This window comes from Bradyrhizobium sp. BR2003 (genome assembly GCF_009720285.1).
GTDB lineage: Bacteria > Pseudomonadota > Alphaproteobacteria > Rhizobiales > Xanthobacteraceae > Bradyrhizobium > Bradyrhizobium elkanii.
In genome coordinates, this window is record NZ_SMYJ01000031.1 from 115,344 (window position 1) to 166,249 (window position 50,906).

The following is a 50,906-nucleotide window of genomic DNA, read 5'->3' on the forward strand; positions in this document are numbered from 1 at the left end:
TATTTTGCCCATTGCGACCATTCGGAAAACGCCTCGTGGCCGATCAGCGGCAGCAGCAACGGACGTCCAAAAGTGACATTCAATCCCGAGATCGCCAGAATGATGAAGCAAGTCGCCGTCATCCAGTGCACGAAGCGCTCGAAAGCACCAAAGCGCACGATGGTCCGGCCCGAACGCCCGCTCTGCAGTCGCACCATCCCGCGGCTGAGATAGAAGATGACCAGCCCCGCGAGCATGCCAAGAATCGCGATGCCGCCGATCCAGCGCAGCGTCACATTCCGGAACTCGCGCCATTCACGGCCTGCCGGCTGTTCGAGAACGCCCGAGCGCTGGTCGGGAATGCTGACGCGTCCCTGCACCCGGTTCAGTTCCTGCAGAAGCTGTTGCTCCTTGACCGAACTTGCGGTCGGGTTGACCTGCTGGGCGATCGACGGGGAAGCCGCGGAGACGAGCAGCAGGAGTCCAGCCACGCCAATGACGAGCCGAACAGATCGTGCAAAACACGCCATAAGGTCCTCCCGATATCGACGCGACCCGCGCCAGGCCGTTGTCAGGACTCGATCGTCTCGCGATAGGCGGTCTTCCAGCCCCATGCGCCTGAGCCGTAGCCGCGCTTCAGCACGCGCTCCTTGTAGATCTGCGCAATGATCTCGCCGTCGCCGGCGAGCAGCGACTTGGTCGAGCACATCTCGGCGCACAGCGGCAGCTTGCCTTCCGCAAGCCGGTTCGCACCGTATTTCTCGTATTCTTCCTTGCTGCCATCGGCCTCGGGGCCGCCGGCACAATAGGTGCATTTGTCCATCTTTCCGCGCGAGCCGAAATTGCCGACCTTCGGATATTGCGGCGCGCCGAACGGACAGGCGTAAAAGCAGTAGCCGCAGCCGATGCAGAGATCCTTGGAGTGCAGGACCACGCCGTCGGCGGTGGTATAGAAACAGTTCACCGGGCACACCGCCGCACAGGGCGCGTCCGTACAGTGCATGCAGGCCATCGAGACCGAGCGTTCGCCCGGCTTGCCGTCGGCGATGGTGACGACCCGGCGGCGGTTGATGCCCCAGGGTACCTCGTGCTCGTTCTTGCAGGCCGTGACGCAGGCGTTGCACTCGATGCAACGGTCGGCGTCGCAGAGAAATTTCATACGTGCCATGGTCGTTGCTCCTTATGCCGCCGCGATCTGGCAGAGAGTGACCTTGGGCTCCTGCATGCCCGTCGCGGGATCGTATCCATAGGTCGTGATCGTGTTCGCGCTTTCGCCGAGCACGATCGGATCGGTGCCCTTCGGGTAATTGCCGCGAAGATCCTTGCCCGCAAGCCAGCCGCCGAAATGGAACGGCATCCAGGCAACGCCCTTGCCGACCCGCTCGGTGACGAGCGCCTTCATCCTTGCCCTGGAATTGTTCTCGGCGCCGGTGACCCAGACCCAGCCGCCGTCCTTGACACCGCGATCGGCCGCATCAGCGGGATTGATCTCGATGAACATGTCCTGCTGCAATTCGGCGAGCCACGGGTTCGTGCGCGTCTCCTCGCCGCCGCCCTCATATTCGACCAGACGGCCGGACGACAGGATCAGCGGGAACTGTTTTGCAATGCCCTTCTCCACTGCGGCCTTCTGCACGGAGAATCCGATATTGGGCATCCGGAACTGCTTGGCGTCGGGCAGCGTCGGGTATTTGGCGACGAGATCGACGCGTGGCGTATAGATCGGCTCGCGGTGAACCGGGATCGGATCCGGCAAGCCGAAGGCATTCATGCGCGCCTTGCCGTTGCCGTAGGGTACGCAGCCATGCGCCAGCGCGACGCGCTGAATGCCGCCCGACAGATCGAGCGACCACGACACGGTGTCCGGATTGGCCGGGTTGATCTTGCTGATCACGGCCATTTCCGCTTCGGTGAGCTCGGTGTCCCAGCCGAGCTTCTTCAGGCTCGCCAGCGTGAATTCCGGATAGCCGTCCTGGATTCCCGACCCCAACGAATAAGAGCCGTCCGCGAGCAGGCTCACCTTCCGCGTCGTGCCGTCCGGCAGCTTCTCCTCGCGCTCGACGCCGAACCGCGGCCGGAACGTGCCGCCGCCGTCCATCACGTGCAGATTGGTGTTGTAGAGCAGCGGCGTGCCGGGGTGCTTGACTTCGGGTGATCCCCAGCACGGCCAAGGCAGGCCGTAATAGTCGCCGCCAACCTCGGGATCGTCCTTCGGCGCCCGCATCGTCAACATGTCGAACTTCGCCTGGTTCTTCATGTGCGCCTTGAGGCGCTCGGGCGATTGTCCGCAATAGCCGGTCGACCAGCTGCCGCGGTTCATCTCGCGCAGCACGTCCTCGGCCTCCGGCAGGTTGTTCTCGACCTTGATCTTCTTGAACATCTGGTCGGCGAAGCCGAGCTTCTTCGCCATCAGATAGATGATTTCGAGATCATCCTTCGACTCGAAGATCGGTTTCACGATCTGCTCGCCCCATTGCAGCGAGCGGTTGGAAGCGACGCGCGACCCCTTGCACTCGAACTGCGTGGCAACCGGGAGAATGTAGACGCCATCCGTGCGTCCCGCCTCGACCGCGAGCGAGGCCCAGGTCGTCGGATGCGGATCGGCGATGACGAGCAGCTCGAGCGCCTTCAGGCCGTTGAGAGATTCAGGGATACGGGTGATGCTGTTGGAGGCGTGTCCTTGCACGAACACCGCCTTCACGTTGTCCTTCTGGGCAACCTGCTCCTTCGGCAACGTCACCGCTTCGAACCAGCGGGTCAGCGGAATACCGGGGGTTTCCATGATCTGCTTGGAATCGAACCGCGACTTCAGGAAGTCATAGTCGACCTCCCAGACCCGCGACCAGTGCTTCCAGGCGCCTTCGGCGAGGCCGTAGTAGAACGGCAGCGTGACGATATCGAGCCCGACATCGGTCGCGCCCTGCACGTTGTCGTGGCCTCGGAAGATGTTGGCGCCGGCGCCGGCCTTGCCGACATTGCCGGTCATCAGCAGCGCGATGCAGCTCGCCCGCACATTGGCGGTGCCCACGGTCTTCTGCGTCTGGCCCATGGCCCAGATCAGCGTTGCCGGCTTCTCGGTGGCGAACATCTTGGCGACGCGCTTGAGCTGCTCGCCGGGAATCCCGGTGACGCGCTCGACTTCCTCAGGAGGCCATTTCTCGACCTCCTTCTTGAGGTCGTCGAAACCGTAGACGCGTTGCCGGATGAACTCCTTGTCCTCCCAGCCATTCTGGAGGATGTGCCACATCATGCCGTAGAGCACCGGAATGTCGGTGCCCGGCCGCATCCGCACATATTCGGTCGCGTGCGCGGCGGTGCGCGTCAGGCGCGGGTCGATGACGATGAAGTTGGCCCTTTGCAGCTCCTTGCCCTCGAGCAGATGCTGCAGCGAGACGGGATGGGCCTCGGCCGGATTGCCGCCCAGGATGACCTGCGTCTTCGCATTGCGGATGTCGTTGTAGCTGTTGGTCATCGCGCCGTAGCCCCAGGTGTTGGCGACGCCGGTGACGGTGGTTGAATGGCAAATGCGGGCCTGGTGATCGGTATTGTTGGTGCCCCAGAACGCGCCGAGCTTGCGGAACAGGTAGGCGCCTTCGTTGGTCATCTTGGCCGAGCCGAGCCAATAGACGGAATCGGGACCCGACTTCTCACGGACAGCCTGCAGCTTGTCGCCGATCTCGTTGATCGCGGTGTCCCAGGGGACGCGGGTCCACTGCCCGCCCACCAGCTTCATCGGATAGCGCAGCCGCCGCTCGCTGTGCACGAGCTCACGCACGGACGCGCCCTTGGCGCAATGCGAGCCGCGATTGATCGGCGAATCCCAGCTCGGTTCCTGGCCGATCCATACCCCGTTCAAGACCTCGGCCGTCACCGTGCACCCAACCGAACAATGCGTGCAGATGCTCTTGCGGACGGTTGCGCCCGCCGTAAGCGGACCGGCCACCGCGGCTTCCGCCTTGCGCACGCTGCCGAACGGCAAGGTGCCGAACGCGGCAAGCGCGCCGCCGGCAAGACCGGATTTGCGCAGGAAGCTGCGGCGGTCGAGGCCACCGGCCTGATCTGCGGGGGAGCTGGCGGCGGAGCCTTGGCGCAGGGAACGCTGGTTTGTTCGCTTGATCAGCACGGTCAACCTCCCTTGGCCGGATAACGATTGACGCGGTAGAACGCCTTGACGTGATCGGTTTCCTTGTAGCGCGCCTTGCGCTTCTCATCGTTGGTTTCGCTGTCGGCCTGTGCAGACCCGACCAGCGGCGTTGCGAGTGTCGCGCCGGCGCCCACCGTGCCGACGCCGACCTTGCGCAGGAAATCGCGGCGCCCGACTGTGGTTGTCCTGTCTTCACTCATCGCATCTCTCCTGGACCTGCGGATGCGGGTCAGTTCGCGAACGTGAATGCTTCTGTCTCAATTTCGATAAAGGCGCGACCGAGCGCACCGACCGCACGATAGAAGACGGCGCTCTCCGCGCGCTCGATGTCGGCGAACAGCCGCCCCATCCAAGGCGCGACGTGTTTGCCGAAGAAAGCGCGCTGCGTGTCGAAGGCCGCCGGGAAACGGCCTGACGCGAAGCCTGCCATGATCTCGCACAGGATCGCCGCGTGATCTTCCGGCTCGGAATTATTCGCGATGCGCTCGATCCCGGACGCTGCGAGGTCCGCACGCAGGCGCGACAGCGGCCGCTCATTGAGAAAGCCGGTCAGATAGTAGGAGGCGTAGGGCAAGAGTTCGCCGCGGCCGAGACCTGTGAACAGCTCGAAATATTCGCGTTCGACTTTCGCTGGGACTGCATTGGCGGCGGCTGCGGCGAGCCCGGCATGCGCGCGCCCGAGCGGCGTCGCATCGACGGCCAATGCAGCAAGCTGATCGAGCAGTTTCCCTGAGGGGGCGGCGGACAAGAGTGTCGCGAGCAGCAGATATTCCTGCGCACGTGCGACATCGACAGAATCGATCGGTGCTTCAGCGTTAAGCGGCTCGCTGTACAGATCAGGCCGCAAATTATCGCGCGATATGCCGGTGGCGGCTTCGACAGCGATCACCCGTTGCGCGGGAACCTTGCTCCAGTTCGAAACAGAGGGCTGGCTGATGCCGATTTTGCGCGCAAGCTCTGCAACGCCGCCAGCGGCGTCAATGGCTCGCTCAAGGCCAGCATCACGCACGTGGACCTCCATCCAAGTCCTGGGTGCTGATTTTGCTTTTGTTACAAAGCGCTAGCGAAGCGTAGTCCCGGTCCAACGGGGGGTCAATCGGCGCCATAGTCTGAGGCTATAGCTTTTCGTCGCGGTCTCTAGCGAGGCAGCGCACTGCCGTGCGTGCGGCGTTCAACCGACGGACGTTCGCTTTCGGCGCTGTCGGCGACCGTTCGTTGCGTTGCAACAGGATCAGGCGCGGATCCCGTGGTCGCGGCCTCTTCGGCCGTGATGCCCGGCAGCGCGACCTCGCACAATTCCTGCGAAGAATCCGCGACTTCAACTGGGGGCTCAGGCAGCGCCTCGGCCGGCTTGCCGAGGCCGCCGACGATCCTGTCGATGAGCGCGGCGAGCTCTGGCTCGGAGCAATCCAGCGGGCCAAAGCCCGGCATCGCGGTCGGGTCGTTGAAGTCCCAGGCGTTCTCGGCAAGCCCGACAAAGTCACGGATGACGGGATCGGCGCTCCAGGCGCGACGAAGCGCCGCACGCGTCAGCTCCTGCGGAATTCCCTTGCGCAGGAATGCCGTGATGTCGGTCGCCGACGTAATCGAGTCGATCGAAGGCAGGCTCGAGAGGTCGAATTCCGTGGCTTCGTCGTTCACGGCAGGCGGCGGCATCGACTGCATGTCGTCGCGCATCGCCGGGTCCGGTGGCGTGGCGTTCGCCTTTGCCTCCTGCTTGCGACGGGACCAGCGCGTCAGGAACTTGTCCTCACTCATTCGTGTCCGCCTTCATGCTGCCGGCGCGCGAGCGCCTCCGGATCGGCCTGCCGTCGCTTGCGCTTGAAGAACTCACGTTCGACGTGGTGCTCGGCAATGAAGCTTTCAATCTGCTCACGCAGCATCTCCGGCATGGGGACGGCCTCGACCAGATTCGCACCGGCCTCCGTGAACGCCTCCCCTTCCGAAGGATCGGCGGTCGCGGCAGCCACCGAATAGGGCGGCCAGGCGCCTTCCGCCGGCGACAATACGGTCCAGATGCCCGGACTGCCCGAGGCGAGATTGTCGCGATAGCGCGCCGTCTCGGAACCATAGAGATCGACCGTAGCGCTGCCGGCATAAAACAGCGTCGTCCCATTCTCTTCGCGAAGCACTGTCCAGGGTTTTGTGTCCGGTTCGTCGGGCAGCACAGCGACCGCGCGCCAGACGAAGTCGGTCCACGGCGAATCCGCTTGGTGCCGCTCGACCACCACACCGACGGGAACGCGCACAAGCGGCAGCGCTGCCGGACTCATGTCGCCATCTCCAGATGTTTGACCGGTAGCCCCGTCAGCAAATTCTGCGGCTTCATCCGGAGCTTCTGATCGGCGTTCATCGACAGAATGAGATAGACCGGCTCGCCCCGCATCTCGTCTGCGGCCGCGCTCGTGTCCGCAAATGTCAGGCGGAACAATGAGAGCACGCGCCCGGCGCTGCGATCGTCGAGCTGCTCGCCGTGCCAGAGACGGTCGCCGAGCCTGGTCGCGTCGGCGTCGAGCCCGACATACCAGGTGAGACGTGCATCACGCAGCTCGCGCAGCGGCTCAATGCCGACGTCGATCCCGAGCAGATGGGAGATCCAGCGCACCATCGCATGCGCCAGCGCCGCCGGGCCGCGGCCGCCTGCGGTGAGGTCGAATGCCATGTCGAAATGATCGCTCCGGCGCCAGTAGTCGTCAGCATTGTCCTCGCGCAAGACGTCGAGCTCGGCATCGGTCACCGCCCCCAGCATCGACATCAGCGAGAGCACCGGGGTCGGAGTCTGTCCACCGACGACCTCTTCATCGCCGAGCAGCAGGGCCTGCTCCTGCGGCAGGATGCGCTGCGGGCGAAAGAACAGCTCGGCTGCGCGCAGCACGAACGGATCATCGCAGCCGTCGAGCGCATTGCGCAGGATCACGTGCACGAGCTGATTGACGAACAGCGGCGGCAAGTCGTTGGTCCCGGACCGGACGGTTGCAAGATAGGCCTGCTCCAGCGTCGGGTGCCGCACGAGGAGATCGCGGAACGCAAGCACAAGCCGCCAGTTCTCCCGGGCATCGGCATCGACAATCGCTTCAATCTCTTCCGCGCCGACCGGCCTGCGGGGAGAAGCGAGCAGCGCGCGGTGCAGCCGCCGCTCGACCGGGCATGCTTCGTCCGGGGGAATCAGCTCCGGACGAACAAAATAGGCCTTCAGGAACTCGTCGGTGACGCAAAGCCCACCGCTCTCGTCGCGATCGAGCAGATGGTGGCCGCACGCGATCCAGAAATCATTCATCGGTGCTGCGACTCCCGGCCCATATCGGCAAGCTTGAGATCACCGTCAGGCTCGACATCGTCTTCGACTTCCATGAACGAGAACGCCTTGCTGTGTCCCTGACCCTGGCGCAGTTGCAGCCTGCGGAACGATTCCCGGACTTCGCCGTCGCTCACCGAACGGTGAACGGCAATGAGCGAGCTGACCGGATGGTCGCAGAGCGACTGCGCGAAGGCGACCTCCTCTTCCGCCGCCGTCCGCGCGGTCGCCAGATCCGGCGCGCCGAAACGATCGACGAGTCGCCTCGCGAGGCGGTCGATCAGCGCGCTGCAATCGTTCTCGGTCGCAGGGACGATCTGCACCAGCGTCGACCAGCCCCAGGATTGCACCCCGAGGAAACCGCTGCGGAACGCAACGCGGGCCTTGCCGGTCAGCTTCGTCGGATCCTGATCGCAGAAGCGGAAGGCACCGGAGACGACCCATTCGCCCGGCTCGGCCGCCACATCGAACACGAAGGTGTCGGAGGGATCGAGCGCGATGCTGCGGAGCAGTTTCACAGTCGCGGCCCTCCGAGCTTCGGATCGAACCAGGACGGCGTTCCGAGCGCCTTGGCGAGCACGCTGCGTTCAATCCTGTCGGCACCGATGCGGCACGTGAGGAGATCGCCGCCGTCATCGATCCGCAGCACGGTTCGCCGCTCGCGGGGAACCCGGCTCAGATAATCGCGCGCGAGGCTGGCAAAGCCATCGGTCTGCCAGCTATCGATCGCCCGCATCAGGTGCCGCGCAAAGCTCTCGGTCACCTGCACGGCTCCCGCTTCGCCAAACCCCTCCTCATCCAGCGCGGAGGCGAGCGGATGAACGCCCGGTCCCTGATCGGCCATTGCGACCGTCCGGATCATGGCGCCGAACACCAGCCAGGCAGGCGGCTCGTCCTCGCGCGCGGACGTCGGCCATCCCATCCGTCCGCCGCCGACCAGCCCACCGTCGATCACGACGGTGTCGGGCCAGCCGATCGCGACCGTCTTGTGCGGCGGCGCATAGGCGCGCAGAGCGTCGGTGAGCGCGACCATGCCGGCATAAAAGGCACGCCGCGCGGTGCCCAAGGGCTCGCCCGGCTCGAGCACGACGGCGAATTCGGCAAGATCGAACCGTCCGACGCACACCAGCGTGCCGGCACCGCTTTTAGGTGCGATGCGGCAAGCGTGAGCAAAGGCGTCTCCGCTCTCACGCAACCTGACGAGCGTGAATGGCGGTGGCAGATGGATCGCTTCCGCCACGGACACGCGGCTGGTCGGGGTCGACCGCAAGGGCCGTCCTCCACTTTCCTTTTCCTTCCGATAGTGAATATCTATACGAGGTGAAGGAACGGCGCGAGTCCGCAAGACGGCGCCGCACCCGCGGAGGGATCGACCTGGAGCAGCCAGCGAAGACCGTCCTGATCTGCTCGTGTGAAGACACGATGCGCCTTGACGTGGCCGCGATCCAGCGGGGCTGTCCCAACTGCGAGATCAGGAGCCATCGTCATCTCTGCGGCGCAGAGCTCGAAGATTTCCGCGCCGCCGCAAAACTCGACGGCCCGCTGACCGTCGCCTGCACGCAGCAGGCCGGCCAGTTCACCAATGAGATGGGCGAACGCGGCGGCCCGATCAGCTTCGTCAACATCCGCGAGACGGCGGGCTGGTCGCGGGACGGCGCGAAGGCGGGCCCGAAGATGGCGGCATTGCTTGCGGCGGCGGCGATTCCCGCGCCGGACTATCCGCTGGTCACATTGTCGAGCGACGGCATCATCCTCATCTATGGGCGCGACGAGACCGCGATCGAGGCCGGCCGGCTGCTGGCGGACCATCTCGACGTCACGGTCATGCTCAGGAAGCCGGCAGACGTCGTGCCGCCTGCCGCGGCGGTGTTCCCGATCGTGAAGGGCACGATCCGCAACGCGCGGGGGCATTTTGGCGGCTTCGAGCTCACGGTCGACGACTACGCCCAGCCACGCCCGTCCTCGCGCGCCCGCTTCGAGTTCGAAGCCCCGCGCAACGGCGCGATCTCGCGCTGTGATCTCGTGCTCGACCTCTCCGGCGAGCCGCCTCTGTTTCCCGCGCACGATCTGCGGGACGGCTATCTCCGTGCAGATCCGAGAGATCCCGCGGCCATGCTGCGCGCGGTGCTTGCGGCCCGCGATCTCGTCGGCAGCTTCGACAAGCCGAGATATGTCGACTTCACACCCAGTCTGTGTGCGCATTCGCGCTCGAAGCTGACCGGGTGCCATCGCTGCCTCGATTTGTGCCCGACCGGCGCGATAACGCCGGACGGTGACCATGTCGCAGTCGACGCGCAGGTGTGCGCAGGCTGCGGGCAATGCGCGGCTGCCTGCCCCACGGGAGCGGCATCCTACGCGCTGCCGACCGCCGATACCCAGTTGCAGGTCCTCCGCGCCATGTTGCGCGCCTATCGCGAGGCCGGCGGAACGCATCCGGTCCTGCTGCTGCACGACAGCCAGCACGGCACGCCGCTGATCGATGCGCTCGCCCGCCATGGCGACGGATTGCCGGCCAATGTGCTCCCCCTCGCCGTCAACGAGCTGACGCAGGTCGGCCTGGAAGCCATCATCGGGGCCTTCGCCTATGGCGCGGCTGCCGTGCGGCTGCTGCTGCGCGCCAAGCCACGACACGACGTGACCGGATCGTTGCAGACGATCCGGATGGCCGAGACCATTCTTGCCGGACTCGGATTTGACGGCCCCCGCGTGAGCATGATCGAAACCGACGATCCTGACACTCTGGCGGAGCAACTGACGGGGATTGGCCCCCTCGCCGGCCTCGATAATCCCGCGACTTTCCTGACGGTCGGCAAGCGCGGCGATCTGCTTCGCTTCGGCTTGAGCGAACTGCACCGCCTCGCCCCCAAGCCGGTCGACGTGATCGCCTTGCCCGAGGGTGCACCTATCGGTGCGATCACCGTCGACGTCAGCGGTTGCACGCTGTGCTTGTCCTGCGTTTCGGCCTGCCCATCCGGCGCGCTCCGCGCCGATCCCGACCGCCCCGTCCTCAAATTCGTGGAAGACGCCTGCGTGCAGTGCGGTTTGTGTCAGAGCACCTGTCCTGAAAAAGTCATCAGGCTCACCCCGCAGATCGACTTCCGGGCAAGACGCGCGCCGGCGCGGGTGATCAAGGAAGAGGAACCGGCCCTGTGTGTTCGCTGTGGCACGCCCTTCGGCGTCAAGAGCACGATCGATCGGATCGCGACCAAACTCGAGGGACGGCATTGGATGTACCCTGCCGGGGACCGCCGGACCGAGACCTTGCGGATGTGCGCCGATTGCCGGGTCATCGTCATGAGCGAACAACAGTTCGATCCGATCCAGGACGTGCCGCAACGTGCGCCACCACGGACGACGGATGACTACCTGCGTCAACGCGAGAACAAGGACTAGCCGCATGCCTCGATTCATGATGGTTCTGTCGACGTGCCTTGTCACCACGGTCCTCTCCGGCACGGCCGTCGAGGCAGCCCTTACGAAGGCGGAAAAGGTTGCCCTCAAGCAGGCGGTCGTCGCCTGCAAGGCCGAGGCGAAGGGCAAGAAGATCAAGTGGCTGTCGCGCCGCAAATACGTCAACCAGTGCGTCGTGGCAGCGCTCAAGGAACATCCCAGCATCAATATCGCCCGCATGCTCAAGGAGAACCCGGAGCTGACGAAGATCCCGGTGGAACAATGGCCGGGGTATTAGAGCCTGATATCGCGGCCTGACGCCTTCGCTTGAGGACGCCGCAAGGCGGCTGCCGCCAAATCGAGCTATTTCGACGTCGCACGCGCCAGGAAGTCCGTGAGCGCGCGGCGATCCTCGGCCGAGCCGATGTGCTGCTCCGGCATCTTCGTGCCGGGCGTATAGGCGTTCGGCCCGATCTCGAACAGTTTTGAGACGGTCTCCGGCGTCCAGACGATGTCCATCGTCTTGAGTGCGTCGGAGAAGCGATAGCCAGGCAGCGAGGCGATCTTCCGACCGAACAATCCGGCAAGGGTCGGACCGGCACGCTGCAGCTCCGTCTCCGACAATGTGTGGCAGGCGACGCAGGCCCTGAAGATTTCGGCGCCGTGATCGCCGGCATAGGCCGCGAGCGGGTCCCCCGGCGTGCCCTCCACGTTCGATCCGATCGCCGCGCCGGTCAGTGCGTTCCAGCGCCTGATCTTGCCGTCGGCGCCGCCGGTCAGGAGCGTCACACCATCAGGCAGGAATGCAACCGACCAAACCGGCCCGCCCAGCCCGGCGAGCGTGCGCAGCACCCTGCCCGCCTTGCGATCGACGATCGCCACCGTGCCGTCAATTGCCGCCGCGGCGATCAGGGCGCCGTCATGCGAGACCGCCAAGGCGACGATCGGCGTGGCGCCGGCCGTGACCTCGCCGCCTGCCTTGCCATCGGCAGTCATCATGCGCAGCCTGCCGTCCGCCGCGCCGGTGACGATTTCGCCATCAGGCGAGATCGCTACGGCATTCAGGGGCGACGGCACCGTGACGATCTCGGCGCTGCCGTCCGGCAGGCGCCAGATCCGCGCCGTCAGATCGTAGCCGACGCTCACCAGCGATTGTCCGTCAGCGGCAAAGGCCACGCCATTCACGTTTTGCGAGTGGCCTCGCAGCACGCGCGAGCCCCCGTCGGACAACGACGAGATCCGTACGGTCTGGTCCCACGAGGCGGATGCGAGCTTTGATGCATCGGGCGAGACGGCGAGCCCGACAATGGGTCCGGTATGGTCCGCGAAGACCCGGTCCGGCTGGGGCCGGCCCGACGTCCAGATGGCAATCTGGCCGTCCGCACCAGCCGTTGCCATTCTTCCATCGCCGAGGAAGGCAACCGCGTTCACCGCACCCGAATGGAAGCGAAGAACCTGCTCAGCAGACTCGGTTGCCAGAGACCATCGGATCGCTGCGGTGTCGAAGCTACCCGACAGAACCGTCCTGCCATCGCCTGAGACGGCGATCGCGCGGACAGGTCCGCCGTGTCCGGCCAATTGCGCTTGCGCCGGTTGCAGCGCGAGAAGCAGCGATGCCGTCACAAGGAACGTGGCGAGACGCAAGGTCAGATCCATGGCCGTCGGAGATACTCGCAGCGAAGCCCCGTGCCATTCTGCCCGGTTCTTGCGGGACAGCCAAATGCCCCCTGGCGTCCATCGGCTCCCGCCGGCAATCGTTCTGCGGATCGAACGTGTTCGTGGCCCGACAGACCTGGCCTCCGGCAAGAACACCCCCATTTGATTCATTGATCCAGCTCAACGAGGGGAGCGCATATTCGGCTCCAGGTGCGACAAGCGGCGCCTTGAAAGACGGTCCACACGATCGCAGTCTTGCCACGGGCGCCTCACAAATCGAGGTCGAACATGCAAATACACCCGAAAGCATATCTGCAGTTCATCTCGCGCATTTGGCACTTTCGCGTGTTGCCGCCGCGGGATCGCAATCCCGCCACCCGGGACGCGTCGCCGCTGCTGATCTACATCGCCGCCGTGTTGGCGCTACTACTGGTGATCCTGATCGTCGATCGCCACCGTGCGCCGTTTCAATTCCCGGAACATGTCGGCGATCCCGCCGGGATCAACCCGATCTTCATGAGCTTTTGAAACACAGCCCGCGAGGGGACGGTTGTGCACGCGGACAAACCGTCCGACCCGTCGAGCCGTTCAACGCCGAACGATGTCAGGCCCGCTCATCCCGAACCGCAACGCGTTCGGATGCGAGGGCACCATTCTCTCTATTGCTGAGTTCCCCTCGGAAACACCAGCGATCGATCTTCGAAATCTTCAACCGGCAGCTTGCCTGGTTGCGGCATCTCTTGCGCGGCGGGCATCCCCGCCACTGACGTGTGGCTCACGGACGATGGATGCGATCTCGGGACATTCGTCGCAGCCACAATGAATGCGATGGCGGTCAGGCCGGCGATCATCAGGAGCTTCATGCGAACCTCCGTTGGTTCTGAGAGATTCCTGACTAATTCAGGACTCGAAGTCCCCCTGTGAGATCGCTCACAACTCTCCTTTTGTTGATCATCGCTGGAGCCGATGCCGTCCGGCTCCAGCGCCTTCCCAACGCGCCTATGGCAGGTCCTTCGGGCGCGGCCACAAGCCTCCTTCGGACCAGGATTCAGATTCGTCGGGCGACAGCGGATCCGCGCCACCGCCGGTGCGTGCGGGATCGACATTGAGCCATCGGCGCAATTCGAGCTTGCCGATCTGGTTGCGATGAACCTCGTCGGGGCCGTCGGCCAGTCGCAACAAGCGAGTCGTTGCGAGTGCTGCCGAAAGGAAATGATCGTTGTTGGTGCCGCCACCCCCGAACGCCTGGATCGCCCAGTCAACGATGGTCTGCGCCATGTTCGGCGCGACGACCTTGATCATCGCGATTTCCTGCCGCGCGGCCTTGTTGCCGACCGTATCCATCATGTAGGCCGCTCTGAGCGTCAGCAGCCGGGCCTGCTCGATCTTCATGCGCGCTTCGGCCACGCGCTCGAGCGTCACGGTTTGCTCGGCGAGAGGCTTGCCGAAGGCGACACGTTTCAGCGCGCGTCGGCACATGCGCTCAAGCACGCGCTCGGAGAGGCCGATCAGTCGCATGCAATGATGGATGCGTCCGGGTCCCAACCGCCCCTGCGCGATCTCGAATCCGCGCCCCTCGCCGAGCAGCATGTTGGCGGCCGGCACGCGCACATTGGTGAAGATCACCTCGGACGCGCGATCAGGTACGCCGTAGAACCCGAGAACCGGCAGCGAACGGACGACATGCACGCCGGGCGTCTCCTTCGGCACCAGGATCATCGACTGACGCTTGTGGCGATCCGGATTGTCCGGGTCAGTCTGCCCCATGAAGATGATGATCTTGCATCGCGGATCGGTGGCGCCGGTGGTGTACCATTTGCGACCGTTGATCACGTAATCGTCGCCGTCACGGACGATCAAGCTGGCCACATTGGTCGCGTCGGACGAGGCAACGTCGGGCTCCGTCATCGCAAAGGAAGACCGGATCTCGCCGGCCAGCAAGGGCTTCAGCCAGCGTTCCTTCTGCGCCTCCGTACCGTAGCGCAGGATGGTCTCCATGTTGCCCGTGTCAGGGGCGCTGCAATTGAAGACCTCGGGAGCAAGGTGCGAACGTCCCATGATCTCGCATAGCGGGGCATATTCGAGATTGGTCAGCCCGTCCTCGTGAGCGGGCAGAAACAGGTTCCACAGGCCGGCCTGTTGTGCGAGCGGCTTCAGTTCCTCGACAACGGGATGCACAGCCCAGGGCCCGAGCCGCTCGGCCTCCTGATAGTATCGGCGCTCATTCGGGTAGATGTGCTCCATCATGAAGCGCTGGAGACGCGCGGCCAGTTGCTGGCTGCGCTCGCTTTGGGTGATATCCACGTAAATTCTCCTTACCGGCCGCGCAGGCCGTCCCTGAGCGTGTTTCGGGTGATTTTTCCGGATTCCGTCTTCGGCAGATCGTCCAGCACGCGAATGTCGACCGGGCACTTGTAGGCCGCGAGTCGCTCGCGGCAAAAGCGCGAGAGCGCGGCGACGTCGATCACGGTGCCGGGTTGAGCGGAGACGAAGGCGACCACCGTCTCGCCGCGATAGGGATCGGCGGCGCCGACGACGGCTGCCTCGCGCACGCCCGGAAAGCCATAGATCACGTCTTCGACTTCACGCGGCCAGACCTTGAAGCCCGAAGCGGAGATCATGTCCTTCTTGCGATCGACGAGATAGAACCAGCCGCTCTCGTCAAAGAAGCCGACGTCGCCGCTATGCAGCCAGCCGTTGGTCAGCACCTCATCGGTTTCCGCCGGCTTCCTCCAGTAGCCGGCCATCACCCCTGGGCCACGCACAACCACCTCGCCGTGCTCGCCGGGTCCGAGCGGACGGCGCTCGTCGTCGACGACGATTGCATCGACGGCGGGCGTCGGCCTGCCGATCGACAGCGCGCCTGAGTCAGGATCGACCGGAATCCGGCCCTCGTTGGGCGCAAGATGGCTTGCGGAGGTCAGTTCGGTCATTCCATAGGAACTGCGGATCGCCCGTCCGAACCGTCTCGCAAAGGCATCGATGACCGAAGGCGCGATCGGCGCGCCGCCGGAATAGATATGCACGAAGCTCTCGAAATGCCGGCTCGTCGCGTCAACCTGGTTCATCAGCGCAATGTACGCGGTGATGGCACCGACGATGAATGTCGGCCGCCATTCAAGGAAGGCATCGAGCGCGACCTGGGGCTGGAAACGATAGGTCAGCACCATCGCCGCACGCGCGGCAAACCCCGCGACCATCTGGATTTCAAAGCCAGTGATGTGGAATAGCGGCGCGACCCCAAAGATGCGCGACATGCCGTTCAATTCGAAATGATCGCAACAGATCAACGCGGTCGCCACCAGATTGCGATGCGTGAGCATGGCGCCCTTTGGAACGCCCGTGGTTCCGGAGGTGTACAAGAGAAGGGCGATGTCGTCGGAAGTCAGAACCGGTGCCGGTGGAGCGACTGCGTTCTCGGCGAAAACCGTCGCCAGCGCCTGGGCCTGCGGAGCTGCGCCCGGCACCGGCAGCACCCGGACATCGTTCCGCGTCTGGAATTCGCGAGCGCCGGTCCAAAACACCAATTCGGAATCGATCGAACCGGCGGCCGGTAAAACATTGTCCCATTGATCGTCGTGGCAGATCACCGCCTTCGGTTCGCAATCCCCGAACAGCTTGCGAAGCTCGGGCGTGCGGTACATCGGGTTGAGGCTGACGACGATGGCCCCGACCTTCCAGGCTGCCACGCTGACGATGACGAACTGCGGCACATTCTGAAGAATGACGGCCACCCGATCGCCGCGCCCCATCCCTTTCTGTGCGAAGCGGGCAGCGAGCCGGTCGCTGAGCCGATCGATATCGGCATAGGTCTGCATCGCGTCGAAATAGAACACCGCCGGCGCCTCGCGCGGCGCGGCACGAAACAGATCAAGCGCCGTCCGCCTTCCGGGATCGGGCGAAGCGACCGACGATTCCCCGAGCCGCGCTCGCAGCCGGTCCGCGGCTTCCTCGTAAGTGCGCGCACGCGACACGGACTCCAGGCCGACGGTCATCGCCGCTTGCCACCATTGTCGTAACGATTGCAGCCCCGTCCGGCCCGGCGGCCGCTATAGGCGGCCGCCACCACCTGGCGCAGCAGGAACCGCGGCAAAAGGCGTCCGCCGTCACTACTCATTGGCACTTTTCCCTCGATAGACCGAGCCGAGACGCGCATGCGGTAGCGCGGCACGGCTTGCAAGGGGCGGTTGTGCCGCCCCACTCTCTTTTGCTTGAATGACCACACGCGTGCGCCGGATGTGGAGGCGCACCAACACCTGCGCAGCTTCGACATCGCGCGCCCGGATCGCGTCCATGATCAGGACATGCTGGGGATCGGAGAACGGAAACCCGTCCTTGGCATAGGTCTCGCTCACAAACTGCCGCCGGAAATGCTGCGTGCTATTCCAGAAGCGTTCGACCATCGCCAGCAGTTGCGGCATCCGCGCCCGCGAATAGGTCCGCAGATGGAACTCCCGATCAAGCTTGATGTATTCCTCGAGCGTGGTGACCTGCTCAAGTTCGCGCACAATGCGGTCAAGCGTCTCGACATCCTCGTCGGTCAGATTTGGAACGCTTTCGCCGATGGCGAGCGGCTCGACCGCTTCCCGGATCTTGTAGATCTCGATCGATTCTTCCGAATTGACGTCCGCAATCCAGGCGCCACGGTTCGGCGCCATCACGACGAGCCCCTCGTTCTCGAGCTGCTTCAGCGCCTCGCGCACGGGAATGCGGCTGGCTCCGAAATGAGCCGCAAGGAGCTCCTGCCGGATCCGCGTGCCTGGCCGCATCTCGCCGCTCAGCACCGCGCTGCGAATCTCGCTTGCGATCCTCTCGCTCATCAGGCGACCGGACTCCGGATCGTCTTCAGTGCCGTCCCGCGTCATGTCCTTCCAATGGGGAGGCCGCTGATAAGGACTCATGAAAGGCCCTCCTTCAATGAATGGCCGCGTACATGATCTTGTCCTCGGTCGCATCAGCCCGAGCCATTTCCTCGACGATACGTCCGCCACGGGCGACCAGGATCCGATCCGAGATAGCCAGAATCTCCGGCAGATAGGAAGAGATAACGACAACCGCCTTGTTTTCGCGCGCCAGCCTGCGAATCGCCTCGTGAATTTGTGGAATGGCGCTCACATCGACGCCTCGCGTCGGTTCGTCGAAGATGACCACAGTAGGCTCCTGGGCCAGGGACTTTCCCACCACGACTTTCTGCTGGTTGCCGCCGGAATATTCGACAATTTTCAGCGTCCGTTTCAATGCGGAGATCGAGAGCGCCGAGATCCATTGATCGGCGATCCGCTTCATCTCACGCGTGGAGTAAAGGAACCGCTTGACGCGCGGCGACGACAGATAGCCAAGATAGATATTCTGATCCACCGTCATCGTCTCGAAGAAGCCGTCGACCTTGCGGTCCTCGGTGATATAGGCGATTCCGTCGCGCACCGCCTGCCGCGGCACCCGGTAGCGGACCGGCTTGTCCCGCAGATAGATCATCCCGCCGCGCAGGAAGTTGCGCCTGCGCGCGCCGCTGACGATCTGCGCGATCTCGGAGCGCCCTGCCCCGACCAGCCCGAAGATCCCGACGACTTCTCCGTTGAACACCGAGAACGACATATTCTTGACGATGCTGCCCATCGTCACGTTCTCGACCGAAAGCACCTTCTCGCCGCGGGAGGCATGCGGCTTCGGCGCATCCGGATCGGCCCCGTGGGTCGCGTACTGCGCTGCCGTTTCCTCACGGCCAACCATCATCCGCACCAGCGCGTCACGCGTGACGTCCTTCGCCGGTACGGTGGCGACCAGCTTGCCATCGCGAAGCACGGTGATGCGATCGGCGATGTTCAATGCCTCTTCCAGTGCATGCGAGATGAAGATGATCCCGGCGCCCTTCTCCTTCAGGGTGTTGAGAAGATGAAACAGATGCTGCGTCTCTTCAGGGGTCAGCGATGCGGTCGGCTCATCGAAGATGAAGACCTGGGCGTTGTGGCGAACTGCACGCACGATCTCGACCATCTGCCGCTTGGCCGTTCCGAGATTCTCCACCAGCACCAGCGGGTCGACGTTGAAGTTCATCGATTGCAGCGACTGGGTCGCCGCAATGTTGATCTTGCTGTAGACCGTGACCCATTTCTCCATGCCGAGTTCAAGGTTTTGCGCCACCGTCATGGAGGGGACCAGGCTGGATTCCTGGTAGACCATCGCCACCCCGCCCTCGAGCGCTTCCTTTGGCGACGCGAACGAAACCTTGCGTCCCTGGATCAGGTAGTCGCCGGACGTCAGCACGATCGCACCGGCAATCGCCTTGCAGAGCGTCGATTTCCCCGCGCCGTTTTCCCCCAGCAGCGCGTGGATTTCGCCCGGCCGCAGATCGAAATTGACGCCATCGATCGCGTGCAGACCGCCATAGACCTTGCTGCCGTTGACGATCTGAAGCAGCGGGGTCCCTGCCTGTTGTTCCGCCGGCATGGCGTTCATCCTTCCTGCATGCCGCGACCAGGCGGCAGTTCGACGAGGCAATCGCGTCCCTTCGACACCGCCAGCACACGCGAGCCGATCGGGCGGACGGCGGTTATTCCATGAACACGACCATCGACGCGGCTGTGCAACGTCTCCGTCGCCGCGCCCCTGGCGTCGAGCCGGGCGACGAGGCCATAGGAACGCGGCGGCGCCCACGGCTTCTGGATGCCGAGCTTCTTGATGCGGCCGATCTGGGTCGGTTCGCGCGGATTGAGCCGACCGTCCAGCGCCGGCCCGATCCAAAGCTCTGGTGGCACCGTCCGCATCATCTCTTCGCAGAATGCCCGCTCGCGCAGGACGAATTCGGTCAATTGTGTGCGAAGCGCGAGAAAAGCCATCCAGACCTCACCGTTCGCACCTCGGGCAAGGCGCGCCGGATAGCCGGTATGATTCTTGACGATCACGCGCCTGTCGTCACCCACGCGTGAAAAAGCGGTCAAGCGGTGAGCCCAGGATTCGGCGACCCACACTTCCTTGCCGTCACCGGCCACGACCACGCCGAGCGGCCATGCGAGCTTGTCCGCACGCACGCTCGCACTGCCGAGCGAGGAATTGCAGGCGATGAGCCGGCCCGACGGGGCACGGTTCTGCATCAGGTCGGTCAGCCATTGCTCTGGGCGATTGTTTCGCGAGCCGTCGGTCAGATAGATCGCCCCGTCCGGCGCGACCGTCACCGACAACGGACAGGCGATCTTCTCACCACCGACGCTTTCGAGCTTGCCGATGATCTCGCCAGTTGGCGAAAGCGCCACCAGCCCCAAGCCGGAGACGCAGGCGAGTAGCCTGCCGTCCGGCGTGCAGGCCAGCCCGCCCACCGGGCCGTCGAGCGTCGCGAACGCCGTGCGTGTGTTAAAATCGTCCCCCGTGCAACGCAGGATGCGGTTGCCGGTCGAGACGTAGAGCGCGCCGTCCTGCCCGAGCGTGATGTCGTCCGGTCGCTCGATCTCGTCGCCGAGCTGGCGGGCCTGATCGAGCCGCTGGTTCGGGGAGAAGGCGCCGTCGAGCACCGGAATGCCGTGAATTTCCCGGTTCGGAGACAGCACGCGATCGATGATATCGCCAAGCAGAGACATGGCTCAGGCCCCTCCCCAATAGGACTTGTGCGCTTCCCAGGTCGGGTCGGCGTCCTGCAGGCGGATGCGGCCGATACGGTTGTTCTCCAGACCCCCGATATAGAGATAGCCCTTGTGTTCACGGACCGAGGTGATGGTCGGATGCGAAAGCCCGCCCGGATCCCAGAGCGATTCCGTCACCACGCCGTTGTCGTCGAACTTGACCACGCAGCCGTAGTTGATGCCCGGACACAGCCACTCGTCCGGCGGGATTTGCTTGACCATGCGGGTGCGGAAAACAGGGTTGCGCATCGCAAGGTCATAGACCGGCGTGCGCAGACCGACGAAGGCCAGCCAGTACTTGCCGTCGGAGGCGCGGTTGATGTTGTCGCAATAGCCCGGAAGGTTGTCGATCAGGATTTCGCTGGTGCCCGCCTTCGGGCCGGCGATCCAGAAACGGTTGATCTGGCACAGCCAGGTGCTGGCCCAGAGCACCGACTGACCGTCATGCGAGATGCAGATGCCATTCGGGAACGTCAGGTTCTTGAGGACCGTCTTGGTGATCCCGGTCTTCGGATCGTGGCAAATCAGCCGGCCGTTGCCGCGCCCTTCGAAGCCGTCGAGCGCCCAGTCGGTCAGCTCGTAGCGGGTCGAGGCCTCGCTGAAATAGATCCTGCCGTCAGGCGCAACGTCGAGATCGTCAGCGAGATAGAGCCGCGAATCGTCCTTGAGGCGTGTGCGCGTGCGCGTAGTGCGGTCGGTGACCTTGAAGACCGAACGATCGGGCTTCACACCGTAAACGCCCATGCCCGCGATGCAGACGAGGAGGTTCTGATCCCGGTCGAACGCCAACCCGAGCGGCCGGCCGCCGATGCGCGCGAATTCCTCACGCACCGTATAATCCGGCGCAAGAAAGCGGATGATCGAGCCGTTGCGGTTGACGGTGTAGAGGTTGTCCTTGCGATCAAGGATGATGTCTTCCGGACCCTCGATCATGTCGAGCGCGATCGCTTCCGCATTCTTCAGGCGATCATTCTCCGCGAACGGCGTGCCGCTGCCCCGCTCGACCGACGGCGGCGGCTCGAAATCAACCCAGCTTGGGGTGACGTAGACCTTTTGCAGCACCTTGCCCTTGTTCTTGACCCACTTCACGTTGAAGCCGACCGCGAGCAGCAGGATGATGCCGATGATGGCGGTCGTCAGGTTGCCTGAGATGCCGAGCCGAACCATGCCGCTGGTGAGCATGAAGATGATCGCCGCGCCCATGACGGCGCGCGCGATGGTGCCGCGGCCGCCGGACAGGCTGATGCCGCCCAAAACCACCGCGGCCAGCGCGTTGATCTCCCAGCCGACGCCGGTGTCGGTGCCCGAGCTGCTCTGCCGGGCGGCATAGAGGATTCCCGCTAGCGCCGCGATCGCCCCCGACATCACATAGGCCGAGAACAGCACGCGCTTGACGTTGACGCCGGCGTGGCGGGCCGCCTTGCGGCTCGACCCGACCGCCATGATGTGGACGCCGGGCTTGATGCGGGTGAGGAAGAAGTGCGTTCCGACCGCGAGCAGGATCAGCACCAGCATGTTGAATGGAATGCCGAGAACCCTCCCCGATCCCATGAAGTCCCACGTGCTGGACCCGCTGTCGATGCTGGCGAGCTCGTTCGTGAACGCGACCGTCACCTTGTTGTAGGCGGCGCGGACGATGATGAGGACGACCAGTGTCGTCAGGAACGGCCGGGTCTTGCCGTAGGCAATCAGGCCGCCGTTGATCGCGCCCATCGCCGCGCCGAACAGGACGACAAGCACGATGGTCATGGGCAGCGGCAGCCCGAGAATGAGGTACAAATAGAGCGCGAGGAAGTTCGACATCGCGAACACCGCGCCGACCGACAGGTCGATGCCGCCCGACAGCACGGAGAAGGCCATCGCGACCGCGACCATCCCCTGCTCCGCGAAATTCCGCATCAATTCCTGCAGGCTGCCCGCCGTCAGGTAGCGCGGGATCATGATCGCGAAGGCCAGGAAGACCGCGATCGTCAGCGTGAATGGAATGATCGGCTCCATCCAGCGCTTCTCAAGCAGTTCGCCCAGGAACAATTGGGGCGAATGGCGGTGCCAGGCTCGTTGCAGGCTCTTCATCAACAGACTCCGGCGGGCTCGGCGCGGAAGCGGCCGAACGGCGGGACAATGCAGGGGATTGGGATCGACAGCTCCGGCGTGCCCGCGCCGCAGTGGGCGCGGGCGCCGGAACGACTTACTTCGCGCCCTTCGGGATGCTGAAGCAGTACATGCGATCATCCTTCGACTTCACCCAGGCGGGGGTCGTGTAATAGGCGATGTTCTTCGAGCCCGGCTTGTCGCCGGCCTGCAACAACGCAATCACCGCGTCGGCGATGGTCTGGCCCTGCACGTCGGCGCGATACGACAGGTTCGCGGAGAACGCGCCTTGCTCGAGCAGATCGCAATCCGCGGGCTGGCCGTCGCTGGCGACGAACACCTTCACCTTGTCACCCATGTTGGCCGCCTTGATCGCCTGCGCCGCGCCCGCGGTTTGCGGTCCCCAGACGCTGAGTATCCCGCACAGCTTAGGATGCTGCTGCAACACGGTGGTCGTGATATCGCCGGCCTTGTTGGCGTCCCAGCTGGTCGGCTGCGACGACACGACCTTGATCGACGGGTCGGTCTTGAACACCTCCATCGCGCCATTCTTCATGTCGAGCGAATAGGCGGCGGTCGCCTCGCCTTCGAGGATCGCAACCTCGCCGGAGCCCTTGCCGCCGCCACATTGATTGATGACCTCGCGCGCGATCTTGGTGCCGAGATCCTTGGCATCGACGCCGACATATGCATCGGTCAGGGTATTCGATGCCATGTTGACCTGCACGACATAGATGCCCGCGTCCATCGCACGCTTCAATTCCTTGGCGAGCAGCGTGACGTTCGGATTTTGCACCACGATCACGTCGGGCTTTTCGTTGATATAGTCGCTGACGGTCTGGAGCTGGATGTCCGATTTCATGTTGGCGTCGCGGGTGACGAGCTTGATGCCGTAATCGTCGAAGCGATCCTTCATCACACGCGTCCATTCGGATTCCAGAACGCCCATCCAGACCGGCGACCAGGCCACCGTCTTGCCCTTGAGCGACTTGTCGAATTTCTCGCGCAGCTGGTCGCGCGGCCCGGCCGCCTGCGATGGCACAGCCACCAGCGCGGCGGTCGCCACCATCGCGGCGAGCCCGATGCCGGCAAACGCCCTTCTGTGCACAGCTTTCGTCATGTCAATTTCCTCCCCTGTTATGTCGGCCGACCGTTGCGGCCCGTTGGTTGATGCAGAGCTTTAATCGCCCTGCTTCGACGTCTCCTCGTCGCGCGGATGCAGCCGGGAATCGAGCAGGATCGCGATCAGCAGCACGACTCCCTTGACGATGTTCTGGGTCTGCACGTCCATGTCCATGATGGTCATGCCGTTCAGCAGCACGCCGATCAGCAGCGTTCCGGCGATCACGCTCATCACATTGCCGCGGCCGCCGACAAGGCTGACGCCGCCGAGCACCACAACCATGATGACGTCGAAAATGATCGTGGATTCCGCGACCTGGAGATGCATCAGCGCCGTCTGCGCGACCATCACGACACCGCCGACATACCCGATCGCGGCGCACAGCGCGTACTCGATCATGGTCAGCGGTCGGGTCGGCAGACCGGTCTGACGCGCGGCGTCGGGATTGTCGCCATGGGCATAGACGAAGCGCCCGATCACGGTGCGCGACAGGAAAAGATGCACGACGACCGCGGTGGCCGCGAAGATCAGGATCGAGATCGGAACGCCGCCCCAGATGTTTCCGCCGAGCCGCAGGAATTCGTCATGCCCCTTGGAAAGATAGACGACATAGTGCTGCACCGCTGTGGTGCGTACGATTCCCAGCACCGCAAGGCTCGACGCCAGCGTCGTCAGCAGGGGCGGCATCTCGATCACCGAGATCAGAAACCCGTTCAGGATGCCGATGGCGATCGCCATCACGAAGCCGATCAGCAGCGCGACCGGCGTCGCGTAGCCCGAATTCATCAGGATGATCGCGATCGCGGTGGAAGCGGCAAAGGAGGCGACTTGCGACAGATCCAGTCCACGCCCGATCACGACCACGGCCATGCCGAGCGCGAGAATGCCGAGTATCGAAATGTTGCGCGCCAGCGCGAACAGATTGCCCAGCGTCAGGAAGCCCTTCAGGAAGATCGAAAAAATGACGATCAGGACCGCGCACATCACCAGCACGGCCGTCGTCTGCGTCAATTTCGCCCCGCGCGCGCCCGAACTGCCGGTCACCGGGTCCTCCCAAGCTTGATTTTATTGTGGGCGGAAACTGAAGAGAATGTATCCAAAAGTCAATATCCGTATCCAGGATTTGGACAACATCCGGTCGGACCTGAGGACGCATTCACGCCATGAACGCATATAACCATCTGTAAATACTCTTGTATCTGTACAATCGAGCAATCGACATCGAAATCATTTATCGAGCTCGATCGGCTTTTTTGAAACCGGAACAGCGTATTGGATACATTCATTCTGAGAGCTATCCTTAGCAGCGCCATCAGCCGCGGCGACGGGACGGAGCCGACGACGTTGCGGCAATCGCTTCCCAGCCAAGGCGCCTGAATATCCTGGCGAACGAGGATGCCGGGACCGAGCGTTGACGCCGCCTTTCGCCCATCGAAGCCGCGCCAAGTGGAAGCCCGAGTGACCTGACCGCCGGTTTAAATTCTGTCTCGGCGCGCCCATATTCGTACAGGTTCGCAAACACTGACGGCACCAGATTGTCCGAACAACTGTCGATGTTCGATGCGCCCGCCGCAGGACCGGCGGATCTGCACTACGCGCCGGATTTCATCTCCCCAGCGACCGAGGGCGAACTCATCCGCCACATCCGGGCACTTCCGCTTGCCCCGTTCCAGTTCGGACAGTTCGAAGGCAAGCGCCGCGTGGCTTCGTTCGGTTACCGGTACGACTATGCGTCGCGCCGACTGGAATGTGCCGAACCGATCCCCTCCTGGCTAAACGCATCGTCGCCGCGATCCAGGCCTTCGGCGGCGCGTCGACCGAGATCGGGCAGATCCTGTGCACCGAGTATGATCGCGGCGTCGGCATCGGCTGGCACCGCGACAAGCCGCATTTCGACCGGATCTTTGGACTGTCCCTGGGAACCGCATGCAAGTTCCGCTTTCGTCGTCGAACGGAAAACGGATGGGAGCGGTTCACGCTCAATGCGGCGCCCCGATCACTCTACCTGATGGCCGGCGATGCACGGCGGATATGGGAGCACAGCATTCCGCCGGTCGAGGCCCCCAGATACTCGATCACCTTTCGAACCATGGTCGAAACGGTGCGGGGCGCTAAAGCGTCGCGATGACCTTGGATTGCCGGTTCCAGCGCTCCGCTGCGCTTCGCCGCATCAACCCTGATCGAGCGCTACTCCGATCGGATCGGAAGACGCAATTATTAGCGGAAGATGCGACCAACGCCGCGCGAATGCTTCATGGGACGGAGGCGGACGAGCTTGGGAAGTTCGTCCGCCGAAAGATCGCGTGCCCCCGGATCTCGATGGCGGGGAACGCACCGGGCTTCTCACGCCGCTTTCGCAGCCGCCTTGTCGGCCGGTGCCGTTTCCATCGCGCGCATGTAGAGATCGAGCAGGGATTCACGCTCGTCGCGCTCATCCTGATCCTGCTTTCGCAGCTTGACGATCTCCTTGAGGATCTTCACGTCGAAACCCTCACCCTTGGCTTCCGAAAACACTTCCTTCTTCTGCTCGTTCAGTTCCTGCAGTTCAGCGTCCAGATTCTCGATCCGCTCGATGAAGGAACGAATTTTTCCGCCGGGAATGGTGATGTCAGACATGGTGCCTCTTTGTTGAATGAGGCGGTGAAAATGAAAGCAAAGTGATAACCAATGTCTTAAGGTTCATCGATCCTGTAGCGCATCTATCCGGCGGCTTGCCGCGGTATTTCAGACCGCGATCCAGCTGATCACGGCCGCGGCCGACGTCCACAGCGTCCATCCCAGGCCGAGCAGGGACATCACCGCCGCCGCCATTGCTACGGCCAACAGCAGACCATCTTCCTGCAGGTAAGCGATCGCGATCAGGACGACCACAATCCCGGGAATGACGTTGACCAGAGGCAGGGGCCAGCCCGCCAACAGACCCAACAGGAACACGACCAAGCCAACAAGCCGGTCAGTCACGTCATGGCGCGCGTTCCAGCGCGGCCGGCTGATGTTCTCGATCGCGCGCAGCAGCGGACCCGCCCTGACGGTGAACCGCTTGAATCGCTTGAAGTCGAACGGCCGCTTCGACAGGAAGCGGGGAAAAGATGGAGCATTGTGCCCCAACATCATCTCGACCGCCGGAAACAGGAGGGCCAGCGTCGCAACCGTGGCCACGCCAGGGACAATCACGAGCAGCCCCAGCAACAGCAGGAGCAGCCCGAACGAGCGCCTGTCCAGATGGCTGAGGAGCCATTCGAGGTCGACGGGTCCGTCCGGTGCTCGCGCGACGAGTTCTTCGAGGAGTTGGGAAGTACGGGTAGGCGCTGAGGAGGAAACGGGCGAATGAAGCATTACCCGCTAACATGGTCGAACTCCGTATCGATTGCAACGAATGCCAGAGGCGCCTAGGAAGCATTGATGGACAACGATTCCGACCAGGCGTGGCATGGCCATGCGCCGAAAAGCCCCCTGCCCGCCGGTCGCCGCCGCTGGCCGTGGCTGCTTCTGATCGTCGTCCTCGCCCTTGTCGGCGCCGGCGGCGTCTACGCTTGGCCCGAAGTCGCAGCGTTGGTTCCCGCCATAAGCCACGAATCGTCCGGCGGAGCGATGACGACGGGCGACAAGGAGGCATTGCCAACTCTCCTCGCGGCCCAGCAGAAGCTCGAGGAAGACCTCGCCGCACTCGATCGGTCGGTAGCCGACGGGCAGGCGCAGTTGAAGGCCATTACCGACCAGTTGGCGGTCCTGACCTCGAAGGTCGACGAGTTGCAGCGTCTGCCCCCGCCGCCACCTGTTACGGCCGAGCTGCCGCGCGCCCCGATCGCGCCACCCGCCCCGCAGCCGAGAAAGCCGCCGCCTCGGGCCACCAGGCCTTCGGGTCCCGTTTCGATTGGCGGCGCACCGCTCAATGTCGCGCCCGGCAGCATGGCTCGTTGAGTTCAGAAATGCCCCAAACCGTATTCCGATATTTGGCTTGGGGTTTGATCCTGGGCCTCTTCATCGTCACAGATACAACGCTGGCATTTCGTCCGCACACCTTGATATCGCCAAACGCCGATCGCTTTGCCGCACTCTTCGTTGTCGGTGCCGTCTTTTCGTTCGCCTATCCGAAGCACGTCCTGCCAATCCTGTTGGCGCTTCTCGCCGTCATTGTCGGCTTCGAACTCATTCAAAAGCTGCTCGCCGGCAGGCATGGCTACATGAAAGACATATTCGTCAAAGGCGCCGGCTGTTGCGCAGGCGTTGTCGCCGCCACTGCCCTGAGACGCGCGCTTTCAGCGATGTCCAAGCCTACAGGTACCTCCTGACGTCCTGCGCCGCCTTTGCCTTGTTCGACGTTGGGGCAGAGACACGTGTCGGCAACCTGCAGTCCAGTCCATCATGAACAGTTTGACCGGGCTCCGGCCAAGGAAAGACGCTGCTCGAGCCTGCCTTTGGCAGGGGCAAGTCCGCTATTCAAATTGGACCGGCTCGGCTCCGGGATAGGAATGAGCAACGAACTCGCAGAATGCGCGAGCCGCCGGAGAAAGCTTCGCCTTGTCCTTCCAGGCAAGCCCGACATCCATGGTGTGGACATCGTCATCGAGCGTCTTGAGATCGATGCGATGCCCTTCCAGCGACCAGGGACGGTAGACCATGTCGGACAGGATGGTAATTCCCATGCCGGTTGCGACCATGCTGCGAACCGCTTCGACCGACAGGGTCCGGAAGATGACGTTCGGCACATACGCGGTATGCTGCCAGTAACGCATCGCGGAGCGTTCGGCTTCATCGACTGTCAACATCAGATAGGGCTCGCTCGCCAGGTCCGCCAGCTTGATGCTGTCCTTGCGAAGCAGCGGATGATTGACGCAGGTCCACAAGCGACGCGGCGAGCGCAACAAGAGCCGCGAGCGAATGGAGTGCCGGTCGTGCAAGTTTGCAACCAGCATGATGGCCGCATCGACGCTACCGCTGATCAAGCTCTGCTCGATCGCGTCGCGCGAAAACTCGTGGAGACGCACCGTGATGCCCGGGAATGATCGCCAGAAGCGCGACAACAGGGGCGGCAGGAAATATCCGGCGATCGTGTAGCTGACGGCGACATCGACGGTGCCGTCGACCTGCATTCCCCAGCGATGCGGCCCGCGTATGGCATCCGACACGCTGGCCTCGATGGCGCGGGCACGCTGCAAGAACTCCCGTCCGTCAAAGGTCAGCGTCACGCCGTTCGAGTGACGGTCGAACAGCTTGTGGCCGAGCTCGGCCTCGAGCGCCTTGATGGACGCGGTGACCGCAGACTGCGTCACGCTGAGCGCCGCCGCGGCGGCCGAAACGCGCCCGGTCTCGGCGGTTGCAATGAAATGCCGAACCTGACGGAACGTCAGAGACATAAAAATTTCCGATATCAGCGAACGATATTTCGAATTTTACAATCCCCCGCTGGACCGGAAAAATCAATCCATCGGTTCGCGAGTGAGAGGCATTGAGGTCATGTCCGATGGTTTGGAGTTGGTCGCTCGCGATATCAGCGTCCAATTCGAAGGCCTGAAGGCGCTGTCCAACGTGACTTTGGCCGTACCGCGGGGACGTATCGTCGGACTGATCGGTCCGAATGGAGCCGGCAAGACCACCCTTATTAATGTGCTGACAGGTTTCCAGCCGGTTGGCGCCGGAACCGTGGAACTGGAAGGCGACACACTGAGTGGCATTGCAGCGCACAAGCTGCGCCGCAAAGGCGTGGCGCGGACCTTCCAGTCGGGCCGGCTTTTCCGCGACCTGCCGGCGATGGACAACCTCGAGGTGACCGGCGTCGGCCTGGGCCAATCCCGTCCGGAGGCGATCGGTGAAGCCGAGCGCGTCATGGCCTGGCTCGGCATTTCGCATCTGTCCAACACGATCGCCGGCGCCCTGCCCTATACCGACGAGCGCCGCGTCGCGATCGGCCGCGCCATCATGTGCACACCGCGCTATCTGCTGCTCGACGAACCGGCGGCCGGAATGTCGGAGCATGAGAGCCACGAACTTGCCGCCATCATCCGGCGGATCGCCGGCGAGCTCAATGTCGGGGTGCTGCTGATCGAGCACAATATCGGACTCGTGCTCGAGCTCTGCGAGCGGATCTACGTCCTCGATTCCGGCGAGGTCATCGAAGCCGGCCCGCCCGCTCAGATCCGTGACAGCGATGCGGTGCGGCACGCCTATATGGGTACGCAGCGCGACGAGCCGCTTCCGCCGGTCGCCGCCGAAGAGGCCGTCGCGTCATGACGCTGCTTGCCGTCGACGACATCACCGTCAGCTATGGGCGCCTGACGGCTCTCCGCGGCCTGACATTGAAGATCGATGAAGGCGAAATCCTGTTCGTGACCGGCCCGAACGGCGCCGGCAAGTCGACCTTGCTCAACGCCATCGCAGGCGTCGTGCCACCGGGCTCCGGGTCCATCATGATCGATGGCGCCAAGATCACGGGTGCCGCGCCCGAAGACATCGCCCGGCGTGGATTCTCCCTGGTTCCGGAGGGACGCAATGTCTTTGGCGCCCTGACGATCGAGGAGAATCTGAAGGTCGGAACCGGCATGCGTGCCGACCGCAAGAAGATCGCCGACGATCTGGATCAGGTCTACGAGGAATTCCCGATGCTGGCCGAGCGCCGCCACACCCCGGCGGGCATGCTCTCCGGCGGCCAGCAGCAGATGCTCGTCATTGGCCGCGCCTTGATGGCCGCGCCCCGCATCATGGCGATCGACGAGCCGTCGCTCGGCCTTGCGCCAAAGATCATCGACCAAGTCTACGAGATCCTGGTGCGGCTGCGGACGCGCAAGCTCACCCTCCTGATCGTCGAGCAGAGCTCGACACGCGCCATGATGACGGGCGGACGGATGGTCCTGATCCGCGGCGGCCGCATCGTGCTCGAGGGCCCTGCGGCCGACATGGTCAGGGATGATCGCCTGAAGCAGTCCTATTTCGGCTTCGGAGATCATTGAGATGCGCGAGCTGCTGCAGATCATCTTCGATGCGCTCAGCCTCGGCAGCCTCTACGCCCTTGGTGCGCTCGGCATCGCCCTGATCTTCGGCGTGATGCGGCTCGTCAACTTCGCCCACGGCGATTTCATCGCGTTTTGCGTCTTCGCCATGCTGTGGCCGTCGATCGATGCGGCGGCGATCGTCTTTGCCGGGCAGCTGCCGTTCTATCTGCTGATCCCGCTGCTGCTCTTGATCGGAGCCGCGCTGTCGATCCTGTCGGAGATCGTCGTTTTCCGCCGCTTCCGCAATGCCAATCCGGCGACGATGATGATCGCTTCCTTCGCGCTCGGCTTCGTGATCCGGCATCTCCTGCTGATGCTGTTTTCCAGCCGGCCGAAGTCGATCACGCTGTGGCCGAGCCTCGGCCTGCCGGTCGAATTCCTCGGCGCTCACATCCCGATGCTCCAGGTGGTGACCATCATCATCACGCTGGCCGTGCTGGTGGTCCTCGTCCTGTTCCTCAAGCGCACGCGCTACGGGCTCGAGATGCGCGCGGCCGCCGACAATTTCATCATGGCGCGCATGCTCGGGGTCCGCGCCAACGGCGTAATCCTGCTGGCCTTCGCCATCAGCGGCATGCTGGCGGCGGCGATCGGCCTGATCCTGGCGACCAATTCCGGCACTGCCGACATCGGCATGGGCGCCAACGTGATGCTGATCGCGTTCATCGCGACCGTGATCGGCGGCCTCGGCAGCATTCCCGGCGCCGTTGCCGCCGGCTTCCTGATCGGTGCGGCCAGCGTCGTGTTCCAGGCGACCCTGCCACACGACGCCAGGGTATTCCGCGACGCCTTCGTATACGGCGCCGTCATCGTCGTCCTTCTGGTCCGGCCGCAGGGTCTGTTCGCACCGAAATCCGCCAAGCAGAGGGTCTGATCGATGTCGCAGCGGCCGTCCGTCATCCGGCAAACGATCATCACGCCGATCGTGCTGATCGTGGCGCTGCTCATCATGGCCGCCCTCTCCTATCAATTCGGCAGCCGGGCCTTCAACCGCACCGTGGTCGAGATGTTCATCAACATCATGGTGGTGGTCGGGCTCTACGTCTTCGTCGGCAATTCGGGCCTGCTGTCGTTCGGGCATATTAGCTTCATGTGCCTCGGCGCCTACATGACCGCCTGGCTCACAATTCCGCCGGTGATGAAGTCGATCACGCTCAAGGGCCTGCCGGCATGGCTGCTCCACGCACAACTGCCGATGTGGGTGGCGACGCCGATATCCGGACTGTTTGCGGCACTGTTCGCGCTGATCGTCGGGCGCGTCATCATGCGCCTGTCGGGCATCGCCGCCTCGATTGCGACCTTCGGCCTGCTCGGCGTCATCAACAATGTCTATTCGAACTGGGATTCGGTGACCGGCGGACAGGGTTCGATCGTCGGCATTCCGCCCACCATGAATGTCTGGACCGGATGGATCGGCGGCGCCGTGGCCATCGCGATCGCCTACCTCTACTCGATCTCGCGCTCCGGACTGGCACTTCGCGCCACGCGCGACGAAGCGGTCGCGGCCAGCGCCTCCGGGATCGATATCGTCCGCGAACGGCTGATCGCCTTCGTCGTCAGCGCCTTCATCATCGGGCTTGCCGGCGCGCTGTACGCGCATTTCCTGAGCATCGTCAATCCCGGCGCATTCTATCTGCGGACGACATTCATCACGCTGTCGATGCTGGTGGTCGGCGGCATGTACAGCCTCAGCGGAGCCGTCTCGGGCGTGGTCGCGATATCCGTGCTGATCGAGCTGTTCCGCAATCTCGAGAAGGGCATCAGCCTCGGCAGTCACACCGTCGGCCTGCCGAACGGTGTCCAGGAGATCGCGATCGGCATCATCACCATCGCGATCCTGATGTACTTGCCGACCGGACTGACCCGCAACCAGGAATTCTCCTGGCGTCGATGGCCGTTGCAGCGCCGCCTGACGCAGCCGGTCCGGACCGCGCTGAAGGAACTGCACTGACGCTCGTTTGTACAATTGGAGGAGTGGGGTTATGCGCTTTACGACATTACTCAGCATCTTGGCCGGAGCATCCGCGCTCTGGTTCACGCCGGCCCGGGCAGCCAACGAGATCGTTGTTGGATTTGCGACCGCTGCATCCGGATTCATGCAGGCCTATGACAAGCCGGCGCAGGACGCGGCGCTGATCCGGATCGAGGAGATCAACAAGGCGGGCGGCCTGCTCGGCAAGAAGATCAAGCCCGTCTTTGCCGACACCAAGACCGATCAGGCCGAGGGTGCCAAGGCCGGCCTTGCGGTGCTCGACCAGGGTGCCGACCTCGTCATCGTCTCCTGCGACTACGATTTTGGCGCGCCCGCGGCGCTGCAGGCGCAGGCTGCCGGCAAGGTTTCCTTCTTCCTCTGCGCCGAATCGATCAAGGCCGGCATCCCCGGCGTCGGCCCGTTCTCGTTCTCGGCTTCGGTGCTGGCACCGGTGCAGGGAGCGACCATGTCGGAATGGGCCTACACCAAGAAGAACGCACGCAGCTTCTATCGGCTGCTCGACAGCTGGACCGTCTACAACAAGGGCATCTGCGACGGCTTCGACTGGATGCTGCCGCGCCTCAAGGAGGCCAAGCTGGTCGGCAGCGACACCTTCAAGAACGACGATGCCTCGATCGCCTCGCAGATCACGCGCATCAAGAGCCTGCCGAAGGAGCCTGACGCCATCATGCTCTGCACGATGATGCCGGGCGCGGTCTCCGCCATCAAGCAGATCCGCGCCGCCGGCATCAAGTCGATGATACTCAACGGGTCGGGTGTCGACGGCAGCTACTGGATGAACGCAGTTCCTGATCTCTCGAACTTCTATGTCCCGGTGCAGGGTTCGGTCTATGGCGACGATCCGAATCCGAAGGTCAACGAGTTCAACAAGAAGTACAAGGAGGTCACCGGCGGTGACCCCTCCAGCCAGTACGTCTATCCGGGTTACGTCCTGATCGACGTCTGGGCCAAGGCGGTCGAACGCGCCAAATCGACCGATGCGGCAGCCGTCGTGGCCGAGCTCGAGAAGATGAACAACGAGTCCACGCTGTTCGGGCCGCGCACCTTCACCAAGGACATCCACCACCAGAACCAGGGTCGTTACCTGATCGTCGACACCGAGGCCGGCAAGCCGCAGGTGATCGACCAGTGGACGATCTCGGAAAAGATCCCGCTCGACTATCTGGTGTCCAAGTAACCCGGCAATGTGCCGCCCTGGGTGCGCCAGTCATACCCCGGGGCGGCCTTCGCCGGTCATATGCATAGCCAGTTGGAAGGAAATCAGGAGATGGTCGTGATCAACTGCGACATGGGCGAGGCCTACGGCCTCTACAAGATGGGCGACGACAAGGCATTGATGCCTCATATCGACGTCGCGAACGTCGCCTGCGGCTTTCATGCCTCCGACTTCAATCACATGCGCAAGACCGTGCAGCTCGCCAAGCAATTTGGCGTCAAGGTCGGGGCGCACCCGTCGCTGCCCGATCTGCAGGGATTTGGTCGCCGGGAGATGAAGATCGACCGCGAGGAGCTGGCCAATTGCCTGCTCTATCAGATCGGTGCACTCAAGGCCTTCCTGGATGCCGAAGGCATGGCGCTCAATCACATCAAGCCGCATGGCGCACTTTACGGCATGGCATCGCGTAGCGAGGAGATCGCCGAAGCCGTGGCTGATGCCGCTGACGTCTACAAGGTGCCGCTGCTCGGCATGAAGGGAACGCTGCACCAGAAGGTCTACGAGCGGCGCGGTCATGTTTTCGTCGCCGAATACTATGCCGACCTCGACTACAATGCCGACGGCAGCCTGATTATCACCCGCGAGCACGAGGCGAAGGATCCGACCGACGCCGCCACCCGATGCGCAAGGGCGGTCAATGAAGGCAAGACGCGCACGGTGGCTGGAAACGACATCGTGGTTGGCTCCGATTCGATCTGCATCCACTCCGACACGCCGAACGCCGTCGCCATCGCCGAGGCCGTCCGCGAGGCGGTACGCCCCTATCTCACCGCGCGCTGAACCGTCGCGGCAACGAACCAATACACCACGAGGAAACAATGGCAACGCAGCAGATCTTCTCGCCGCTCCCAGGCATCTTTTATCGCAAGCCCGCGCCCGACAAGCCGGTCTACAAGAACGACGGCGACGCCGTCGCCGAGAGCGACACGATCGGGCTTATCGAGGTGATGAAATCGTTCAACGAGGTGAAAGCCGGCATCGCCGGCAAGATCGTCCGCTTCCTGGCCGAAAATGAAGATGCCGTGATGGCAGGCCAGCCGATCGCCGAAATCGACGTTTAGGGCTCTCCGACCAGCCATGGCGATCAAGAAGCTCCTCATTGCCAATCGCGGCGAGATCGCGGTGCGCATCATCCGCGCGGCGCGCGATCTCGGCATTGCAACCGTGCAGGTCTACAGCAAGGCCGACCAGGACTCGCTTGCGGTCAGGCTCGCCGACGAAGCGATCGATATCGGTCCGCCGCAAGCGTCGAAATCCTATCTCAACCAGGCGGCCATCCTCGCCGCGGCGCGGGGCACTGGCGCCGACGCCATCCATCCCGGCTACGGCTTCCTGGCCGAGAACGCCGAGTTCGCCGCCGCTGTCGAAGCGGCGGGATTGATCTTTGTCGGCCCGACCGCGCAATCGATCCGGCTGATGGGCGACAAGGTCGCGGCACGCGAGGCCGCCGCCGCAGCCGGCGTGCCGACCGTCCCCGGCAGCCAGGGGCGGCTGGAGTCGGCGGAAGCGGCCTTCGCGCTGGTCGAGAAAACCGGCTTCCCCGTGATGATCAAGGCTGCCGCCGGAGGTGGCGGACGCGGCATCCGCATCGCGCGGTCGACTGAGGAGTTTCAACACCTGATGCCGCAGGCACAGGCCGAGGCGCTCGCGGCCTTTGGCGACGGCGGACTTTACGTCGAAAAGCTGATCGAAGGCGCGCGGCATATCGAGGTGCAGGTGCTCGGCGACGGACGCGACGTGATCCATTGCTTCGAACGCGAATGCTCGTTGCAGCGCCGCCGACAGAAGGTGTGGGAAGAAGCCCCCTCGCCCTCCCTCACCCAGGCCGTGCGGGAGAGGCTCTGCACCTCGGCCGTGGTACTCGCCCGAGCGGTCAATTATCGCGGCGCCGGGACGCTCGAATATCTCTACGACGACGCCTCCGGCGAATTCTACTTCCTGGAGATGAACACCCGCATCCAGGTCGAGCATCCGGTGACGGAAATGATCACGGGCATCGACCTCGTCCGCGAGATGATCCAGATCGCCGGCGGCGAACGCCTGCGCATCAGCCAGAACGAGATGCGCGTCAGCGGCCATTCGATCGAGGTCCGTATCAACGCCGAGGATCCTGCCAGAAATTTCCTGCCGAACCCGGGCACCGTGAGCGCGCTCAGCCTGCCCGTCGGCGACGGCGTTCGCTTCGACAGCATGCTCTATCAGGGCTACACGGTGCCTCCCTTCTACGACAGCCTGCTCGGCAAGCTGATCGTGCACGACAAGGATCGGCCGAGCGCCATGAAGAAACTCGAGCGCGCGCTTGCCGAGCTCAGCGTCGAAGGCATTTTTACGACCAAGCCCCTGCACCAGGCGCTGACCCGCGACGCCGACGTGAAGGCTGGACGCTTCCATACGGCATGGCTCGAACCATGGCTTGAGTCCCATGCCGCCGCCCTCGCCCCCGCTCAGCCGCCATCAGCCGCGAAGGTCGCCTCATGATGGCGAGAGAATCCGCCCCGTCAGCAACAGGAGGCCGCTAGCATGCAAACTCGATTTTCCTTCGGCGGCGATGAGCACATTTTCGCCGAGGTCGGCGAGGCAATGTCGCTCGAGGCCTTTTTCAAGAGCCTGTTCATCACCAATGCGGTGCGCGACGCCAGAATCAAGGGCGTCACCGAGATCTGCCCGGCGAACGCGTCCTATCAGGTCAAGTTCGATCCGGATCGGATCAAGCCGGACGATCTCCTCGCCGAGCTGAAACGGCTGGATTCCGCATCCGAGAAATCGGAACCGGTGATCAAGACGCGGATCATCGAGATTCCCGTGCTCTACAACGATCCCTGGACCCGTGAGACCTTGATGCGCTTCCGCGAGCGTCACCAGGATCCCGACGGCACCGACCTCGAATACGCCGCGCGGATCAACGGCCTCGACAGCGTCGATGCCTTCATCAAGGCGCATTCCAGCGCGCCCTGGTTCGTCTCGATGGTCGGTTTCGTCGCCGGCCTGCCCTTCCTCTACCAGATGGTCGAGCGCAAGCGGCAGCTTCAGGCCCCGAAATATCTGCGCCCGCGCACGGATACGCCGAAGCTCACCGTCGGGCATGGCGGCTGTTTCAGCTGCATCTATTCGGTGCGCGGCGCCGGCGGTTACCAGATGTTCGGCATCACGCCGATGCCGATCTACGATCCAAACCAGACCATCAGCTATTTGCGCGACTTCATGTGCCTGTTCAAACCGGGCGACATCGTGAAATGGAAACCGATCGATCGGGCAGCCTATGACGCTGCAGTCGCCGACGTCGACGCCGGCCGATTTGCGCCCGTGATCCGCGACGTCTCGTTCTCGCTGACCGAGTTCAACCGCGACATTGATGGCTACAACAGCAAGCTCGATGGAGTTCTCCATGGCCGTTAGGGTTTTGAAGCCGGGTCTTGCGACCACCGTCCAGGACCTCGGACGTCCCGGCTATTATCACATCGGCATCCCGCTCTCCGGCGGCATGGACCGTCACGCGCTGGTCGCCGCAAATCTGCTCGTCGGCAATGATGCAGGTGCAGCCGTGCTTGAAGCAGTGTTCATGGGGCCCGAGCTCGAATTCACCGAGGACGCCACGATCGCCATCACCGGCGCGGAGCTGCCGCCGAAACTCGACGGCGAGCCGCGCGAGACCTGGACCAGCTTCAAGGTGAAGCGCGGCCAGATTCTCTCCTTCGACTTCCTCAAGCGAGGTGCACGCGGCTACATCGCGGTCGCCGGTGGCATCGATGTGCCGGTGGTGCTCGGCTCGCGATCGACCTACGCACTCGGCGCGCTCGGCGGCTTCAAGGGCCGCAAGCTCGAGGCCGGCGACGAATTGCCGGTCGGCCACGCCAGCGTGACGGTCAAGGACGGCCGCACCGTCGCCAACGATTTACGCGGGCAACCGGCGGGAATGCCGACGGAGCTGCGCGCCATGCCCGGCCTCTATTGGCACCGGATCACCGAGGCCGCCGGCAACGGGTTCTTCTCCGACACCTGGAAGGTCGCGCCGGAAGCGGACCGGATCGGCTACCGCTTCAAGGGTGGCAAGCCGCTCGAGTTCGTTCCGCGCGAACCGCCGTTCGGCGCCGGCTCCGATCCGTCCAACATCACCGATGCCTGCTATCCCTACGGCTCGATCCAGGTTCCCGGCGGCACTGAGCCGATTGTGTTGCATCGCGACGCCGTATCCGGCGGCGGCTACTTCATGGTCGGCACCGTGATCGCCGCGGACATGGATCTGATCGGCCAGCTGCAGCCCAACACGCCGGTGAAGTTCGTCAAGGTCGACATGGATCAGGCGCTTGCGGCACGCAGGAGCCGGACCGAGCTGCTGGGCAAGCTTCGCAGCGCCATGGCGTAATCGCCAGGAGCGCGCCGCATCTGCCAACGGACCTCGGCCGCCGGCGCTGACGCGATCGCGCATGGTCAAGCCTAAACCTGTGGCTGTCGGTTGCGCGCTCGCACATCTGAGGTCGGTACCACGGCGTGCTGTCCGCCGGACGGCACGAGAGTTGCAGCGGAAATCTCCGGGCTGAGAAACACTGCTCATGAGTTATGCAAACATCGGAACAACCGCGATGTCCGTTTCTCTGAAACAGATCCGCTACTTCGTCGCCGCCGCCGAGACCGGACGGATCAGCCAGGCGGCCATCGATCTCAACGTCTCGCAATCCGCGGTCACCGCGGCGATCCAGCAGCTCGAGGCCACCGTCTGCGCCCGCTTGCTGGAGCGCGCGCCGAACGGCGTAACCGTCACCATGGAGGGCAGCCGCTTCCTCTCCCAGGGTCGTCAAATCCTCGCCGCCGTCGCCGAGGCGGTGCGCGACACGCAGATGTCCGCCGGCCCTCTGTTCGGGACGATCCGCGTCGGCGTCACCTACACCGTGTCGGGCTACTTCCTGCCGCGTCATCAGATGCGCTTCAAGGCGAGTTTCCCCGGAATCACGATCGAGCTGTTCGAGGCGCCGCGCGACGTGCTCGAGCGCGCACTCGTCGATGGTGCGCTCGACCTCGCGGTGATGCTGGTCTCGAACCTGCGCGACAACGCCATGCTCACCAGCGAGACCTTGCTGCGATCGCCGCGCCGGCTGTGGCTTGCGCCCGAGCATCCCCTGACCCGTGCCGAGCGGGTCCACCTCGCTGACGTCGCGACCTATCCCTACGTCATGCTCACGGTCGACGAGGCCAAGCACACCTCGATGCGCTATTGGAACAACGCCTCACTCGAACCGAAGACGGTGTTCCGCACCTCCTCGGTCGAAGCCGTCCGCTCCATGGTCGCCGGCGGCATGGGAATCGCCATTCTGTCCGACCTGATCTACCGGCCGTGGTCGCTGGAGGGGCAGCGGATCGAGACCCGCGTCATCGAGGACGAGGTGCCCAGCATGGACATCGGTCTTGCCTGGCGTCGCGACACCAAGCCATCGGAGGCTGCCATGGCTTTCCGCGATTTCATGCGCTTTGCGGTTGCCGGCGTCGGGCCGGCCAGGCCCCCCGTCCACATCGATCACCGGCACCAGGCCGAAGAGGCCATCGAAATCTAGAATATCAGTTTCCGTTTTTATTCGACTTGACGCCGTCCGGCTGTCCTCGCCAAACTTTATCCGGGGACACGACGACCGGAGGCACAGCCGGCGGCGGGAGTGAGACATGCAAGTCACGTACACGACCAACGACATCCCGTTGCAGACCCGCCGCCAGTACTGGCAGGAGGTCGTCTCGAAGACCTATTACTCGCTCGACCTGCGCTTCCCGAGCACGCGCGACTTCAATGCGCGCCTCGGCGCCTGGTCGATGGGCCCTGTCTCGGTGTCCCGCAACATTGCCAACGGCCTGCTGTACAAGCGACACGAGCGGCATCTCCTGAGCGAGCGTGAAGAGTCATTCCTGATCACGGTGCCCGAGCTCGCCGAAATCCGTTTCGAGCAGGACGGCAAGGTGGTGCATTGCCGGCCGGGCGCGTTCCTGATCGAACGTAGCCACCTACCCTACGAGTTCAGCCATCAGGAGCCGACGGCGCTGTGGTGTCTGAAGATCCCGAGCGCAGTGCTGCGCGCCCGCATTTCCCGGCCCGAGCGCCTCGCCACGTTGCAATTCGACGCCAGCCGCAGCGTCGGCGCGCTGTTTGTCGACACGCTGCGCCTGTCCGGTGAACGGATCGAGGAAATGGACGAGACGGCGCGCACGATGATGGGCAAGCACCTGATCGAGCTGCTCGCGATGGCCATCGAATCCGACGACCGTGTGTTGACCGGACACTCGTCCTCCGTGCGCAACGGCCATTTGCTGCGTTGCGAGCAGTTCATCCGTGCCCGCCTCGACGATATGCGGCTCACGCCGCAGATGATTGCCGACGGCTGCGGCATCTCGCTGCGCTATTTGCACCAGATTTTCGAGGGCGAAGGTCTGACCGTCTGCGCCTACATCCGCAACCAGCGCCTTTCAATGTGCGACGCCCTGCTGCGCGATGCGAACTGCCGCAAGAGCATTTCGGAAATCGCCTATCAATGGGGCTTTGCCGACCAGGCGCAGTTCAGCCGCAACTATCGCGGCCGGTTCGGATGCACCCCGAGCGAGGCCCGCGCCATTTCGCGCACAGCCAACTCCTGAAGACTGGTCTGATGATCGATTCTTAGGCACACCGCCGCCGGTCTGGGCATGTATGGGCACCGGCAGGGTTCGCTCTCTCGCACAAATCTTCCTGCGCTCAGCGTCAAGAACGGAAGCCGCCGCTCTGACTAAGATCGGCGAAACGCTCGTTCGAAAGGAAGAGGCATGGCGCAGAACCTTCGTGTGGCCGTCGATGTCGGTGGCACCTTCACCGACATCTGCATCATGGACGAGAAGACCGGTCTCGTGCGCATCGAGAAGACCTCCTCCACGCGCGACCCGATCGAAGGCATCATGGGCGGCGTATCCAAGGCCGGCATCGACCTGTCCAAGGTGGCGCTATTCTCGCACGGCACCACGATTGCCACCAACGCGCTGATCACGCGCCGCCTGCCGCGCACCGCAGTGGTCGCGACCAAAGGGTTCCGTGACGTCATCGAGATCCGGCGCGCCAACAAGGAAGACCTCTGGGACACTTACAAGGACGTGGTCCGGCCCTATGTGCCGCGGCGCGACCGCCTCACCGTGCCCGAACGCGTCGATGCTGCCGGCACGGTGATCGAACCGCTCGACGTCGAAGCCGCGCGCAGCGTCGCACGCATCCTCAAGCGTCGCGGCGTCGCCGCAGTCGCGGTGTGCTTCATGAACGCCTACCTCAACGGCGCCAACGAGCGCGCGATGCGCGATATTCTGCTGGCCGAGATGCCCGACATTCCGGTTTCGATCTCCTCGCAGGTGCTTCCCGAAATCTTCGAGCACGAGCGGTTCTCGACGACGGTCGCCAATGCCGTGGTGAGCCCGGTCGTCGTCAACTACACGAGCCGGCTCGGCGAACGCCTAGCAGACGAGGGCTACACCCGCGATCTTCTGCTGCTGCACACCGGCGGCGGCGTGATGACGCCGGCGAGCGTGAAGGATTTCGCGGCGCGCCTTGCCGGCTCCGGCATCGCCGCCGGCGCCATCGCCAGCCGCCATATCGCCGGTCTTTGCGGTTTCCCCAATTCGATCGGCCTCGACATGGGCGGCACGTCGACCGACGTATCGCTGGCCTATGAGGGCCAGTCGCGGATCACCAAGGACTGGCACATCGAGTTCGGCTATCCGATCCGCTTCGCATCGATCGAGGTGCTCACCATCGGTGCCGGCGGCGGCTCGCTGGCCTGGACCGATCCGGCCGGCTCGCTGCGCAACGGCCCGCAATCGGCCGGCGCCTATCCGGGACCGGCCTGCTATGGCAACGGCAATACGCAACCGACCAACACCGATGCCAATGTGACGCTCGGCCGGCTTGGCACCGATCTCGCCGGCGGCAAGGTCAAGCTTGATCCCGAGCTGGCGCGGCAAGCGGTCGAGGGCGGCGTCGCCAAGCCGTTCGGCCTCGGCCTGCATGAAGCCGCAGATGCAATCGTCAAAGTCGCCAATGCCAACATGTCGGATGCGGTGCGGCTGATCTCGATCAGTCGCGGCTACGATCCGCGCGATTTTGCGCTGGTGGCCTTCGGCGGCGCTGGTGCCCTGCATGGGGTCGACGTCGCACGTGAGCTGGCGATTCCCGTCGTGATCGTACCGCTCAATCCCGGCGTGACCTCGGCGCTCGGTTGCCTGCTCGTCGACATGCAGCACGATTTTTCGCAAAGCTGCATGGTCGACGCCGCCGAGGCCGACGCCACCGAGATCGAGGCGCAGTTCGCGGAGCTCGAGAAAGCCGCGCTCGCGCGGCTGACCCATGAGGGCGTCATGCAGCAGGACATCGTGCTGCAGCGCTCGATCGACATGATGTATCGCGGCCAGTGGCGTTCGCTTGCCGTCAACGCGCCGCGGCCGATCGGCGCGATCGCCGATCTGGTGCAGAGCTTCCATGCCGAGCATCAGCGCGAGTACAATTTCCGCCGCGACAGCGCACCGGTCAGCTTCTTCCGTCTCAATCTGAAGGCAGTGGGGGTGGTCCCCAAGGCCGAGTTTGCCGTCCACGAGCCGACCGGCGCTGGCCCCGAGCCGGTCAGCCGCCGCAGGGTCTGGTTCGAGGGCAGCGGGCTCGACACACCTGTCTATCGGCGCGACGACCTGCCCTGCGGCTTCTCTTTTCAAGGCCCCGCGATCATCGAGCAGGTCGATGCCACCACCGTCGTTGCGCCCGGCGCCAGCGCCGAGGTCGACAAGTATCTCAACATCATCATCCGCGTGAAGGAGTGAACCATGGCCGGAGCTCTCCCGCTCGACCCCGTGACCTTCGAGGTTCTGAAGAACTCCTTCATCACCAGCGTCGACCAGATGGGCGAGCAGGTCTTGAGGACGTGCTACTCCTTCGTCATCTACAATCGCGATTTCTCCAGCGCGCTACATGACGCCAACGGCGAATGCGCGGCACAGGGCAACCAGGATATCGCCGTCCACGTCGGCACGCTGCATTTCACCTGCAAGGATGTCATGCGCCATTTCGAAGGCGACATGCATGAGGGCGACGTCTTCGCCATCAACGATCCCTATGCCGGCGGCACGCACTTCTCCGACGTCCGCCTGATCCGTCCGATCTTCGCCGACGGCAAGATCATCGCCTTCAGCCAGTCCAACGGACATTGGTCCGACGTCGGCGGCAGCGTGCCGGGATCGTTCGACGTCGCCGCCCGCGAGATGTTCCGCGAAGGTCTGCGTATCACACCGGTCCGGCTGTTCGACAAGAACGGCTTGCGCAAGGACGTCGCACATCTGATCGCCTCGAATACGCGCGATCCGGCCTCGATCATCGGCGATATCCAGGCACAGGCCGAAGCGACGGCCGTCTGCGAACGCGAGATCCTGCGCCTGGTCGGCAAATATGGCCGCGATACGGTCGAGACGGGGCTTGCCGCCGTGCAGGATTATGTCGAACGCTCGGCACGTCAACGCATCGCAGCGCTTCCAGACGGCGAATGGGAGACGGTCGACTTCATCGACCGCGATCCGGCCGGCGGCGAAGGCATGATCCCGATCCGCATCAAGATGACGATCAAGGGCGACCGCGCGATTTACGACTTCACCGGCAGCCATCCGACCATCGGCTCGATCTACAATTCGGCGTTCGGCGCGACCTTTTCCGCCGTCGCGGCCGGCATGAAGACCTTCTTCCCCGATCTGCCGCTCAATTCCGGTTTCTACCGCTGCTTCGAGATCATCGCCCCAGAAGGCTCCATCGTCGACGCCAAATGGCCGATCGCGGTCACCGGCTTTCTGATGCCGTTCGAGAAGATCATGAACTCGATCTACGAAATGTGGTCGAAGCTGATGCCGGAGCGCGCGCTCGCTTGCGCGTTCAATCTTGAATATCTGCTCACCGGCGGGCTCGATGCCCGCAGCTCCGACAAGCCGATCTTCATGTTCTATGACTGGCTGCCCGGCGGCTGGGGCGGGCGCAACGGCAAGGATGGCAGCAATGTCACGACCGCCTGCTTCGGCACCGGCCTGATGTCGCAGCCGGTCGAGGGCCAGGAGCGCGCCAACCCGATCCTGACCACGGAATGCGAGATCCTCAAGGACTCTCCCGGCCCGGGCAAGTGGCGCGGCGGCGCCGGCGTGGTGAAGACGTCGCGGATGCTTCAGGCCGAGAAAACCGTGATCTCCTACATTTGCGATCGCGAGCGTGCGATCGTGTGGGGCATCGAGGGCGGCCTGCCGTCGATGCCGCACGGCCTGACCCTGAAGCGCGCCGGCAGCACGGCCGAGGAGCGGCTCGGCTCGATCTTCTCGGACGTCCCGATCGGCGAAGGCGACACTTTCTCGCGTCCGACCGCCGGCGGCGGCGGGTTTGGCGATCCGCTGGAGCGCGATCCGAACCTCGTCATCGAGGATATCAAGGACGACTATGTCTCGGTCGAGCGTGCCGCCAAGGACTATGGCGTCGTGGTGCACACCATCGACGCCGAGCTCTGCAACTACGAGGTCGACAAGGTCGCGACCGAGGCGCTCCGCGCGAAGATCCGCTCCGAGCGCGTTGCCAATGTCCGGCTCGATCCGGAGCTGGTGGCGCAACGCTATCGCAGCGGGGCAATCGACGCGCTCGACGCGATCCGCAAGCACGCGGTGATCCTCGATTGGGGCACCGGTGCCTTGCTTCCCGAATCCACGCGCCAGTTCCGCGAAGTGTTCGAGCGGCGCTCGGTCGCAACGTGGAAAGCAGGCTGATTGCCATCGCCGGCCGCGCCGCCGGCAGGCGGCACAGAGCGTTCACAAAGGACTGGATCCGACATCGCCCCTCCACTTCCATTCGAGCCATGAGGATTGTGCTATGAGGAGTACGACGTGCCTTTCTTCCAATCGAGTTTGGCCGATCCGCCGCGCGCTTGGCCTTGCCGCAGGCCTCGCCCTTGCCGCTGCGGTCGCGCCGGCCGCGGCCGAGACGCCGTGGTTTCCGATGAAGGTCTACGACGCGTCGTCCGGCACACCGAAGCCGGCCGAGTACACGCCGCTGCCGAAGGCCGAGAAGCCCTACAGGCTCTGCGTTCTGTTTCCGCACATGAAGGACAGTTTCTGGGTCGCCGTCGCCTATGGCATCGTCAAACAGGCCGAGGCGATGAACGTCAACATGAACCTCTACGAGGCCGGAGGTTACGAGAACCTGCCGAAACAGCTGTCGCAATTCGATGACTGCATGGCGAGCGGACCGGATGCCATCATCGTTGGCGCCATCTCCGGCGCAGGCCTCAGCAAGAAGTTCGAGGAAGCCAAGGCCAAGGGCGTGCCGGTCGTGGGCGTCACCAACCCGCTGCCGCCGAATGCGCTGCCCGCGGCCAACTACGTCGACTTCGTCGCCATGGGCGAAGTCACCGGCGCCGGCCTGCTGGCGCAAACCAAGCCCGGCGACAAGCTCAACATCGTGACGTTCCCCGGTCCGGCCGGCTCTGGCTGGGCGGAATCGTTCAACGAAGGCTTCAAGAAGGCCGTTGCCAAGAACCCGAACGCCAAGATTCTGGCCGAGAAATTCGGCGACTCCGGCGTCGCCGTGCAGCTTCAGCTCCTTCAGGACGCGTTGCAGGCCTATCCCGGCATGAATGTGATCTGGGGCACCGCCCCCACCGCTGAAGCCGCCATCGGCGCCGTTGCCGAGGCCGGCCGAAGCGACCTGAAGATCGTATCGTCTTACGAAAACCAGGCCATGCTCGACGCGCTCAATCGCGGCGACATCCTCGCGTTCGCAACCCAGTATCCGGTCGGCGAAGGCGCCATCGCGATCGATCAGGCGGTGCGTCTCATCGAGAAGAAGCCGGTCATGAGCCTTGTCCAGCCGATCGCCGCGGTCATCGACAAGACTACCGTACCGAAATTGCAGATGGACCTCGTGCTGGCGCCGGCGAGTTGGACGCCGGTCTATTCGGTCAAGGCAAAGTAAGCCGCTCACGAATGGTGCCGGGTGGGAGCACCTGCTCCCACCCGTGTTGCTCACGGCCCAACGGAGACGCGGATGGATGTCGAGATCGACCCGAAGCCTGCCGAGCCTCTGCTTCGATTGCGGGGGATATCGAAGCGCTTCACCGGCGTTCGCGCGCTCGACCGGGTCGACCTCGACGTTCGTGCCGGCGAGCTTCATGTCCTGTTCGGCGAGAACGGCGCCGGCAAATCGACCCTGATCAATGTCATCTCGGGAACGTTTCCGCCGGACGAAGGCACGTTTCATTTTGGCGACGAGGAGATCCACCATCTCACGCCGCAGCGAGCCCGCGTGATCGGCATCAGCCCGGTCTTTCAGGAGTTCTCGCTCATTCCGAGCCTCACGGTGGAAGAGAACCTGTTCCTTGGCCGCGAGGTCACGCATGGCGGCGTGCTGCGCTCACGCGAGATGCGCAAGCGCGCCAGGGCGCTGATCGACGAGCTCGGCTTCGATCTCGATCCGGCGCAACGGATCGACGATCTCTCCCGCGCGCACCAGCAGATGGCCGAAATCGCCAAGGCCCTGCTCGGCCGCGTCCGCCTTTTGATCCTTGACGAGCCGACCGCCTCGTTGACGGAGCGCGAGACCGGACGGCTGTTCGAGCTGATCGCGCGCCTGAAGAGCCAGAATGTCGGGCTGATCTATGTCTCGCATCGCATGCGCGAAATCCGCGCCCTTGCCGACCGTGTGACGGTGCTGCGCGACGGCCGCCACATCCAGACCCTCGACGCTGCCGGCTCGACCGACGGCGAGCTGGTGGAGCTGATGACCGGCCGCAGGATCGACCTGCTGTTCCCGACCATCGCCCACCGGCCTGACAAGGTGATGGTCGACATCGAAAACCTGACGCTCGCCGACGGCAGCGTTCAGGAGGTGAATTTCCATGCCCGCGCCGGCGAGATCACCGGCATCGCAGGTCTCGTCGGCTGCGGCAAATCGGAGCTGATCCGCGCGGCCTACGGCATCGAACCCACGGCATCGGGCGTGATCCGGATCGACGGTCTGCCTTACGAATTCCGGGCCCCCAGGCAAAGCCTCAAGCGCGGCATCGCCTATTTTCCTGCCAACCGCGTTGCTGAAGGGCTCGCGCTATCCCGTCCGATCCGCGAGAACGCATCCATGACGGTCCTCGACCTGCCCGCGTTCGCGCGCTTCGGCGTGCTGCGGCAGGCCGCCGAACGCGCCACGATCGCGGACATCATGGAGCGGTTGCAGCTGAGGCCGCCGAACATCGAAAGGAGCGTCGGCGCGCTGTCCGGTGGCAACCGTCAAAAAGTGATGCTGGCACGCGCGCTCACGCGTGAACTGACCGTGTTCCTGTTCGACGAGCCGAGCGTCGGGATCGACGTCGGCGCCAAGCTCGAGGTCTACCAGTTCATGAAGCGCCTGGTCGAGGCCGGCGCCGCCGTGATCGTGGTCTCGTCGGAATTGCCGGAGGTTCTGGCGCTGTCGAACCGGCTCTACGTCATGCATCACGGCCGCATCGCCGCCGAGCTGAAGGGCGCCGAGAAGACCGAGCAGAACGTGCTGTCGAGCTTCTTTCGCGACCATCTCGCCGCGGAGGTCGCGTGAACACCGCGCTGGTCACCGCGAACCCGCCAGGCGCGATCGGCCTGCGATCGATCGCAGGCCGTGTCGGGTTCCTGCCGGCACTGCTGGTCTTGCTCGTCGCCGGCATGTCGGCGGTCGATCCGCAGTTCTACGGTATCATCAACATCCTCAATATCCTGCGCAACGCGTCGCTGCTCGCGATCGTCGCCTGCGGTCAGGCGCTGGTCATCATCGCGGGCGGCTTCGATCTTTCGGTCGGCGCCGTCGTGGCGCTTGCGAGCGTCGTGACCGCCAAGACCATGGCCGCCGCAGCCATCGCGTTTCCCGGCAACAACGCCCTCATCATTGCCAGCGGGATGGCGGCCGGACTCGGCTCCGGGGCCGTGGTCGGGCTCGTCAACGGCTTCTGCGTGGCGAAGCTCAAGGTATCCGGCTTCGTGGTGACCCTGGGCACGATGTCGGCGACTGCGGGCGTCGGCCTGATGATCACCAACGGAATCCCGGTTTACGGCATGCCCGATATCTTCGTGAAGGGCTTTGGGCGCGCCCAGGCGCTCGGCCTGCCGACCGCCGTCCACGTCGCGCTGGTCATCATCATCGTGATGGTGTTTGCGCAGCGGCGCACACTGTTCGGCCGTTACGTCTACGCGATCGGCGGCAATGTCGATGCGGCCATCGTGTCGGGCGTATCGATCCAGCGCCACGTCGTCGGCACCTACGTTGTCTCGAGCATGCTCGCGGCATTAACTGGCGTCCTGCTGACCGCGCAGGTCGGCTCCGGCCAGGCGAGCTTCGGCGGCGACCGGATGATGCTGCAATCGATCGCGGCCGCTGTGATCGGCGGCGTGAGCTTGCGCGGCGGCGTCGGGCGCATCGAAATCGTCGCCATCAGCGCCCTGTTCCTGACCATCCTGGGCAATGCGCTCAACCTCCTGCACGTCGACTCCCGGCTGCAGCCGGTCTTCCTCGGCGTCATCATGGTCGCAGCCGTGGCGCTGGACGAACTCAGCCGACGGAGCAAGGCTCGTGTCTGACCTCGAATTGTCCGTCGCCGCCAAGAGCGCGGGCCGCCCGAAATTGGCGCCGGGTCGCTGGCTCTGGAGCGCAGTTCTGCCGGCCGCGTTAGTGGCGCTGTTGCTCGGCTTCGCCGCGGTCGACCGTGGCGTGTTGTCGCCGGCCAACCTGCTCAACATCGCGCAGCAGGCCAGCTATCTGGCCTTGTTCGCGATGGCCCAGACCGTGGTGATCCTGACGCGCGGCTTCGACCTCGCACTCGGCCCGACCGTATCGATGGTGAGCGTCGGCACCGCGCTGGCGATGGCCGGCGCCACGGCGTCGGGCCATGGTACAGGCGCCGTGCTGCTCGCCGGGCTCGCTGCCGGTTTCCTGCTCGGCACCGCGTGCGGCCTCTTCAACGGCGTGGTTATTGCGCTGCTCGGGGTCAACCCCTTCGTCGCAACGCTCGGCAGCTACAATATCGCGATCGGGATTGCGACCACGCTGTCGTCCGGACGGCCCGTGCAAGGCGTGCCGGCGCCGTTCTCGCAGATTTTCTACGGCGGCAGCGTCTTCGGTATCCCGGCGGCCATCGCAATCACGGTCGGCGTCGGCGCCGTGCTCCATTGGACCCTGACACGGACGGTGTTCGGCCGTTCGCTTTACCTCATCGGCACCAACCCTTGCGCAGCGGCGGTCGCCGGCCTGCCGGTCAAGCGTACTCTGATCGCGACCTATGTGCTGTGCTCCGGGCTTGCGGCGCTCGGCGCGATCATGATGACGGCGCGGACCGGATCGGGCGAACCGAACCTCGGAGGAGCGCTTTCACTGCAGGCGATTGCCGGCGCTGTGGTCGGCGGAACGAGCCTGGCGGGCGGGCGCGGTGGGGTCGGCACCGCAGTGCTCGGCGCCCTGTTCATCACCATTCTGTCCAACGGCATGAACCTCACCCGGATCGACGGATACGTCCAGATGGTCGTGCTCGGCGCGATCGTCATCGTCGGCGTTCTGCTCGATCGCCTGCGACTGGAGCGGCGCCGATGACGACGGGTTCTCCCATGCAGAGCGTCGCTGGCGAGACGCACGATGCACCTGCGTCGATCTACGTCGCGCCCTCGCTCGCTTCCGCACTCGACGCACTGAGCGAATTCGGCGCGGCCGGCGCTGCCTTTGCGGGCGGCACATGGATCATGCGGTCACCGATCCGCCACGAGCGGCTGAAGCCCCACTATGTCGCGATCGGCAAGATCGCCGAGCTGACCACGATCAGTATCGACAGCGATGCAATCGAGATCGGCGCGGCGGTTACGCATGCGGCACTCGCGGCGGCCCTGGCCGATCATGCGGAATTCGCGGTCCTGGTCGACGCCGCCGGCCGCTCCGCCAATCCCGCGATCCGCGCGATGGCAACGATCGGCGGCAACCTTGCGACGGCGGAATTCGCCGCCGCGGATTGCGTGCCGGCGCTACTCTGCCTCGATGCCCAAGTCGAAATGTCTGCCCGCGACGGCCGCGAGCGCATCGGCCTGGCGCATTTCCTGAAGGTCCGATCATCCCTTTCCCCCGGTCATCTGGTGACGCGGATCATCTTGCCGCGGGCGGCGCGCAGAGGCGCCCATGCCCGCCTGCCGCTGCGCAAATCGGGTGACTACCCGGTCGCCATCGTCAGCCTGTCGGTCAGCATCGATGCCGCGGGCCGTGTCCAGGCGGCGCGCGTCGCGGTCGGCTCAGTCGAGCCGGTGGCACGCCGCTGGGAGCGGCTCGAGGCAGCGCTGATCGGACGTCCGCTCGATGCGGCGGAGGCCGCGCAGACCGCGGCCGCGTTGGTGGACGAGTTCGCCTGTCGCGACAGCGTTGATGCCCCGGCCTGGTATCGGGTCAGCGTGCTACCCGGCCTCGTCCGCCGCGCTGCGATCGCAGCGCTTGGTTCCTGAACTGGTGAGGATCGACATGGGATTCAACTTGACCGTGAACGGCGATCATCTTTCCTCGGTGGCCGATCCCGCCACGCCGCTGATCGACATTCTGCGCGAGGAGATGCATCTGACCGGCGCGAAACCGGTCTGTCGCGAAGGCTTTTGCGGTGCCTGCATGGTGCTGGTCGACGGCGAGCCGACGCCATCGTGCCTGCTGCCCGCCGCGCTGGCCGATGGCCGCGACATCCGCACCGTCGAAGGCCTTGCTCCTCACGGCGAACTGAACCGCATCCAGGCGGCCCTCGAGGCCAGCGATGCGGTCCAATGCGGCATGTGCTTTCCCGGCATGGTGGTGAGCCTGACGCATCTCTTGACGACCCGGCCTGACGCCACCCGTGACGATATCCGGGCGGCACTGACCGGGAACATCTGCCGCTGCACGGGATACGAACGCATCGTCGAGGCGACGCTGCTCGCCTTGGCCAAGGCATAATCGGGAGGCGCAAGCATGTCCGACGTTTCCGCGACGATGGATCTGCGCCGGCGGGACGCCGCCGACAAGCTGCGTGGCCGCACGCGCTACACCATCGATCGATATCTGCCGGGCGTGCTGCACGCCGCGGTGCTGCGCGCCGGCGTGCCCTCGGGCCGTATCATTCGTCTCGACACGTCGAGGGCTGCCCGCATGCCGGGGGTACGAGCGATCGCGACGGCGGCGGATGCACCTGGCATGATCGGCATCGGCATCGCGGATCACCCGCTGTTCGCCCGCGATGTCATTCGCTACGACGGCGAACCGCTTGCCGCGGTCGCAGCCGTCACGTTGGCGCAGGCGCAGGCCGCGCTCGCGGCGATCGACGTGGAGATCGAGCAGCTCCCCGCAGTATTGACCATGGCGGATGCGCTGGCACCAGATGCGCGGCTGGTTCATCCGGACTGGC

The 50,906-nt window shown here is 64.2% G+C and carries 50 protein-coding genes and 1 pseudogene (1 of these 51 only partly in view); 27 read left to right on the forward strand and 24 right to left on the reverse strand.

Annotated elements, in window-relative coordinates; translation table 11 throughout:
• From E2I15_RS26370 to E2I15_RS26415, 10 genes are all read right to left on the reverse strand, one after another.
• Positions 1-509, reverse strand: the 5' portion of a protein-coding gene (locus E2I15_RS26370; protein ID WP_137479346.1) for a formate dehydrogenase subunit gamma. Its footprint begins 484 nt before the window's first position; only the first 509 of its 993 coding nucleotides appear in the window; its start codon is at positions 507-509; its stop codon lies off the left edge, out of view.
• Between the two features lie 41 nt (positions 510-550).
• Entirely contained in the window at positions 551-1,147 is a 597-nt protein-coding gene (fdh3B, locus tag E2I15_RS26375; RefSeq protein ID WP_011088224.1) for a formate dehydrogenase FDH3 subunit beta, read from the reverse strand.
• A 12-nt stretch (positions 1,148-1,159) separates the two neighbouring features.
• A complete protein-coding gene (locus E2I15_RS26380; protein WP_137479261.1) occupies positions 1,160-4,102 on the reverse strand; it encodes a formate dehydrogenase subunit alpha in 2,943 nt (980 codons plus the stop codon).
• 2 nt (positions 4,103-4,104) lie between these two features.
• Positions 4,105-4,323, reverse strand: a complete 219-nt coding sequence (locus E2I15_RS26385) for a twin-arginine translocation signal domain-containing protein (protein WP_028334130.1) — start codon at positions 4,321-4,323, stop codon at positions 4,105-4,107.
• Between the two features lie 29 nt (positions 4,324-4,352).
• Positions 4,353-5,132, reverse strand: a complete 780-nt coding sequence (locus E2I15_RS26390; RefSeq protein ID WP_137479262.1) for a Cro/CI family transcriptional regulator — start codon at positions 5,130-5,132, stop codon at positions 4,353-4,355.
• 128 nt (positions 5,133-5,260) lie between these two features.
• Positions 5,261-5,881, reverse strand: coding sequence for a DUF3306 domain-containing protein (locus E2I15_RS26395; protein WP_137479263.1), 621 nt, complete (start codon positions 5,879-5,881; stop codon positions 5,261-5,263).
• Positions 5,878-6,396, reverse strand: coding sequence for a DUF3305 domain-containing protein (locus E2I15_RS26400; protein WP_137479264.1), 519 nt, complete (start codon positions 6,394-6,396; stop codon positions 5,878-5,880). Before E2I15_RS26400 ends, E2I15_RS26395 begins: the two co-directional genes overlap by 4 nt.
• Positions 6,393-7,400 (reverse strand): DUF6352 family protein, encoded by a 1,008-nt coding sequence (locus tag E2I15_RS26405; protein WP_137479265.1) that lies wholly within the window; start codon positions 7,398-7,400, stop codon positions 6,393-6,395. The genes E2I15_RS26400 and E2I15_RS26405 overlap by 4 nt, the downstream gene beginning before the upstream one ends.
• The gene (locus E2I15_RS26410) at positions 7,397-7,936 is read right to left on the reverse strand and encodes a DUF6505 family protein (protein ID WP_137479266.1); all 540 of its coding nucleotides are present in this window, start codon (positions 7,934-7,936) and stop codon (positions 7,397-7,399) included. The genes E2I15_RS26405 and E2I15_RS26410 overlap by 4 nt, the downstream gene beginning before the upstream one ends.
• Positions 7,933-8,688, reverse strand: a complete 756-nt coding sequence (locus E2I15_RS26415; protein ID WP_246668105.1) for a biotin/lipoate--protein ligase family protein — start codon at positions 8,686-8,688, stop codon at positions 7,933-7,935. Before E2I15_RS26415 ends, E2I15_RS26410 begins: the two co-directional genes overlap by 4 nt.
• 152 nt (positions 8,689-8,840) lie before the next feature.
• Between E2I15_RS26415 and E2I15_RS26420 the strand changes: the two genes are divergently transcribed.
• Together E2I15_RS26420 and E2I15_RS26425 are read left to right on the forward strand one after the other, a co-directional pair.
• Positions 8,841-10,811, forward strand: a complete 1,971-nt coding sequence (locus E2I15_RS26420; protein WP_137479267.1) for a 4Fe-4S binding protein — start codon at positions 8,841-8,843, stop codon at positions 10,809-10,811.
• Between the two features lie 16 nt (positions 10,812-10,827).
• Complete coding sequence (locus E2I15_RS26425) at positions 10,828-11,106, forward strand: hypothetical protein (RefSeq protein WP_246729444.1); 279 nt, start codon at positions 10,828-10,830, stop codon at positions 11,104-11,106.
• A 65-nt stretch (positions 11,107-11,171) separates the two neighbouring features.
• On the opposite strand, the gene E2I15_RS26430 is transcribed toward E2I15_RS26425, so the two are convergent.
• The gene (locus E2I15_RS26430) at positions 11,172-12,464 is read right to left on the reverse strand and encodes a c-type cytochrome (RefSeq protein WP_137479349.1); all 1,293 of its coding nucleotides are present in this window, start codon (positions 12,462-12,464) and stop codon (positions 11,172-11,174) included.
• 288 nt (positions 12,465-12,752) lie between these two features.
• Between E2I15_RS26430 and E2I15_RS26435 the strand changes: the two genes are divergently transcribed.
• Positions 12,753-12,992 (forward strand): hypothetical protein, encoded by a 240-nt coding sequence (locus tag E2I15_RS26435; RefSeq protein WP_137479268.1) that lies wholly within the window; start codon positions 12,753-12,755, stop codon positions 12,990-12,992.
• A gap of 131 nt (positions 12,993-13,123) precedes the next feature.
• On the opposite strand, the gene E2I15_RS26440 is transcribed toward E2I15_RS26435, so the two are convergent.
• From E2I15_RS26440 to E2I15_RS26480, 10 genes are all read right to left on the reverse strand, one after another.
• Positions 13,124-13,327 carry a hypothetical protein gene (locus E2I15_RS26440; protein ID WP_137479269.1) on the reverse strand — a complete coding sequence of 68 codons (204 nt, stop codon included), beginning with the start codon at positions 13,325-13,327 and terminating at the stop codon, positions 13,124-13,126.
• Positions 13,328-13,463: 136 nt separating this feature from the next.
• Complete coding sequence (locus E2I15_RS26445; protein ID WP_137479270.1) at positions 13,464-14,768, reverse strand: acyl-CoA dehydrogenase family protein; 1,305 nt, start codon at positions 14,766-14,768, stop codon at positions 13,464-13,466.
• Positions 14,769-14,779: 11 nt separating this feature from the next.
• Entirely contained in the window at positions 14,780-16,459 is a 1,680-nt protein-coding gene (locus E2I15_RS26450) for an AMP-binding protein (protein WP_137479271.1), read from the reverse strand.
• Complete coding sequence (locus E2I15_RS39585; protein WP_276486548.1) at positions 16,456-16,581, reverse strand: hypothetical protein; 126 nt, start codon at positions 16,579-16,581, stop codon at positions 16,456-16,458. Before E2I15_RS39585 ends, E2I15_RS26450 begins: the two co-directional genes overlap by 4 nt.
• Positions 16,574-17,248, reverse strand: coding sequence for a GntR family transcriptional regulator (locus E2I15_RS26455; RefSeq protein ID WP_349629416.1), 675 nt, complete (start codon positions 17,246-17,248; stop codon positions 16,574-16,576). Before E2I15_RS26455 ends, E2I15_RS39585 begins: the two co-directional genes overlap by 8 nt.
• Positions 17,249-17,378: 130 nt before the next feature.
• On the reverse strand, positions 17,379-18,920 hold the full coding sequence (locus E2I15_RS26460; RefSeq protein ID WP_137479351.1) for a sugar ABC transporter ATP-binding protein: 1,542 nt from the start codon (positions 18,918-18,920) through the stop codon (positions 17,379-17,381).
• Complete coding sequence (locus tag E2I15_RS26465) at positions 18,917-20,005, reverse strand: SMP-30/gluconolactonase/LRE family protein (RefSeq protein ID WP_349629417.1); 1,089 nt, start codon at positions 20,003-20,005, stop codon at positions 18,917-18,919. Before E2I15_RS26465 ends, E2I15_RS26460 begins: the two co-directional genes overlap by 4 nt.
• Positions 20,006-20,038: 33 nt before the next feature.
• Complete coding sequence (locus tag E2I15_RS26470) at positions 20,039-22,150, reverse strand: ABC transporter permease (RefSeq protein ID WP_137479273.1); 2,112 nt, start codon at positions 22,148-22,150, stop codon at positions 20,039-20,041.
• A 115-nt stretch (positions 22,151-22,265) separates the two neighbouring features.
• The gene (locus E2I15_RS26475) at positions 22,266-23,288 is read right to left on the reverse strand and encodes a sugar ABC transporter substrate-binding protein (RefSeq protein WP_137479274.1); all 1,023 of its coding nucleotides are present in this window, start codon (positions 23,286-23,288) and stop codon (positions 22,266-22,268) included.
• Positions 23,289-23,348: 60 nt separating this feature from the next.
• Positions 23,349-24,335 (reverse strand): ABC transporter permease, encoded by a 987-nt coding sequence (locus tag E2I15_RS26480; RefSeq protein ID WP_057017121.1) that lies wholly within the window; start codon positions 24,333-24,335, stop codon positions 23,349-23,351.
• Between the two features lie 703 nt (positions 24,336-25,038).
• On the opposite strand from E2I15_RS26480, the gene E2I15_RS26485 reads away from it, so the two are divergent.
• Entirely contained in the window at positions 25,039-25,419 is a 381-nt protein-coding gene (locus E2I15_RS26485; protein ID WP_246668108.1) for an alpha-ketoglutarate-dependent dioxygenase AlkB, read from the forward strand.
• Positions 25,420-25,634: 215 nt separating this feature from the next.
• Here E2I15_RS26485 and E2I15_RS26490 read toward each other — a convergent pair whose 3' ends face one another.
• Both E2I15_RS26490 and E2I15_RS26495 read right to left on the reverse strand, forming a co-directional pair.
• Positions 25,635-25,907 carry a DUF2312 domain-containing protein gene (locus E2I15_RS26490; RefSeq protein ID WP_016842183.1) on the reverse strand — a complete coding sequence of 91 codons (273 nt, stop codon included), beginning with the start codon at positions 25,905-25,907 and terminating at the stop codon, positions 25,635-25,637.
• A gap of 108 nt (positions 25,908-26,015) precedes the next feature.
• Positions 26,016-26,627 carry an exopolysaccharide biosynthesis protein gene (locus E2I15_RS26495; protein WP_137479275.1) on the reverse strand — a complete coding sequence of 204 codons (612 nt, stop codon included), beginning with the start codon at positions 26,625-26,627 and terminating at the stop codon, positions 26,016-26,018.
• Between the two features lie 66 nt (positions 26,628-26,693).
• Here E2I15_RS26495 and E2I15_RS26500 point away from each other — a divergent pair, with 66 nt between their 5' ends.
• Positions 26,694-27,212, forward strand: a complete 519-nt coding sequence (locus E2I15_RS26500; RefSeq protein ID WP_137479276.1) for a hypothetical protein — start codon at positions 26,694-26,696, stop codon at positions 27,210-27,212.
• 8 nt (positions 27,213-27,220) lie between these two features.
• Positions 27,221-27,583, forward strand: coding sequence for a hypothetical protein (locus tag E2I15_RS26505; protein ID WP_069277488.1), 363 nt, complete (start codon positions 27,221-27,223; stop codon positions 27,581-27,583).
• 144 nt (positions 27,584-27,727) lie between these two features.
• Here E2I15_RS26505 and E2I15_RS26510 read toward each other — a convergent pair whose 3' ends face one another.
• Positions 27,728-28,648: a LysR substrate-binding domain-containing protein gene (locus E2I15_RS26510; RefSeq protein WP_137479277.1), complete on the reverse strand. Its 921-nt coding sequence runs from the start codon at positions 28,646-28,648 to the stop codon at positions 27,728-27,730.
• A gap of 100 nt (positions 28,649-28,748) precedes the next feature.
• Here E2I15_RS26510 and E2I15_RS26515 point away from each other — a divergent pair, with 100 nt between their 5' ends.
• The 21 genes and pseudogenes from E2I15_RS26515 to E2I15_RS26615 all read left to right on the forward strand — a co-directional run.
• A complete protein-coding gene (locus E2I15_RS26515) occupies positions 28,749-29,522 on the forward strand; it encodes an ABC transporter ATP-binding protein (protein ID WP_137479278.1) in 774 nt (257 codons plus the stop codon).
• The gene (locus E2I15_RS26520; protein WP_137479279.1) at positions 29,519-30,238 is read left to right on the forward strand and encodes an ABC transporter ATP-binding protein; all 720 of its coding nucleotides are present in this window, start codon (positions 29,519-29,521) and stop codon (positions 30,236-30,238) included. Before E2I15_RS26515 ends, E2I15_RS26520 begins: the two co-directional genes overlap by 4 nt.
• Position 30,239: 1 nt before the next feature.
• Entirely contained in the window at positions 30,240-31,154 is a 915-nt protein-coding gene (locus E2I15_RS26525; RefSeq protein WP_170991542.1) for a branched-chain amino acid ABC transporter permease, read from the forward strand.
• Between the two features lie 3 nt (positions 31,155-31,157).
• Positions 31,158-32,231: a branched-chain amino acid ABC transporter permease gene (locus E2I15_RS26530; RefSeq protein ID WP_137479280.1), complete on the forward strand. Its 1,074-nt coding sequence runs from the start codon at positions 31,158-31,160 to the stop codon at positions 32,229-32,231.
• A 31-nt stretch (positions 32,232-32,262) separates the two neighbouring features.
• Positions 32,263-33,450, forward strand: a complete 1,188-nt coding sequence (locus tag E2I15_RS26535; RefSeq protein ID WP_028345052.1) for an ABC transporter substrate-binding protein — start codon at positions 32,263-32,265, stop codon at positions 33,448-33,450.
• Between the two features lie 90 nt (positions 33,451-33,540).
• Complete coding sequence (gene pxpA, locus E2I15_RS26540; RefSeq protein ID WP_137479281.1) at positions 33,541-34,269, forward strand: 5-oxoprolinase subunit PxpA; 729 nt, start codon at positions 33,541-33,543, stop codon at positions 34,267-34,269.
• Between the two features lie 38 nt (positions 34,270-34,307).
• Positions 34,308-34,550, forward strand: a complete 243-nt coding sequence (locus E2I15_RS26545) for an acetyl-CoA carboxylase (RefSeq protein WP_018270951.1) — start codon at positions 34,308-34,310, stop codon at positions 34,548-34,550.
• Between the two features lie 16 nt (positions 34,551-34,566).
• Positions 34,567-35,967, forward strand: coding sequence for an acetyl-CoA carboxylase biotin carboxylase subunit (locus tag E2I15_RS26550; protein WP_137479282.1), 1,401 nt, complete (start codon positions 34,567-34,569; stop codon positions 35,965-35,967).
• 42 nt (positions 35,968-36,009) lie between these two features.
• Positions 36,010-36,885, forward strand: a complete 876-nt coding sequence (locus E2I15_RS26555) for a 5-oxoprolinase subunit B family protein (protein ID WP_137479283.1) — start codon at positions 36,010-36,012, stop codon at positions 36,883-36,885.
• Positions 36,875-37,852 carry a 5-oxoprolinase subunit C family protein gene (locus tag E2I15_RS26560; protein WP_137479284.1) on the forward strand — a complete coding sequence of 326 codons (978 nt, stop codon included), beginning with the start codon at positions 36,875-36,877 and terminating at the stop codon, positions 37,850-37,852. The genes E2I15_RS26555 and E2I15_RS26560 overlap by 11 nt, the downstream gene beginning before the upstream one ends.
• Positions 37,853-38,069: 217 nt before the next feature.
• Entirely contained in the window at positions 38,070-39,035 is a 966-nt protein-coding gene (locus tag E2I15_RS26565) for a LysR family transcriptional regulator (RefSeq protein ID WP_137479285.1), read from the forward strand.
• A gap of 106 nt (positions 39,036-39,141) precedes the next feature.
• The gene (locus tag E2I15_RS26570) at positions 39,142-40,101 is read left to right on the forward strand and encodes an AraC-like ligand-binding domain-containing protein (RefSeq protein ID WP_170991543.1); all 960 of its coding nucleotides are present in this window, start codon (positions 39,142-39,144) and stop codon (positions 40,099-40,101) included.
• Between the two features lie 165 nt (positions 40,102-40,266).
• Complete coding sequence (locus E2I15_RS26575) at positions 40,267-42,294, forward strand: hydantoinase/oxoprolinase family protein (RefSeq protein WP_137479286.1); 2,028 nt, start codon at positions 40,267-40,269, stop codon at positions 42,292-42,294.
• Between the two features lie 3 nt (positions 42,295-42,297).
• A complete protein-coding gene (locus tag E2I15_RS26580) occupies positions 42,298-44,259 on the forward strand; it encodes a hydantoinase B/oxoprolinase family protein (RefSeq protein WP_018270944.1) in 1,962 nt (653 codons plus the stop codon).
• 103 nt (positions 44,260-44,362) lie between these two features.
• Positions 44,363-45,463: a TMAO reductase system periplasmic protein TorT gene (gene torT / locus E2I15_RS26585; protein ID WP_137479287.1), complete on the forward strand. Its 1,101-nt coding sequence runs from the start codon at positions 44,363-44,365 to the stop codon at positions 45,461-45,463.
• Positions 45,464-45,535: 72 nt separating this feature from the next.
• Positions 45,536-47,074, forward strand: a complete 1,539-nt coding sequence (locus tag E2I15_RS26590) for a sugar ABC transporter ATP-binding protein (protein ID WP_137479288.1) — start codon at positions 45,536-45,538, stop codon at positions 47,072-47,074.
• Positions 47,071-48,087: an ABC transporter permease gene (locus E2I15_RS26595; protein ID WP_137479289.1), complete on the forward strand. Its 1,017-nt coding sequence runs from the start codon at positions 47,071-47,073 to the stop codon at positions 48,085-48,087. The genes E2I15_RS26590 and E2I15_RS26595 overlap by 4 nt, the downstream gene beginning before the upstream one ends.
• Positions 48,080-49,093: an ABC transporter permease gene (locus E2I15_RS26600; protein WP_137479290.1), complete on the forward strand. Its 1,014-nt coding sequence runs from the start codon at positions 48,080-48,082 to the stop codon at positions 49,091-49,093. Before E2I15_RS26595 ends, E2I15_RS26600 begins: the two co-directional genes overlap by 8 nt.
• Positions 49,090-49,983, forward strand: coding sequence for an FAD binding domain-containing protein (locus E2I15_RS26605; RefSeq protein WP_246668109.1), 894 nt, complete (start codon positions 49,090-49,092; stop codon positions 49,981-49,983). The genes E2I15_RS26600 and E2I15_RS26605 overlap by 4 nt, the downstream gene beginning before the upstream one ends.
• Before the next feature lie 16 nt (positions 49,984-49,999).
• Positions 50,000-50,458: a (2Fe-2S)-binding protein gene (locus E2I15_RS26610; RefSeq protein WP_137479291.1), complete on the forward strand. Its 459-nt coding sequence runs from the start codon at positions 50,000-50,002 to the stop codon at positions 50,456-50,458.
• Positions 50,459-50,473: 15 nt separating this feature from the next.
• Positions 50,474-50,906, forward strand: a pseudogene (locus E2I15_RS26615) (xanthine dehydrogenase family protein molybdopterin-binding subunit); the annotation flags it as partial.

Excerpts from the sequence above, each read along its gene's own strand:
- fdh3B (WP_011088224.1), bottom strand. The coding sequence starts at position 1,147 with ATGGCACGTATGAAATTTCTCTGCGACGCCGACCGTTGCATCGAGTGC.
- E2I15_RS26385 (WP_028334130.1), bottom strand. The coding sequence starts at position 4,323 with ATGAGTGAAGACAGGACAACCACAGTCGGGCGCCGCGATTTCCTGCGC.
- E2I15_RS26395 (WP_137479263.1), bottom strand. The coding sequence starts at position 5,881 with ATGAGTGAGGACAAGTTCCTGACGCGCTGGTCCCGTCGCAAGCAGGAG.
- E2I15_RS26400 (WP_137479264.1), bottom strand. The coding sequence starts at position 6,396 with ATGAGTCCGGCAGCGCTGCCGCTTGTGCGCGTTCCCGTCGGTGTGGTG.
- E2I15_RS26405 (WP_137479265.1), bottom strand. The coding sequence starts at position 7,400 with ATGAATGATTTCTGGATCGCGTGCGGCCACCATCTGCTCGATCGCGAC.
- E2I15_RS26420 (WP_137479267.1), top strand. The coding sequence starts at position 8,841 with ATGCGCCTTGACGTGGCCGCGATCCAGCGGGGCTGTCCCAACTGCGAG.
- E2I15_RS26425 (WP_246729444.1), top strand. The coding sequence starts at position 10,828 with ATGATGGTTCTGTCGACGTGCCTTGTCACCACGGTCCTCTCCGGCACG.
- E2I15_RS26430 (WP_137479349.1), bottom strand. The coding sequence starts at position 12,464 with ATGGATCTGACCTTGCGTCTCGCCACGTTCCTTGTGACGGCATCGCTG.
- E2I15_RS26435 (WP_137479268.1), top strand. The coding sequence starts at position 12,753 with ATGCAAATACACCCGAAAGCATATCTGCAGTTCATCTCGCGCATTTGG.
- E2I15_RS26440 (WP_137479269.1), bottom strand. The coding sequence starts at position 13,327 with ATGAAGCTCCTGATGATCGCCGGCCTGACCGCCATCGCATTCATTGTG.
- E2I15_RS26450 (WP_137479271.1), bottom strand. The coding sequence starts at position 16,459 with ATGACCGTCGGCCTGGAGTCCGTGTCGCGTGCGCGCACTTACGAGGAA.
- E2I15_RS39585 (WP_276486548.1), bottom strand. The coding sequence starts at position 16,581 with ATGAGTAGTGACGGCGGACGCCTTTTGCCGCGGTTCCTGCTGCGCCAG.
- E2I15_RS26460 (WP_137479351.1), bottom strand. The coding sequence starts at position 18,920 with ATGAACGCCATGCCGGCGGAACAACAGGCAGGGACCCCGCTGCTTCAG.
- E2I15_RS26470 (WP_137479273.1), bottom strand. The coding sequence starts at position 22,150 with ATGAAGAGCCTGCAACGAGCCTGGCACCGCCATTCGCCCCAATTGTTC.
- E2I15_RS26475 (WP_137479274.1), bottom strand. The coding sequence starts at position 23,288 with ATGACGAAAGCTGTGCACAGAAGGGCGTTTGCCGGCATCGGGCTCGCC.
- E2I15_RS26485 (WP_246668108.1), top strand. The coding sequence starts at position 25,039 with ATGTGCCGAACCGATCCCCTCCTGGCTAAACGCATCGTCGCCGCGATC.
- E2I15_RS26490 (WP_016842183.1), bottom strand. The coding sequence starts at position 25,907 with ATGTCTGACATCACCATTCCCGGCGGAAAAATTCGTTCCTTCATCGAG.
- E2I15_RS26495 (WP_137479275.1), bottom strand. The coding sequence starts at position 26,627 with ATGCTTCATTCGCCCGTTTCCTCCTCAGCGCCTACCCGTACTTCCCAA.
- E2I15_RS26500 (WP_137479276.1), top strand. The coding sequence starts at position 26,694 with ATGGACAACGATTCCGACCAGGCGTGGCATGGCCATGCGCCGAAAAGC.
- E2I15_RS26505 (WP_069277488.1), top strand. The coding sequence starts at position 27,221 with ATGCCCCAAACCGTATTCCGATATTTGGCTTGGGGTTTGATCCTGGGC.
- E2I15_RS26510 (WP_137479277.1), bottom strand. The coding sequence starts at position 28,648 with ATGTCTCTGACGTTCCGTCAGGTTCGGCATTTCATTGCAACCGCCGAG.
- E2I15_RS26515 (WP_137479278.1), top strand. The coding sequence starts at position 28,749 with ATGTCCGATGGTTTGGAGTTGGTCGCTCGCGATATCAGCGTCCAATTC.
- E2I15_RS26520 (WP_137479279.1), top strand. The coding sequence starts at position 29,519 with ATGACGCTGCTTGCCGTCGACGACATCACCGTCAGCTATGGGCGCCTG.
- E2I15_RS26525 (WP_170991542.1), top strand. The coding sequence starts at position 30,240 with ATGCGCGAGCTGCTGCAGATCATCTTCGATGCGCTCAGCCTCGGCAGC.
- E2I15_RS26530 (WP_137479280.1), top strand. The coding sequence starts at position 31,158 with ATGTCGCAGCGGCCGTCCGTCATCCGGCAAACGATCATCACGCCGATC.
- E2I15_RS26535 (WP_028345052.1), top strand. The coding sequence starts at position 32,263 with ATGCGCTTTACGACATTACTCAGCATCTTGGCCGGAGCATCCGCGCTC.
- pxpA (WP_137479281.1), top strand. The coding sequence starts at position 33,541 with ATGGTCGTGATCAACTGCGACATGGGCGAGGCCTACGGCCTCTACAAG.
- E2I15_RS26545 (WP_018270951.1), top strand. The coding sequence starts at position 34,308 with ATGGCAACGCAGCAGATCTTCTCGCCGCTCCCAGGCATCTTTTATCGC.
- E2I15_RS26550 (WP_137479282.1), top strand. The coding sequence starts at position 34,567 with ATGGCGATCAAGAAGCTCCTCATTGCCAATCGCGGCGAGATCGCGGTG.
- E2I15_RS26555 (WP_137479283.1), top strand. The coding sequence starts at position 36,010 with ATGCAAACTCGATTTTCCTTCGGCGGCGATGAGCACATTTTCGCCGAG.
- E2I15_RS26560 (WP_137479284.1), top strand. The coding sequence starts at position 36,875 with ATGGCCGTTAGGGTTTTGAAGCCGGGTCTTGCGACCACCGTCCAGGAC.
- E2I15_RS26565 (WP_137479285.1), top strand. The coding sequence starts at position 38,070 with ATGTCCGTTTCTCTGAAACAGATCCGCTACTTCGTCGCCGCCGCCGAG.
- E2I15_RS26570 (WP_170991543.1), top strand. The coding sequence starts at position 39,142 with ATGCAAGTCACGTACACGACCAACGACATCCCGTTGCAGACCCGCCGC.
- E2I15_RS26575 (WP_137479286.1), top strand. The coding sequence starts at position 40,267 with ATGGCGCAGAACCTTCGTGTGGCCGTCGATGTCGGTGGCACCTTCACC.
- E2I15_RS26580 (WP_018270944.1), top strand. The coding sequence starts at position 42,298 with ATGGCCGGAGCTCTCCCGCTCGACCCCGTGACCTTCGAGGTTCTGAAG.
- torT (WP_137479287.1), top strand. The coding sequence starts at position 44,363 with ATGAGGAGTACGACGTGCCTTTCTTCCAATCGAGTTTGGCCGATCCGC.
- E2I15_RS26590 (WP_137479288.1), top strand. The coding sequence starts at position 45,536 with ATGGATGTCGAGATCGACCCGAAGCCTGCCGAGCCTCTGCTTCGATTG.
- E2I15_RS26605 (WP_246668109.1), top strand. The coding sequence starts at position 49,090 with ATGACGACGGGTTCTCCCATGCAGAGCGTCGCTGGCGAGACGCACGAT.
- E2I15_RS26610 (WP_137479291.1), top strand. The coding sequence starts at position 50,000 with ATGGGATTCAACTTGACCGTGAACGGCGATCATCTTTCCTCGGTGGCC.